Here is a 57671-nt window from a genome sequence, read left to right as displayed (position 1 = left end):
CCGGGCCGACCCTGGCCATGTTGCAGGCCCTGGCGGCCTCGGCCACGGTTGGCCACATGGCGGCGCCACTGGCCGCGGCCTTGGCCGCGTATCCACCCGAACACTGGGCCAATCCACGAGCCGTCAGCAATGCCTGCGACGACGACGTCCAGCTGCTTCCCCAGCCTGGCGCCGTGGCGACCATCATTCTGTTCTCCTCCGTCGCCGGCGGCCTGGGCTACCTGCCCTTCGGACTGGCCGACGGGCTGCTGCGGCAACGCCTGGTCAATGTCATCTATCTGCGCGACCGCAATCATCGCGCGTTCACCAGCGGCGTCCGCGCCCTCGGCGCCGACCACACGGCCATGATCGACGCGCTCCAGACCATGACGCGCCGGCTTGGCGTGCCGGTCGTCACCATGGGTTCCTCCATCGCCGGGGTCGCCGCCATCCGCGCCGCAACCCAGTTGCACGCACGGGCCGCGATCTCCTTCGCCGGGCCGGTCAATCTCGGCGCCGACGCCACGGAGGACGAAGCGCCGCCGGGCGCTGCCCGCGGCACCCGGGATTCGCTATTCGCCAGCTTCACCGCGGCGGATCCCGACATCGTCCGCATGGTCCGCGCGGCCCCGGCCACGCAAGTGCATCAATGCTTCGGCGCCGACTTCGCGCCGGATGTCGCCGTCGCCCGGCTTCTGGAGCCGCTGGCCAATGTCCGGCTGCACCCTGAACCCGGCTGCGCCGATCACTTCGCCATTGAACACGCCATCGCCAGCGGCAGCTTTCTGGCGATCCTCGACGCGGCGCTGCCGGACCAGGTGGCAGCGTGACGCAGGCGCCCGGCACCGTGCTGGTCTCCGGCATGTTCGACATGAATAACTACGGCGACCTGCTGTTTCCGCTGGTCGCCCGCCAACGGCTGGCTGAGGTCGGCTTTGACTTGCTCCCGGTAGCCCCCGCCGGCAGCCGCGCGGCCTTCTCCGATGCCCTGCCAACGGTGGACATCGACACCATGATGGATGCGTCGCGCCAGCCGGCAGCCGGCATCCTGATCGGCGGCGGCTATATCATCCACGCCCATTCACTGGATTTTCTCGACCATTATGCCGGCGCGGGGCTTGGCAACTGGTGCGGCGCGGGGCTGTGGCTCGGCGCCACGCTGGCGGCGGCGATGCGCGACATCCCGCTTGCCTGGAATGCGCCAGGCGTGCCGCACCCCTTCTCGGCCCGGCAGCATCGGCTGCTGGCGCCGGCGCTGCAGGCCGCCTCCTATGTCTCAGTGCGCGACGAGGGCAGTCTGCGCCTGCTCGACCCGCAGGGTGCCGCGGACATTGCCGTGGTGCCGGACCCGATCGCTGATCTGCCGCGGCTGTGGCCCAAGGCGCAGCTGGCCGAGGATTACCGTCGGCTGCTGGCGCGCAAGGGCGTGCCGTCCGAAACCCGCCTGCTCGCCCTGCATCTGCGCAACCGCTCGATCGCCGGCATCGACCAGGCAGCGCTCGGTGCCGCGCTACGCGACTTCGCGACGGGGCAGGGCCTGACACCGATGCTGGTCGCGGTCGGCGAGAGCCATGACGATCCGGCCGTGGCGCGCGAGATGGCGGCGCGGATCGGCGCGCCGCTGCTGATGCTGGACGACCCGCTCAGCCTGCGCGAGATCACCGCGGCGTTGGCTCATAGCGGACTGTATGTCGGCGCCTCGCTGCATGGCTACATCGTCACCGCCGCCTATGGCGTGCCCGGCGTGCTGGTTGCCCGGCCACGCTACAATAAGTTCGCCGGCTTTCTTGCCCAGACCGGGCGGCCGCAGGACCTGGCCACCGACTGGTCCGAGGCGCTACGCGTCGCCGCTCAGCGGCAGCCAGCGACGGGTGAGGCCTTCGTGCCGGCCGCCGCCACCACGGCGCTGGACCGCCACTGGGACCGTATCGTCACGGCCTTCGGCGCCCCTGGCGCCCGTGCAGCGCAACGCCAGGCCTTCGCCATGGCACTGCTGTGCGGCGCCGTCGCCGCCGAGGGCCCTGCCTGGGCCATGGCACCCTTCCTGAACCGCCGGATGCGCGCCGAAGCCCGTGCCGCCGGCGCCACCGCGGCAGCATCACCCACCGCCCAGCCTGAGAGCCCCTGATGGACCGACGCCTGCCTTGCGACCAAGCTACCCTGCGCGACTGGATGGTGGCCTATATAGGCGGGGTGCTTACCCTGCCCGACGGCGTGCCGACCGACAGCACCTTCGACACCTACGGCTTCGACAGCGTCGAGGCGGTGGTGATGGCCGGGGTGATGGAGGAGGAATTCGGCACCCAGGTCGACCCTGTCCAACTGCTGGAGAACCCGAGCATCGACGCATTCTGCGCCGCCTTCGCCAGCGACGGTGGCGATCCGGTACCGCCGGCGGTGTCGGAGGCGTGAGCACGCCGGCGGCATCGATCGTCCTGGTCTCCCACGAGATGGGGCGTGAACTGCCGCGGACGCTGCGCTCGCTCGCAGCGCCTTACCAGACCGGGCTGCCGCGCGATGCGCTGGAGATCATTGTCATCGACAACGGCTCCCGACAGCCGCCGGATGACGGCGCAGCGGCTGGGCTCGATGCCGATATCCGCTTCCTGCGCCAGCCAAGGCCAACATCCTCGCCGGTGGCAGCGATCAATGCAGGGCTGGCCGTCGCACGCGGCGCTTTGGTCGGTGTCTGGATCGATGGCGCCCGACTGGCCTCGCCGGGCCTGGTCGCGGCCTGCCTGGCTGCGGCGCGGCTGCATCCGCGCCCAGTGATCGCGACGCTGAACTACCAGCTCGGCCCCTCGCTGCAATTCGACAGCGCGCGGCACGGCTACGACCAGGCGGCGGAGGACCACCTGCTGGCGAGCATCGATTGGCCCGCCGATGGCTACCGCCTGTTCAATGTCGCCACCTGCGAACTGCGTGCCGGGCCCGCCGGGCCGATGCTGGAGAGCAATGCGCTGTTTCTGCCGCGCGCGCTGTGGGACGAACTCGGTGGCTACGATGCGGCGTTCGTCGAACCGGGTGGTGGCGTGGTGAATCCCGACACCTATCTGCGCGCCTGCGCGCTGCCGGGGGTGCAGCAGATACGCATCCTGGGTGAGGGGACCTTCCACCAGATCCATGGCGGCCTCTCCACCAGCACGCCGGCCTCGGCCATGGCGGTGTTGCAAGCCGGCAGCCGGCTCTATCTGCAGCGGCGCGGCCGGCCGCTGCGCAGCATGCGCGACCCCGGCTGGTTGTTCGATGCCCGCCAGGGCGCCTGCCTCGCCACCACGCCGGGAGCATGACCATGTCCGATCCGAGCAAAGGCCGCAGGCTCGATGCCGCGTCCATCGCCCGCTACCGCCGCGATGGCTACCTTGCGCCGCTGCCGGTGCTGGAGGAGGCAGCGGCAGCGGATCACCTGGCGCAGCTCGATGCCATCGCCGCGCAGCGTGCCGGACGCATGGTGCCGTCGCACAACGTCAAGGCGCATCTGTTGGCGCCCTTTCTGTGGGAGCTGGTGCATCACCCGGCGATCCTGGGGCCGGTAGAGGATCTGCTCGGTCCCGACATCCTGTGCTGGGGCTCCGGCTTCTTCGACAAGCGGCCGGGCACGGCGCAGTACGTGCCGTGGCACCAGGACGCCACCTATTGGGGGCTCTCGGCGCCGGTGGCGATCACGGCCTGGGTCGCCTTCACCCCGTCCCTGGTCGAGAATGGCTGCATGCGGGTCAGCCCAGCCACGCATCACACCGCACTGGCTCATGCCGATACCGGCGACAATACCGCCATGCTGCCGGGCCGCGAGGAAGTCGAGGTCGCGGTCGATGAATCTGATGCCGTCAACATCGTGCTGCGCCCCGGCGAGATGTCGCTGCATGACGTGCTGTTGGTGCACGGGTCGCAGCCGAACGGATCCGGCCTGCGCCGTTGTGGCTTCGCCATTCGCTACATCCCCGGCCACCTGACCACGAGTGGCGGGCTGCGTGGCACCGCCACATTGGTGCGTGGTGAGGACCGCGGCGGCTTCGACCTTGAGCAGCCGCCGGAGGCGCCGTTCCACCCTGCGGCGATGCAGCGCTACCAGCAGGTCATCCGCCAATGGATGCGCATTGTCATGCCAAAGATGGGCGGCGGCGGGCCGCCCAAGGGCGCGGCATGATCGCCACCACCACCCTGCCTACCCTGCTCGAGCAGCATGCCCGAAGCCGCGGCGACCACCCGGCGCTGCGCTTCCTACAGCGCGGCGAAGCAGTGACCGAGGCAGCCAGCTATGCCGAACTCGACGCCGCCGTGGCACCGCTGGCCGGAGGCCTGGTCCAGGCGGGGTTGCGGGGCGTCCCGGTGGTTCTCGCCCTGCCGCCCGGGCTGGGCTTCGTCATCGCGCTGCTCGCCTGTCTGCGCGCCGGTGCCATCGCCGTGCCGGTGCCTTTCCCGCCGACTGGCGAGGCGCGGCTGCGGCAGCAACGGGTGATCGACGATCTCGGCGAAGGCGCCGTGCTGGCCGCGCCGGAGGCGGAGATCGACACTGGCCGTCTGCGCCGCCTGGACCCCGCGACCTTGCGGGCACCGCTCGACACTCCGCCGCCGCCGCCCGAGGCTCCGGCGGTGATCCAATACAGCTCCGGCTCGACCCGAGCGCCGGCTGGCATCGTCATCAGCCACGCCAATCTCATGGCCAACCAGCGCATGATCAGCGAGGCCTTCGGCAGCGGCTCGGACATCGTCGCCGTCAATTGGTTGCCGCCGCACCACGACATGGGCCTGTTCGGCGCCATCCTGCATCCGCTCTTTCTCGGCGGGACAGCGGTGCTGATGCCACCCTTCGCCTTCATCCAGAAGCCGTTGCGCTGGCTCGCCGCCATCGCAGCGCATCGCGGCACCGTCGCGGGGGGACCGAATTTCGGCTACGAGCTTTGCCTGCGCCGTGTCAGCGCGGCGCAGGCGGCCGGGCTCGACCTCACCAGCCTGGGCGTTACCTTCTGCGGTGCCGAGCCGGTGCGCGCCGAGAGCCTGCGCCGCTTCGCCGCGCATCTCGCCCCGGCCGGCTTCGATGCGGCGAGCCTGCTGCCCTGCTACGGCCTGGCCGAGGCGACGCTGCTGGTCACCGGCGTGGTCAAGGGTAGTGGCCTGCGTGAGGTCTCGGCCGGGGCAGCCGGGCGGCGGCAGGTGACCTGCGGCAGCCCGCCCGCTGGCTGCTTCGTCACCATCCGCGACCCGGAGGGCGCGGACCGGATGCCGCAGGGTGCCGCTGGCGAGATCTGCATCGCCGGGCCCCATCTGGCGGCTGGCCTGTGGCAGGGCGACAGCGCCACCATCGCCCCGCTGCCCGGCCTGTTGCAGGCGGAGGGCGAGTGCTGGCTACGCACCGGCGATATCGGGGCCATGACCGGGGACGGTCTGGTCATCCTAGACCGCATCAAGGACACGGTGATCGCGCATGGCCGTAAGATCTACGCCGCCGATGCCGAGGCCGCCGCCTTCGAGGCCGCTGGGCCGCTGCTCTCGGCCGCCGCCGCCATTGGCCTGCCCGGTACGGAGGGCGACCGGCTGGTGCTGCTCTGCGAGGTCTCGGTCGCCGAGCGGCGCAGTCTGGCGCCAGAGCCGCTGCGCCGTCGTATCGCCGAGCAGGTGGGGCAGCGCTGTGGAATGCTGCCGGACGTCGTGCTGCTTGGGTTCGGCACGCTTCCGCGGACGACCAGCGGCAAGATTCGCCATCAAGCTGCGCGTCAGGCCTTTCTTGACGGCCACCTCAAGTTGCTGCCATCGGAAAACCCGGTAGAGGCGGAACCATGGGCAAGCACCTGAGCCAGGAACAGATTGCCACGTTCCGCCGCGACGGCGTGGTGTTCCCGCTGCGCATCTTCACGGCGGCCGAGGCACAGGCGCAGCGCGCGGCGCTGGAAGCGATCGAGGCCAGTCGCGCTGGACGGCTGCCGCCGGCAATGAACGCCAAGCCGCATCTGCTGGTGCCCTGGCTCTGGGAGATCGTGCACCACCCGGCGATCCTCGATGCGGTGGAGGACCTGCTCGGGCCGGACCTGCTCTGCTTCGGCACCAGCTTCATCATCAAGAACGGGTCGAGCGACCGCTATGTGACCTGGCACCAGGACCAGACGCATTGGGGTTTGACCGCGCCCCGCGCGGTGACCGCCTGGCTGGCCCTGACGCCGAGCACGCCGGCGAATGGCGGGATGCGGATGGTGCCAGGCAGCAACCATCGCATCCTGGCCCATCGCGACAGCGGCGACAGCCGCAACATGCTCGGCCGGCGGGAAGAGGTGATCGCTGAGGTCGATGAAGACGAGGCGCTAGACATTGCCCTTGCCCCCGGGGAGATGTCGCTGCACGACCCGCTGATCGTGCATGGCTCGCCGCCCAACCGGGCAGCCGGTCGGCGCATCGGCTTCGCCATCCGCTACATCCCGGCCACGGTCGGCCAGCGCGACGGGATGCGCAATTTCGCGACGCTGGTGCGCGGCCACGACCATGGGACATTCGCGCTCGAGCAGGCGCCGGCCGCCGCCTTCCACCCGGACGCGGTGCGCCACCACGCGCAGTCGATCCGCCACGGCATGGCAGTGATCTTTGGCAAGGCCGGTCCTGGATCGGTCGCCGGAGCGCCCACCCGCGGGACTGAGGCGTGACCCGCGGCATCACCGATCCGGACGCGCCGATCGCCCCGCCGGAACCGCCGCTTCTTTCGGCCAGCCAGGTCGGCGGCCAGCGGGTCTGGACAGTGAGCCGGCATGCCGATGTCCTCGCCGTGCTGCGCTCCCCCAGCTTCCGCTCAGTGTCGGTGGAAGAGCGCATCGAACGCATCGCCGGCCGGGCCGGGCGGGATTACCGCCACCTGCTCGCGCTGCTGCGCGGGACGATGATCTTCCAGCAGGATGAGCGGCACCAGGACAGCCGTCGCCGGGTCCGGGCCCTGATTGATGAGGCCCTGGCCCGCTGGCCCGCTGCCCGGCTACAGGCGGAGGCGCGCCGCATCGTCGCCGCGTTGCCCGCCGAACCGGGTGAGATCGACGTGGTGCCGGCCCTCGCCGAACCGCTGCCCAGCCTGCTGATCGGCGAGGCGCTGGGCCTGCCGCCGGCGCTCTGCCTGGCCCTGCAGAAGCGGGCGCTTGCCGTCACCCAGAGCTGGTTGTCCTCCATGGCTTTGCGCGACCTGGACCGGCTGGAAGCGGAGGCGGCGGAACTCCGTGCCATGATGCGCGCCAATCGCGCGCCGGGCTGGCGCATCGGGCGGCTGGCGGAGGAGGCATCCGACGACGCCATCGACCTCGCCCTCTTCCTGTTGCTGGCCGGCAGTCATAGCGTCGCCGGCACCATCGCCGCGGCACTCGACATCCTGGCGCGGCAGGGCGGGCTGCAGGCGCGGCTGCGGCCGGACCGCGCGCTCGGCGCCGACTTCCTGCGCGAGACGCTGCGCCTGGCCGGTCCGCTCCGGCGGCTGAACCGCCGGGTGGCAGCCGTCGAGGCCGAGATCGGCGGCGCCCGGATCCTGCCCGGCGACCTGATGCTGCTGCCGATCGACCGCGCGCATCGCGACCCGGCCGCCTTTGCGGAGCCCGAGCATGTCGATCTGACGCGGAAGGGCGTCGTGCTGCTTGCGTTCGGTAGCGGCGCGCATGTCTGCCAGGGTCGTGTCCTCGGCGCGCAGGAGGCCGAGGTGATGGTGCAGGCCGTCCTTGAACGCTTCACGCTGCGGCCGGCAACCGACCGCGGCGTGCTGCTGGCGCATGAGGATTGGCGGACCTTCTACCGCCTGCCCTTGCTGCTGCATCGCGTTGACGCCGGAGACGGGGCGTCGCCGTCGGCGGTCGGTGACCTTCCAGGATCTTGTCCGCGCCACGGTCCAGGCATTCTCACCCATGCCAACAGCCAAGAGGAATCCGGCATCGGATGACGCTGATCGTATCCAACTTCGATGAAGAGGCCGCCGCCGAGAGCATCAATCCAGGCGCACCGTTCGCCGGCAATTGGCGAGTCGAGAGCAGGAACGAGGAGGTCGTGCCGAGCGTCGCGCTCTACGCCGAAGGCTTGCGCTTTTCCGCGGCAGCAGAGGCGCGGGATATTCTGCTTTCGGTGCCGATTTCCATTCCCATCGAAGGCGACAGGGCGGGGCTGCAATTCAGCCTCGCCATCGAGTCACCTAACCCGGATGCGCTGAAAGCCGCCCTCCGCTCCGCCGCGCTTCTGCGGGTGACGGGCAAGGGGCGGCAGCCTCCGATCATCAGCCTGGGCGGACAATTGCTGCGCCGTGACGAGCAGGGCGGGCTGCGGCTGGCAGTCACGCTGGCCTGGCCGCTCGGTGACAGCCAGTACACGGTCCAATTGAGCTTCAAGGCCGGAGGGCCGCCGCTGACCATCTCGCGCGTGGTGGTCGATGTCGCACGCCCGGCTGCGCCGCGGTTGCCGCCAGCGCCGCGTCGCCTGACATGGCCGGCGAATGCCGGGCGGGGGAAGCAGCTTCGCGTTGCCGTCGTGACCTGGGAGGTCAACGACAATCCCCTGGGCCGCGCTTATGTGCTGGCTGACATGATCAGCCGCCGCCATGGCGTGGAACTTCTGGGCAGCGCCTTCAGCCGGCCCACGGAAGGCATCTGGGCGCCGCTGCGCGATACCACCCTGCCGATCCGCAGTTTCCCCGGCGGCGAGATGGCGGAGTTCCTGACCGCCGCCGCGGCCTTCGCGCGGACGGTCGATTGCGACATCGTCCATGTCTCCAAGCCGCGCTTCCCGGGGCTGATCCTGGCGCTGTTGCTGGTGCATCGTCTGGGCTGCCCGGTCATCCTGGATATCGACGACCATGAGCTGGGCTTCTTCGGTCCGGAGGCGCGGATGATCAGGCTGGACGAGGTCGAGGCCCACACCGAGATGGAGGCCAGGTTCGATTTCACCAGACCGGAGAAGCGCTTCTGGACCGGCGTCGCCGAAGGCCTGATCGCCAGCTTCGAGAACCACACCGTCGCCAATGCCAGCCTGGCCGATCGCTTCGGCGGGCGGCTGATCCGCCATGCGCGCGACGAGGTCGTCTTCCGCCCCGATCCCGCCGCCCGGGCGGCGATACGCCAGCGACTGGGACTGAGCGAGGCCGACCGGGTCATTCTCTTCGCCGGCACCCCGCGACGGCACAAGGGGCTCGAGCGGCTGATGGCCGCCATGCAGGCGCTGGCCGACCCTCGTTTGCTGCTGGTGGTTATCGGCACCGTATGGGACCGTGGCTTCCTGAAAGAGCTCAGCGCCTACGATCAGGGGCGGATCCGCTTCCTCCCGGACATGCCGTTCTCGGAACTGCCCGAGATGCTGCAGATCGCTGACGGCGTCTGCCTGCTGCAAGACCAAGGCTCGCCGATCACCGTCTTCCAGACGCCTGCCAAACTGTCCGACGCCCTGTCGCTCGGCATCCCGGTGGCCATGACGCCGGTACCGACCGTCACCGAGCTGGCGACCCAGGGGCTGATCACGCTGATCCATGACGAGGCTGGGCTGCAGGCTTGGCTGCACGGCATTGCCGAGAATGAGGAGGCGCCGGCTGCGCACCAGCGCCGGCTCGAATTGTTCGACGCCGAGTTCAGCTATGCGGTGAACGGCGCCCGGGCTGAGCGGGCCCTGGTCCGCGCGCTGGAGGCGCCGGTCACCTGGCATGCGGATTGGACCCGGCTGTTCATCACGCTGAACCGCCACTTCGGCACCGATCTGCCTGAGGCCGCGCCGGCCTGGTCGCAGCGGGGCGCCTTGGCGGCGCCGGTGGTGCGCCGTGTACGGCCGCTCGACCTGGTCTGCTTCTGGAAGCAGAACGACACCGGGATCTATGGCCGGCGACACGACATGCTGCTGAAATACCTGCGCCAGAATGAGCAGGTCGGCACCATCATCCAGTTCGACGCGCCGGTGCGCATCGACCATCTGCGCAAGCACGACCAGGCCGGGGCGAGCTCGCCCTATCACCATGGCAAGCTGATCGCCGATGCCACGGCCCGTCGCTTCCTGGAAATCGACGACGCACCCGGGCTGCTACGTCGGACCTTCGTCTATGGGCGCGAGCGCGGCACCAGCTATCTCGGCCGCAGCCTGCCCGCTCGGGAAGAATACCAAGACTATGTGGCCGAGGTTATCGCACGCCACTGCAGCGGCAACGTGGTCGGCTGGGCCTGGCCGATCGCACCGCTTCATTCGGAGATCGCGGACGGGCTCGGTTTCGACCTGAACGTCGTCGACCTGGTCGATGACCAGCGCACCATGATCGGCAACCCGGAGCGGATGCTGGAGGCCGAGGAAGCCTACAGACGCACTTTGGCAGGGGCTGACCTGGTCTTCGCCAATTGCACCCCAGTGAGCGACGCCTTCGCGGGCTTCAGCCAGAAGCCTATCCACGTCGTTCCGAATGCCTGCGAATTCTACGCGGCCAGTGACGGTCGGCCGCGCGACCTCGAGGATGTAGAGGGGACGGTGATTGGCTATGCCGGCAATCTGCGCTCTCGCATCGACATCGAGCTGATGGAAGAGGTGGTGGCGCGGCGGCCGGGCTGGACCTTTGTCGTCATCGGCTCGGCGCACGACACCACGGATGTCCTGCGGCTGCGTCGGCATCCCAACCTGCGCCTGCTGGGGCCGAAGCCCTACGAGGAGGCGCTGAAATACATGCGCTGCTTCGACGTGGCCATCATGCCGCATCTGCGCAATTCGGTGAGCGACCGCATGAATCCGCTGAAGCTCTACGTCTATGTGGCGCTTGGCATCCCCGTGGTCAGCACCGACGTCTCCAATATCGACGAGTTGCGCGACCGCATCGCCGTGGCGTCGGATGTGGAGGACTTTATTGCCAAGCTGGATTCGGCCGTGACACGCCGCGGTTTCACCGGACCGCACCGTCCACCACCGCCCGAGGAGCTTTGGCCGATCTCCTGGCCGCAGCGTGTGGCCTCGATGGTCGGGCTCTGCCGGAAGGCGATCATGGCGTAGAGCGGCCTGCCTTCGCCACTGCTCACGGGATCCCTCTACGCCATTGTTCTCGCCGGCATCCTCACCCGATCAGGCGACGCAACCTGATCGGGTGCTGGTTTAGGGCGCGTCGGCCCCCGCGCTCCAGAACCCTGTCAGTTCCTGATGCAGTGTCGTGCTCAGTGCGGTATCCCGCAGACGCTGGTCATAGAGGTCGCGGGCGGCGTCGACCTGGCCGCTTCGCGCCAGCAGCCGCACCAGCCGGACCGCAGGCCAGGGATTGTCCGGATGCTGTTCGTGTAAGGCCACAAGCCGCATCCGGGCCGCCTCCGGCTGCCCTGCCCGTTCCAGCCACTCGGTCTCCAGCAGCGCGATGCGGAGGTGGTGCGGCCAACGCGCGCGCGCCTTGGCAACGCGGTCGCGCAGCGCCTCATCCGCCGAGCCGCGCATCGCGATGGCGAGGGCCTCGGCCTGTTTGTCCGGGTCGTCCGGCGCGGAGGCGGCGCCGGCCAGCGCGCAGAACAGCATGCCCCATTCGGCGGGCGCGGTCCGCTCCACCGAGACTGCCTGCAGTAATCGCGCCCGCCCGGCCGCCGCGGTCGTCGATGGCGTTGCCGTGAGCAGGCTGCGCAGCACTGCGGCATGCGCATCGATGCGCGTCTTCGCTGCCTGCAACTGGGCAAGAGTCGCCGAAGGCAGCGGCCGCAGCAGCGTCTCCGTCACGGCTTCCGCATCGGCCCAGCCTTCCTGCAACCGTGCGGCCTCGCCCAGCGGCTCCAGAAAGCCCAGGAACTTGACCATCCGCGTCCGCGCCACCGCAATGCCCGGCCTGCCATAGGACAGCGCGGTGATCAGCCCGTGCAGCGAGGATCCGACATAGGCCTGGGCGTGCGCGATCAGCCCGGCGATCTGCCGCAGGCCCTGAGGCCGATCGACCAGCAGTGCCGGCCCTTCGATGAAGGCCATCGCCGCGCGCGCCAGCTCGTCGTCGCCATGGCAGGGGCCGATGGCCAGCAGCACCGGCACCGCCTGCAGCTTCGCCGCGATGCTATTGATGGCGGTGCAGGCGGCCGCCAGGTCGTCGCCAATGTAGCGGTCGTTCAGATGCACGGCGATCCAGCGCCCCGGCATCGCCATGCCGCGCGCGGCGAAGGCGTCCTGCGCCGCCGCGCGCAATGTTCCGGCCGGCCATACCGCGCTGATCGTCAGCGCCGTGTCGGGCACGATATCGGCGGGCGTGGCGGGCGCGCCGAGGAAAACGCGGCTGGCCTCGTCGCGCAGGGTTACATGATCCGCGCCGGCCAGTGCCAGGTCGCGCAGGCCGCGGGCCCAGGCGCCCTCGACGGGAAAAGGCACGCCGGGCGCGTTCCAGGCCAGCCGGGCGCCGGCCTGCGCCGCCAGGATGGAAGCGCCGAGCCACAGCGAGGCATAGGTGAAGTCGGACCGGGCGAAGGCGCCGACATAGTCGGGCAGCGGCGTCGGGCTGGCATGAATGATGTTGCCGCCGCCGATTAGGCAGAGATCGGGCGCGGGATCCTCATTGAAGGTGGCAACTGGCCGGGCGGGCCAGCAATCCGCCCAGGCCGGCGCGCCACCGCGCGGCGAATAGCAGCGCAACTCCGCCAGGCCGTTACCCAGGATGTGCGCTGCGACATGCGGGAAAAGCAGATCGCCATAATTGGCAACGTCGAAGGTGCCGAACAGCGCCGCGCACCGCGGCGCTGGTTGCCCTGGCATCACGCCGGCCTCGGTTCCTTGGGTCCAAGCTTGCGATATGCCCGGCGATGCTCGTGCGAGCGGTAGCCGATATCGACCTTCTGGTAGTCCGGATCGTGATCCATGAAAAGATCGCAGATCAGCCGGACATGCGGCGTCTTGATCTGCTCGTCGGTGTAGACTTCGAGGATCTGGGGAAAGACAGCGGGATTCATCGTGGGCGAGATCGCGAAGGACCAGTCGTAGTCATCGAACAGGATGACGCCGCCGGGCTTCAGCAGGTCCTTCAGCAGTAGCGCCGCCGGCGCATCATGGTGAAAGGCATGCGCACCGTCGAGGAAGACGAAGTCGAAGACCGGGACAGCACCCCCGGCCGCGCGGCGAGCCAGCAGCATCTGTGCGAGCGCCCAGTTGTAGCTGTCAAGCTTGCGACGTGAATTGCCGTGGTAGACGACATTCGTGAAACCCAAGCCATCGAGGTCGGGCTTCAGATCGTCGAGGCGGCTGGAATAATCGAAAAGATGATAGGTTCCACGATTGGCAAGCAAGCGGCAGATCGCGGCCGTGGTTGCGCCGATCCCAATGCCGACCTCGCAGACCACCGGCTGCTGCTCCCGCTCCAGCAATGCCTCGATCAGCTTCAAGGCGTGTTGGCTGGGCGTCGAGATGTGGACATTCGCCGGATCGGTCAATTTCTCCAACATGCCATCCAGCTCCTTCAGTTTGGTGGTCGAGCATTCCTGCCCATGCGCCATTGTCAACCGGCTTCAGGCTGCGGCGGGCGCTGCCTCGGTGCAAGCGGAGTTCCACCTTCGACGGTTTGGCCCCGCTGATAAAGTTCGTGACGGAAGGTCTTGAGAGTACGTCCCGCGGCAGATCGGCATCCACCCTTCATCTGCCATGTCGCCTGGCCCATGCGAACCGTGACGGGAGCATCGAGACCTGATGTCGCCGCCCGGATCCGACGCCTCACACGAATGACCCTGTACAGCGTCGGTCATGGCCGACCGGATGGAATCCCCACGGCCCTTGGCAGGCGCTCGAAGAAGCAGAGTGAAGGCCGCGTCGCCCTGCCCGGATGGGAGGGCGTTGACGCAAGCTCTCAGGTTTTCTTGATGAGATACAACTCCCAGCCGAAGGCAGAAATGAGGGTCTGGACACGGGTGAAGCCGGCTTCGGTGAACAGCGCCTTGTTTTCGCGGGCGGTCTGCGGTTGTAGGGCCGAACGTACGGCGCGTTCCTTCGCCAGAACCGCGCCGTCGGACAGCCCCATCGCGCGCTTGTAGCTGTTAAGCAGGTAGTGGTTGTCCATTTGCGCTCGCCCGTCCTCGTCGAGGACCTTCTCGGCGACCACCGCGGCACCGCGCCAATCCAACGCCTCATGGATACGCATCAGGGTGCGTAGGCGGTCACCGACCTCCATGAACTGCAACGTGAATAGGCTGGAGATGAAGGCGGCTGACGGAGGCAGGTCGCAATTCAGGATATCAGCGCAGACGAAGCGTGTCAGCGGATGGTCACTCTTCCGACGCGCCTCATCGATCATCTCCGGTGATCGGTCGATGCCAAGGATCTCGACCGGTACCACCTCCCTGAACTGCCGGCGCAGAAGGCGGGCAAACCGGCCCGTCGAACAGCCGAGATCAACGCACATCGTTCCGGGACTGACGACCGAGGCGGCGACCATCGCCGCGGTTCGCTGGAACATGCTGTGGAACGGTACGGACTGGAAGATGTGGGTCTCGAAACTGCCCGCCAATTGGTCGAAGTCGATGACATTGTCGGCGATGCCGGGCCCTGCACTCCCGTCGAGTTCCGTCTCCGCCGCCGCGGGAGCCCGGTTCAAGGTGCGGCGGGCGCGACCGAGCAGGACATACTGGCCGGTCGGGATGACGTCGACATCCTCGATCACGAAGTGGCGCGAGAAGAGCCGCTTGAAATTCGACAGGCTATAGGCGCTCTGATGGCTGCTGGTGATGGTGTGAGGCTTTCCCTGCCAGACCTGTTCATAGATCGTCTGAAGCGGAGAGACAGTAAGGAAGACCCTTTCGTAGTGGTCTGCGATCTCGGCCAGGACGCGCTCAACATCGGTCAGGAATTCAAGGACGCCGACCATGACGACGCATTCCGCATCGCAACGCGGCACCGGCGCGGTATTGAGGTCCACGACGAGGCATTCCGGCGACCGCTGCACCACATCGGCCGGAATATAGGCGATCTGCTTCGGCGCCAGATATTCCTTGAGCTTCATGTTACCGCAGCCGATATCGAGCACGCTTCGGATGCCGAAGCCGATGAGTTTGGCGGCCACCTCCTTTGCGCGTTGTGGATTGGAATGCCCGAAGGTCTTCGAGACATCCGCCCAGCGTTCAGTGACCGGTAGTTGGGCCTGTGCGGCGGGACTCGGCAACTTCATGTGATATCTCCGGTCATGGCCGACCAAGCGTGTGCGACGAAAGTTCGAAGAGGAAGCGCTGGGCGTGGTGACGTCCATCGCCGACGCTGGGATGCGGCCGTATCGAGCCGGCACCGTCCCAGCGAAGCCCGTCTTCACCTGGCAAAAAATCATGCGTGACGAACGGGAAGAGCGGATCACCGGCCTTTGGGATACCGCAGGCGCCATTGACGACGCGGCATGGCTCGCGCTTCTTGGGGCCAGCGGCTGGTTTCCGCGGCGGTTGCTTAACCTGGTCTGTCACCTGAGCCAGCCCCGCTCTCGTGCAGTTGCGGGTTACTACACTCTGGACGCCACGGTAAATGACCCGAGATTGTTGACGCAAATGGGAGCCTATGGACAGCTGACACGGTGATTCAATCTGTGCGTGACCCTTCCTATGACGGCCAGACGGGAGGCGCCGCCGATGCCTCGCTTCGGCGAGGCGTTCCAACGCCGGGCGCGCGGAACCGCACCACTGCTCACGCCGGCGGCATAATGGCCCGAAAGTCTTGAACCACATCATGCTCGACTGGCAGATTGGGGCGCGCTGCCGGCCGATCGCGCTCGAAGAGGGGACTTGCCGGTGATGATGGTATCCTCGGCGGAGGAACTCGCCAACGCGCTTCGCACGGCGCCGGAGGGTGCGCTGATAGGCCTTGATGCGCCACGTTACAGGATCACGGAAAGCCTCGCGCTCACCCGGCCCCTGACGCTCTGCGGTTGCGATCCGCAAATGCCACCGATTCTGATCTTCGCTGATGGCCGCTACGATCTTTCCGTCACCAGCGCGGGCTGCCGGCTCGAGAATATCGCCCTCACGGCCAGTGGTCACAGGGGCAGGGCCTTACTGCGTATTGCCGCGGATGCGTGCCACCTGGTCGGGCTGAAGCTGCTCCGCGCCCAGGGTAGCGGTCTTCGGATCGAACATTGTGACGACACGGACGTGCAGGATCTTGTGGCGCAGGAACTCGGCCAGGAAGCGGTGGTTGCTCTAGGCTGCAGCGGTCTGCGCCTGTCTTTGCGAGGGCTGAACATCGGGCTGCGCCACGCCGCGGCCGCCGTCCGCCTGGTCGATTGTCGGGGTTTTCAGGTCGAGGCGGAGATCGCGGACGTTTCCGGGAGCGCCGTCAGTCTCGAGGAGGTCGACGTCGAGGCCGGGCCGATGTCTGGCGAGGTGAGCCTGCGCGCGCAGCGGATGCAACGTGCCCTGTCGCTGCTTGGCCGCAAGGATGCACCGGCCTCGCGGCTTTCCGCCCGAATCCACGGCCACTACTGGTCGGAGGTGTGCGTGCTTCTGTCGAACGCCGAGAACATCGCCCTGGATCTTGCGATACCGGCGATCGGCGAGAAGCCGGCCCTGAGGATCAACGGCAGCTTCGGCCTGCGCCATTCGACGGTGGAATTGGCCTGCCCCGATGCGGATGGTGGCGCGCCGCCACCGCCCGGCCTTGTCGTGGGCGGTGGCCAGGCGTCGTACGGCAATGCCATCCATATGCGGCGACAGGCCTTCGAGGATGCTGCCGAGCCGGCGTCACTCCTGCCCGAGACGCTGCGCCAGCGACTGCAGCAGGACGCCAGACCGGCTTTCCTCGTCTATGACCAGCCCGGCCGTTGCAGCCTGTGCGGTTGGGAAGGCCGCTTTCGCCGCACGCACATTAGCGAACGCGAGACCCTGGCCTGCGGCGCCTGCCGCGCCACCTTGCGTTACCGTGGGCAGGCTGAAGCGATCTGCGGCCGCCTCAACGCAGGCCGATCCACAACCCTCGCCGACCTCGCGGCGAGCGGCGCCTTGTCCGATCTCGCGATATACGAACCGGGCATCACCGGGCCTTTTCGGCCCTGGCTCCGTCAGGCCGGCCGCTACGCGCAATCTTTCTACGATCCGGATCTGCCGAGCGGCACGCGGCGTGCCGACGGGTTCGTCTGCCAGGATCTCATGGCGACGGCCTTCTCCGATGCGAGCTTCGATCTCGTCGTAACCTCGGATATTTTCGAGCATATCCGGAAGCCGTTCCTGGCCTTCGAGGAGATCCGCCGCATCCTCAAGCCAGGCGGGCTGCATGTCTGGACCGTACCGATCGGCCTGCCGCCGCCGGCGGAAACGCGCGCCCGTGTCGATACCTCGGGGCCGGAGGATCGCATGCTGATGGAGCCAGTCTATCATGGCTCCGGGACCGACGGGCTATCGCTGGTCTATACCGACTTCGGTCGCGACATCGGCCGCCTGTTGGCCGGGCTCGGTCTGCCAACCCATGGCATGCGGCATGTCGCGGGCGAGGACAATCACATCGCCTGCATCACCTTCGTCTCGGTCAGGGACGATGAGGGCGCCTCGGCGGTCCAGCCATGATCTCGCAGCTGCGCGGCGCCGAGGCAAAGGTCCGGCGGCATGCGGGCTTTGTTGTCTCGACTGAACCCGGCCCACCGTCACCGCGCCATGGCCTGCCCGGCGACCTGGTGCATGACGCTGGCGGCGGGCGACGTATCGTGCGGCAGGTCGACGATCGTGGCGATCGGGTCGGCGCCAAGGGGAATGCCGCATCACCTGGACAGGTTCAGGCTGCCCCCAATCAGCCGTCGATGGCCAGGGGGTCTGGGATGAAGCGACCATTCTTGGCGTGGCTGGGGCTTGCCAGCCTCCGTGGTCAGACTTCGGTGGCCTGGCCGGCATCGGCGGCCTCCCGCCTCGCCTGGGGCCCGCTGCTGCAGGCCGCTTCTCCGCACCCATTGCCGCCCATCGTCGAGGAGGCCATCGCGGCAGGAGGCGCGGCGTTGGGGCAGGAGATCCTGCCCGCAAGCCAGTTGCGCCTGGCGGGGACGCTCAACAGCGATCCTGCCCATCGGGCTGCCGGCCGGGTGAAGGCGACTTTCCCGACGCTCCTGAACCTCGCCCTTGCGGCCCGGCTCGGGCCGGACGATGTGCGCGGACCCGCATTTGCGAAGGTTTCGCGCATCCTGCTGGCCTGGTCAGGGGCCTATCGCCCTTCCGGCAATCCGATTGATGAGCGCTTTTTCCTGCTGCTTTTTCTCGCGGCCGACCTCGTCCTGCCAGTGATGCCGGGTACAGCGCGGCTTGTTCTGCGGTCCTGGCTGCGTGACTTCGTCGCCGCCGGGGATCGCTTCTATGCTCGGCGGCCGGCCAATGACCTGGCGCGCCAGAACAACTGGATGGCTGCGCGCCTGCTGGTCCGCGCGCTGGCGGGCACCATCGCGGGTAATGACACCACGCAGATGCAGACACGCCGCCTGCTCTTCACCTTTGGACAGGTCAATTTCGAACGCGACGCTGACGGCCGCCTGGATGGGCGCACCTTCGACTTCCGGCAGCGCGACGCGCTTACCTACCACGTCGTCGATCTCGACTTCCTTCTGAAGATACTGTCCTTCGTGCCAGGTGTCGTGGATGCGGAACTGCGCGCCCACATCCGGCGCGGCCTGCTGTTCTGCAAGCCCTACGTTCTCGGTGAGAAGGAACACATCGAGTTCCTGCGCACGACCGTCTCCTTCGATGTGAAACGACGTGAGCAGGACCCGAGCAATACCGACTTCCAGAACCGGCCCTGGCAGCCCGCCCGGGCATGGCCCCTGTTGCGGCTCGCCGCGCTGTCCTTTCCCGAGATCACGTCATGGACGGGACCCGTTCGCGCCGACGCCGGGACTGAGCTGCTGGTGGCGCTGATCTCGAAGCAGGCCGCTCTGGACCAACGCCGATAGCGGGGTTTCGCCCCGGCGTGCATCGCCGCCAGCCGGGTAACCGCTAAGCACCCACGGCTAGTCGGTGCCGATCCGAGATGGCGGGCAGGCCGGCATGGCAGTTGCTGAACCTGGCCCAGCGACGTGACCCTCGCCGTGCCATTGCGGCGCAGTAGCGCACCGGGCGGCGCCGCATGGATGCTGCGTTCCATCTCCGTGCACAGAAGGCTTGCGGGAATGACCCGCTGGACCGCACCCCAGTGCCGCGCCATAGTCAATACATGCACAAAGCTGGTCTCCCTACTTCGAAGGAAGCTTTGTCGGAGCCTGTGTACGCATCGCCGGAGGGCACCGCGGCAATCTCCGAGCCGCACTCAGTCGAAGCGCGCCTTCGTGCCCGGCCGCAGGATGTTGGCGCCGTCACGCAGCAGGGCTGGAAGCTGTGGGCGAACGGCCAGCAGGCGGCGGCGGTGGCGACCTGGCAGGCCGCCGTCGCTGTCATGCCCCGCGCCCCCGCGCCGCGGATGGCCCTGGCGCGCGCGGCGCGTGCCCATGACGAGCCTGAGCGAGCACGTATCCTGCTCGAATCGATCCTGGCCGACGAGCCCACGCATTTCGGCGCCCAATTCGAAATGATCCGGCTGCTGATGGCGGCCGGCGACCTGGCGGCTGCCCGCGAGCGCCTCGCCCCCCTGCTGGCGGCGCATCCCGGCCACGGTGGCCTGCTCATCGAACATGCCGCGATGCTGCGGCGAAGCGGTGCAATACGCGCGGCCGAGGCTGCGCTGGGTGCCGTGCCGGCCGACGACCCCCAGGCCTTGCAGGCACGGTTGGCTCTTGGCCGGATGCTGCGCGACCGTGGCGCGATTGTTGAAGCCATTGCCGTGTTTCAGGCTGCATCGGTGTCGGCGCCCAATAATTCCACCGCGCTCGCCGAAAGCGCCCGGACGCTGCTCGACGCCGGTAGGACGCCCGACGCGCTTGCCATGATTGCCGGCGCGACCACCGACCGGCCGCCCGAAGCGCGGTTGGTCTTGCTGGAGGCCGAGGCGCTGCGGGTCCTTGGCCGGCGTGTCGAGGCTCTGGGCCGACTTGAAGCGCTGCCTTCCGACCGGCAGGTTGCCGTGCAGCGCCTCATTGACCAAGCCGCGCTGGACCGCCCGGCACGCTTCACCGCCAAGGCGCCGCCCGGCGCGGCGGAATCCGGCGCGGCGCTGGCCGATGCCCTGGCCGATGCGACACCGACGGAGCTGGCGCGGCAACTGGCACGTATTATCCAACAGGCCCATCCTTTCACGGTGCTGGGCACCGCGAATGCGCTGCTGGCGCGACGGACCGATGCAGAATCGAGGCTGGCGGCCGCGCAGGCTGCCGCGAATGCGTACGGCACCATGAACGCATCGCGCAGCGCCTTGATGTGCCTGGAGTACTTCGCCGCGGAATCCGCCACATTGCCTGCCGCGCTCAGCGCACGACTGGCTATCCGGCGCGGCAGCGCACTGCTGGGAGTCGGGGACCGCGCTGCCGCCGCAGCGCAATTCGCCATGGCGAAGGCGCTGTCACCGGGCGACCCGGAAGCCGCGGGGATCCTCGGGGTGCTAGAGGCCGGATCGGAGACGGCATCCGCCGAGGCTTGCCTCGGTCTTCTGGCGCCGGGCGCCGCGCCGCCGCGGCTGCGGGCCTGGCTTATCGACCGTGCCGCCGCATTGCTGGAACCCGACGATCCCCGCATCGCCCTGCACGGCCTGCCATTCGCTGAACGGGCCGCCTCTGAGGCCCTGCTGCGCCACAATCTCGCACTGGCGCGTGGCGATACCCGGACCGCGCGCACGCACCTGGCCGCCATGCTCGCGCTTCAGGGCGTCGCCTGCCCGCAACCGGAAGGAGCCCCGCCGGGCATGGCATGGTTCGCGTGCCCATCCGCCCCGCCGGTCGATGGGCCGTTGGTGAGCATCGTGATCAGCGCCCATGATGCTGCGCAGACCCTGGCGCTCGCGCTGTCCAGTGTGCTCGAGCAGTCCTGGCGCAACCTAGAGGTGCTGGTGGTCGATGACGCCAGCACCGACAACACGGCGGCCATCATCGGCGGCTTCGCCGCGCGGGACCCGCGCGTAAGGCCGCTCGGCACGCGGCACAACGCGGGCACCTATGCCTGCCGCAATATCGCGATCGGTGCAGCGCGCGGCGTGTTTGTCACCTTTCACGACGCCGATGACTGGATGCACCCCAGACGCATCGAAACCGAGATGGCGGCCTTCTCAACGCCATCCGTGCATGCGGTCAATTCGCGCTGGTTCCGTATGGACGCAGCGGGGCGCGTGCGGTTCGTCCCACGTGCCAATCCGATCTACGCCAACCCCTCATTCCTGCTCTTCCGCGCTGACACGCTGCGCAGACTTGGCGCCTATGACGGTGTGCGGGCCAGCGCCGATACCGAAATGCTGTGGCGCGCGCGGCTTGTCCTGGGCCCGGATGCCATCGTCATGCTGCCACATGTGCTCACCGTCGGCGCGACGCGGCCGGATTCACTGACGACGAATTCCGCTACCGGCATGGACATGTTCGGATTCAACGCGCTGCGGGCGGACTACCATGAGGCGTACATCCGCTGGCATCAGATCTGCGAAGCAAGCGGGGTGGTCCCATTCCTCGCGCCGGGCGCGGCGCCCCCTTATGCGGCTCTTCTCCCTGCGGCGCTGAAGGCGGGTGGGGTTCAGGTGCTAAGGTCTACACAGTAGCCTCAGGCACATGAGTCCTGATCAACGGAGGTTGATGTATTAGGGGACAGTACGACGGCGACTTGTCGTCATGTGTGCGCAAATCGACGCCTGGGGCGGATTCGAAGGATCAACGAAGGATGCGGGACAGTCGTAATCCGGATGCTGCCGGCAGCCGCGCAATCAAGGTCGAGCGGCTGACAGTTGCCGTACCGAGCGATGACATAGGCGTTCATCGGATCGCGACCTTCGTGCATATCCTCAAGCATATCATCGCCCCGCAGCAGCGCACGCTGGTCGACCTTGGCGCCGGGCATTGCAAGTTCAGCGTCTGGGCGACGAAGCTCGGATTCGAGGTCACCGCCGTTGACGGTCGGACAGCCCGCCTGCCCGAGGATCTCGGCACCATTCGCTTCGTGGAAGCGGATGTGCGCACCTATGACCCGCGTGGCCATGGCGTCGTGGCGCTCCTCGGCCTGCTGTATCATTTGGAAGTCGCTGACCAGGAAAGCCTGCTTCGGCGATGCTGCTATGGTGCTCCGGTGATCGTCGAAACTCAGGTCCACGTGCCCGAGATGGTGGCAAACGACCCGAAGGACTGGCACAAGCTTGTCGAGCGCGACGGCTATTGCGGCGTGGACTTTCCCGAGGGCAACAATCCCATGGCCTCGATCGGCAACAAGACATCGTTCTGGCATACCGAAGCTTCCATGGAGTTGCTCTTCGAAAGGGCCGGCTACTCCCGGATGGTCGTGATCGATCCAATCTTCGTGTCCGGCTATGGCGCCCGGCGCTTTTATGTCCTGTCGGCCTGACTTAGGTGGGCCCCGTCCGTCGGAGTGTTTGACGGACTGACTAATGCCAAGTCCTCGCGGCCGTGACCCGCGAAGGGTCTTCCCCGAAGCGGAGGGTTTCCCATTCAAGGCGGCGAGCAGCGGAGCTTCGCCATGGGCCAACCACTCCCTTTCGCCCTGACAATGATGCGCCTGCGCTATGGGTGGCGGTGCGCCGGTCCGGGGATGCGGCGTAGGCACGGCGTCTGCTGACTTTGGCGGCGATCTACGACGGCGCGTCGTGCACCGAAGCAGCGCGGATCGGCACGGCGACGCTGCAGATCGTCCGGGACTCGGCGGTGCGGTTCAACGCCGCGGGGCCGGAGGACTTGGTCGACCGCTGGCCGCCGGGCTCGCCGCCGCGGCTGACCGCCGCCCACCGCGCCGCGCTGGCCACGACGATCGAGGCTTGCCCGATCCCGGGTAGCCACGGCGTGGTGCGCTGGTGGTTGATTGATCTCGGTCAGTGGCTGTGGGAGGAGTTCAGCGTCGCGGTGTCGAAGCGGACGCTGAGCAGGGAACTGCGCGCGATGGGCGATCGCAAGCTCTCAGCCTGGCCGCGCCACCATGCGCAGGATGAGGGCGCGATCGACCTTCTTGGAAGACCTTCCCCTCCCGCCTGGAGGAAGTCGCGCGCGAGAAGGGTGTTGCCGTCAGCGCCATGGAGATCTGGTTCGCCGATGAAGCCTGCATCGGCCATAAGGACAGGATCACCCGCCGCTGGGCGCGCCAAGGCACCCGTCTGGCGGCGCCGCAGGACCAGCGCACTGCCTCGAAGTACATCTTCGGCGCGGTCTGTCCTTGGGAGGGCAGGGGTGCGGCGCAGGTTCTGCCCTTCTGCAACTGCGCGGCGATGAACGTGCATCTGGCCGAGATCGCCGCCATGGACGCGCCCGGCAAGCACGCCGTGCTGCTGCTCGATTAGGTCGGGTGGCACCTCTCGCATCAGGTCGCGGTGGCGAACCGCTACACCCGCCAGCGCGATCCGATCCGCGGCGTGCACGTCGTGCGCCCGCACCCCAAGGGCACCATCGTCGAAATCAGCGTCCTGACGCTGCGCGTCATCGACGACGGGCTCTGTGAGCAACCTCACGTACATCTACGCGAAACGCGTGGCGGAGTTGCGGCGGGGCGTTGATGCCGGGGAGGGCCCGGACGTGCTGGAGGCGGGACGGTCCCTGATCGACAAGGTCATCGTAACGCCGAGCGACGACCCGGATGATCCGCCGGGATCGAACTGATCGGGCAACTCATGGCCATGCTCAAGGCCGCCGGCGCCTTCCCTTACGGAGATGATGCGAAATGCCGCGACCTCGTCTCTGGTTTGTCCACCTGCGCGGCAAAAGGAACTATGAGGGGGCAAAGCCCCTCCAATCGCTATCTCGTTCAACCAAGAACCAGCAGCGCCACGCCCGCCGCCGCGATGCCGGCCCCGCCGCTGCGCAACAGCGCCGCGCGCCCGTTCGCGAGCCGCCCCATCGCGAAGCCCGTCGCATGCAGCAGCGCCGAGGCCGCCAGCATCCCCGCCGCCGTCAGCAACACCGACCCGCCGATCTCACCGCCATGCGCCGCGCCATGCAGCAGCCCGAAGCCGGCGGCGAGCGGCAGCGCAACCGCCGCACGCATCGGTACCGCCAACGCCACCACCAGGCCCAGCACCAACACCGTCGCGGCGACCCCCGGTTCGATCCAGGCCGGTAGCGCGCTCACCAGCCCAAGCCCGATGCCGCCCGCCATGCCGCCGAGAAACGCCGCCGGCAGCGCCCAGCCGCGCGCCATGCCCGACTGCGCGGCCCACAACCCGATCGCCAGCATGGCCACCAGATGATCCACCCCGAGCAGCGGATGGGTGAAGCCGGCCGCCAGTCCTTCGGCATGCCCGCCATGGGCGAAAGCCGGGCCGGCAGCGAGCAGGGGGAGGATCAGGGCGCTGGCGCGCAGCAGGCGCTGGGTCATGGAAAGCTCCGTGCAAAGGTGGTTTCGGCGTCGATCCTGGCGGCGTCGCCACGCCCCTGCAAGGCAAGCAAACCGCATGCCGGGCCGCGCCGATCGCGAGCAGGCGCTTGCCCGGCAGCCGCGCGGCGGAGCAATACCTTTCCTTGCCTCCCATCCGGCTCGCCGCCGCGCTACCGTGTCGGATGCTCGCGAGTCCTGCGATGACCGAACCTGCCGCCTTCATCCACCTGCACGTCCATTCCGCCTATTCGCTGAGCGAGGGCGCGATCAAGGCGGACAAGCTGGCGGCCCTCGCGGCCTCCAACGGCATGCCGGCGGTGGCGCTGACCGACAGCGCCAACATGTTCGGCGCGCTGGAATTCGCCGAATACTGCTCGAAGAAGGGCGTGCAGCCGATCATGGGCTGCCAGCTCTTCCTGACGCGCGCCGAGGCCGACCCCGACCGCCCCGATGTCGCGCGGCAGAACCCCGACCCGCTGGTCGCGCTCGCGATGGATGGGGCGGGGCTGGAGAACCTGCAGAAGCTCTCCTCCAACGGCTATCTGCGCGACGACCCCTCCGGCCGGCCGGCGATCACGCTCGACCTGCTGCGCCGACATTCCGAGGGCATCTTCCTGCTGACCGGCGGCACGCTGGGCACGGTGGCGCGGCTGCTCGGCGACGGAAGGCGCGATGCCGCCACGCGCATCCTGCATGAATTGCGCGAGGCCTTCCCCGACCGTCTCGCCGTCGAACTGCACCGCCACGGCCTGCCGCAGGAACGCGCCATCGAGGCCGGGCTCCTGGCGCTGGCGAACGAAGCCCGCCTACCCATCGTCGCCGCCAACGACGTCTATTTCGCAGCCCGCGAGATGCATGAGGCGCATGACGCGCTGCTCTGCATCGCCGAGGGCCGCACCATGGCCGAGCGAGAGCGCCGCCGCGTCACCCCCGAGCACTGGTTCAAGCCGGCGGCGATGATGCGCGAGCTGTTCGCCGACCTTCCCGAGGCCTGCGACAACACCATCGCCATCGCGCGGATGTGCGCCGTGATGGCGGAGAGCAAGAAGCCCGAACTGCCAATCTGCCCCAAGGTGGGCGAGGGCATGACCGAGGCCGAGACCGTCCGCGCCATGGCGAAGGACGGGCTGGAAAAGCGCCTCGATGCCATGCAGCCGCCACCGGACGAGGCGAAGCGGCAGGTCTATCGCGACCGGCTGGACTACGAACTCGGCGTCATCGAGAAGATGGGTTTCCCCGGCTACTTCCTGATCGTCGCCGACTTCATCCAATGGGCCAAGGCGCAGACCCCGCCGATCCCGGTCGGCCCCGGCCGTGGCTCGGGCGCCGGTTCGGTCGCCGCCTGGTCGTTGCTGATCACCGACCTCGACCCGCTGCGCTTCGGCCTGCTCTTCGAACGCTTCCTGAACCCCGAACGCGTCTCGATGCCCGACTTCGACATCGATTTCTGCCAGGACCGACGCGACGAGGTCATCCAATACGTCGTGCGCGAATATGGCGCCGATCGCGTCGCGCAGATCATCACCTTCGGCAAGTTGCAGGCGAAGGCCGCGGTGCGCGACGTCGGCCGCGTGCTCGGCATGCCCTATGGCCAAGTCGACAAGATCGCCTCGCTCATCCCGTTCAATCCGGCGAAGCCGGTGACGCTCGGCCAGGCGATCGAGGGCGAGCCACGGCTGCAGGAAATGCGCGACGGCGACGAACAGGTCGCCCGTCTGCTCGACATCGCGCTGCAGGTGGAGGGTCTGTACCGCAACGCCTCGACCCATGCCGCCGGCGTGGTGATTGGCCGCAAGCCGCTGGTCGAGATCGTGCCGCTGTATCGCGACCCGCGTTCGCCGATGTTGGTGACGCAGTATTCGATGAAATACGCGGAAGCGGCCTCGCTGGTGAAGTTCGACTTCCTCGGCCTCAAGACGCTGACGGTCATCGAACGCGCGCTGGCCATCCTGAAGGGGCAGGGGGTGGAGGTCGACATCGCCGCCATCCCGCTTGACGACACCAAGACCTACGCCATGCTGGCCAAGGGCGACGCGGCCGGCGTGTTCCAGTTCGAAGGGCAGGGGATGCGTGACTGCCTGCGGCAGATGCGCGCCTCCCGCTTCGAGGACCTCGTCGCCGCCGTGGCGCTGTACCGTCCGGGCCCGATGGCGAACATCCCCGCCTATTGCGCGCGCAAGCTCGGCGAGGCGTGGGAGCCGCCGCATCCGGCGATCATGCACATCCTGTCCGAGACCTATGGGATCATGGTCTATCAGGAACAGGTCATGCAGATCGCGCAGGATCTCGCCGGCTACAGCCTGGGCGGCGCCGACCTGCTGCGCCGCGCCATGGGCAAGAAGATCCGCTCGGAGATGGAAGCCCAGCGCAAGATCTTCTGCGAGGGCGCCGAGGGCCGCGGCATCGACGCCGCCAAGGCCGCCGAGATCTTCGACCTGATGGAGCGCTTCGCCGATTACGGCTTCAACAAGTCTCACGCGGCGGCTTACGCGCTGGTGTCGTACCAAACGGCGTGGCTGAAGGCGAACCACACGGTGGCGTTCCTCGCTGCCTCGATGACGCTGGATCTGTCGAACACCGACAAGCTCGCTGGCCACATGCAGGAATGCGCGCGGCTCGGCATTCCCATCCTGCCGCCGGACATCAACCGGTCCGGCGCCGAATTCCGCGTGGAGACGACGCCGGAAGGCAAGGAAGCGATCCGCTTCGCTCTGGCCGCAGTGAAGCGCGTCGGCGAGGCGGCGATGAAGGATCTGGTGAAGGCCCGCGACGCCGACGGCCCCTTCGTCTCGCTGGCCGACCTCGCCGGCCGGGTCGACCCCAAGCTGCTCAACAAGATGCAGATCGAGAACCTAGCCCGCGCCGGCGCCTTCGAATGCCTAGAGAAGAACCGCGCCAAGGTGATGGCCGGTGCCGAAACCATCCTGCGCCGCGCCCAGGCCAGCGCCGAGGAGCGCGGCTCCGGCCAGATCGGTCTGTTCGGGGCGGATTCGCAACGAAATGAACCGCTGCGGCTGCCCGATGTCCCAGACTGGCCTTTGCTGGAACGCCTGTCCCATGAGGCCGAGGCGGTCGGCTTTCACATTTCGGCCCATCCGTTGGACACCTATCGCAAGGCTCTGCAGCGTCTGGGTGTGACCTCCTCGGCGCTGATCGCCGATCGGACGCGATCCGGCTCGGCCCGGCTGAAGCTGGCCGGCACCGTGGTGAACGCCAAGGAACGCACCACCAAGACCGGCAGCCGCATGGCCTGGATCCGGCTGTCCGACGCGCAAGGCTCCTTCGAGGTGACCTGCTTCTCCGAAGTGCTGAACCGCTCCCGCGACCTGCTGGCCGAAGGCAATGCCGTACTGGTCAGCGCCGAGGCCCGGATGGAAGGCGAGGCGCTGCGCCTGACCGCCAGCGACGTCGAGGCGCTGGACAAGGCCGCGAGCGGTGCCGGCGGTGGCGTGCGGCTGTGGCTCGACGATGTCTCCGGCCTCGGCCCGATCCAGGCGCTACTGACGCGCGAGGGTCGCGGCCGTGGGCGCGTGGTGCTGGTGCCGCGCACCGGACCGGGCCAGGAGGTGGAGGTCGCGCTGCCGGGCGGCTTCAACATCGGCCCGCGCATGATGCAGGCCATGAAGGTGATGCCAGGCGTTTCGGCCATGGAGGAGATCTGAGGCCCGCGTCATGGCCTCAATATTTTCCATAATATACCTTATGCGGGAATTGCACGTTCCAGCCCGGCCATCGCGACAGCGCCTTCAGCCCCCCCCGATCCCCCGCACCGCCGCACCAATCGTCTCCACCAACAAGCCCAACTCCGCCTCACTGGCCACCAGCGGCGGGTTGACGCGGATCAGGTTACCCGCTCGCAGCAGCAGGATGCCCGCTGCCAGGCAATGCTCATCTACCGCCTCGGCCGCCTCAGCGCTGTCGAACTCCAGCCCCCACATATGGCCGACCCCACGCACCTCACGCAGTCCGGCCGCGCCCTGCAACGCCCGCAGCCCTGCCAGCACCCCGGCGCCATGCCGCAGCACGCGCTCGACCAGCCCGTCGCGCTCCATGATCTCCAGCACCTTCAGCGCCACATCGCAGCCGACGGGATGCCCCGCCATGGTGATGACCTTCGTCATGGCGTGCCCGGGCGTGAGGAAGGTCGCGAAGATCCGTTCATCGACCGCCGCCGCAGCCAGCGGGAAATAGGCCGAGGTGATCCCCTTCCCCATCGTCACGATATCCGGCCGCACCCCGGCCTCGTGCTGGAAGGCGAACCAGGCCCCGCTGCGCCCGAAACCGTTGATCACCTCATCGACGATCAACAGCATGCCATGCTGCCGGCACAACGCGGCCAGCATCGCAAGGAACCCTGCCGGCGGCACCACGACGCCACCGGCAAAGGCCACCGGCTCCACAATCAGCGCCGCAATCGTTCCGCTGCCGGCGCCAGCGATCGCCGCCTCGACCCCGGCCCGGATCTCCTCCAGCCCCCGCGACCGCCCAGCCATGACGTCCCGCGCCCCGGGCACATGGATGAACTCCTCGCTCCGATCCACCATGGGCGATTGCAGGATCCCCGGCCCGCTGGCGTAGCTCGCCGCCCCGGTCGACCCATGATAGGCGCGGTCAAAGGCGATCACCCGCCGCTTCCCCGCCCGCCCCTGATGCCGCCAGAACCGCCGCGCGATTTCGATGGCGAGTTCATTCGCCCCGCCGCCCGTCGCCGCATACCGCAGCCGATACCCACCGCCGAGCCGCGCGCTCAACGCCTCCGCCAGCGCCATCACCGGCCGGCTGCGATGGTCCGGCGAGCAATAGGCCAGCCGCCGGTAACTCTCCGCCGCCGCCGCGACCAGCTCCTCATGCGCATAGCCGAGATTGACGCAGCTATGCCCCGACCCGGCATCGAACAGCCGCCGCCCGCCCTCATCGGTCAGCCAACACCCCTCGGCCGAGGCGATCGCCGGCATCGCATGCCCCGGCAGATGCCCTTCATCATCCCAGAAGGCCTCGCCCCCGCTCAGCGGGCGAACCCCGGCTGGAATGGCTGCGCCCGCAGGAAGGCATCGGCAATCCGCAACACCTTGGCGTCGTCACACCGCGCCCCGGCGATCTGCAACCCGATCGGCAGCCCCTCCCCGGTCCGCCCGCAGGGCACCGACACCGCCGGCCCATGCGACAGGTCGAAGGGGTAGGAAAACTCCGCCCAGACGAGCCAGTCCCACACATGGTCCGGCCAATGCGCCGGCCGCTGCCGCCCGACCTCAAACGCCGCCACCGAGGCCGCTGGCGTCACCAGCGCATCCCACCCGCCATCGGCGAACCAGCCATTCACCTCCGCCGCATAGGCAATCCGCTTGGCCGAGGTCGCGATCGCCTCCTTCACCGTCAGCCCGACATATTCATCGAGGCAGGCGACCAGCCCCGGATCCATCTCCGCCCGCCGCGCCGGGTCTGTCTCGATGAAGGGATACATCGCCACAGCCCAGACCAGACGCTCCAGCTCCGGCCCCTTCGGCCCCCAGGGCGGCGTCACTTCCTCCACCGTCGCCCCGGCGGCGACCAGCGCGTTGATCGACCCGCGCACGGCCTCGGCGACCTCCGGATCGACCCGCGCATGGCCCAGGTCCGGGCTATAGGCAATCCGCATCCCCTTGAGGTCCGGTCCCCATACTTCGGCTGACCGGAACTTCATCGGCAATGTTGTATGATCAGCGGAATGCAGCCCGGACATGATCTCCAACATCAAGGCCGCATCCCCCACGCTGCGCGCCAGCGGCCCGGCATGGGAGACCGAATTGTTGTTCGGCACCGGCGCATAGGGCACCAGCCCGAAGGTCGGCTTATGTCCCACCACCCCGCAGAAATGCGCCGGAATGCGGATCGACCCTGCCCCATCCGTGCCCAGATGCAGCGCCCCGCAGCCCGCCCCCGCCAGCGCCGCCGCCCCCGATGACGACCCCCCGGCCGTCCGCCCCTGCATCCACGGATTATGCGTATGCCCCATCAGCGGCCCGCTGCTGACGGCGGTCCAGCCATTCTCCGTCGCCGCGGTCTTGCCGAGGATGATCCCCCCCGCATCCCGCAACCGCTTGACCAGCGGCGCATCGGCCACCGCCGGCGCATCGGAGGTCAGCCGCGATCCGCGCCGCGTCGGCAGCCCCTCGACCGCCTGCACGTCCTTGATCGTCACCGGCACGCCATGCAGCGGCCCGATCGGCACGCCGGCCATCACCATCGCCTCGGCCGCCCGCGCCGCGATCATCGCCCGCTCTGCATCCAGCGCCGCGAACGCATTGATGCGCGGCTCCCACTCAGCGATGCGCCCCAGCACCGCCTTGGTCACTTCCACCGGCGAGGCCCGCCGGTCGCGGATCATCTGCGCCTGTTCGACCGCGCTCAGCGTGGCAAGGTCGCTCACGCCGCCTGCTCCCAGGCCGCGACATCCAGGAAGGTCGATTGGTAGCAGGCACCCTCACCCATATCCGTCCGTCTTTCATCACAAAGCATGTTCACCGTGCCCGACACCGCCTCGCCATCCGGGCGCTGGCCCGGCACCAGCACGACGCCCGGCTGCACCTCGTCGCTGATCCGCAGCACCAGCCCCACCTCGCCCCGCCCGTTGAACAGCTTCACCGAAGCGCCGTCCGCCAACCCGCGCTTGGCCGCCTCCTCCGGGTGCAGGATGGCGCAGGGCGCCCCCTCCCGCTTGCGCAGGAAGGGCGAGGCCGCATAGGCCGTATGCGCCTGGAAATACCCCGGCGCGGTCAGCAGCCGCAGCGGCCAGCGCGCTGCATCGGCCGCCTCGACCGGGTCGACCTCCCACACCGGCATCGGCGTCACGCCCTGCCGCGCCAGCGTCTCGGAATAGATCTCGAGCCTGCCCGACGGCGTGCGGAATTCCTGCGCGCTGGGCGGGGCGACCTTCACCGGCCCCTCGAACACCAGCGCCGGGTCCACCGCGGCGATGATGCCGGTCGCCCCCTTGAAGAAATGCGGCACGATGTCCTTCGGCGCCATCGAGAACACCGGGTCGGTCAGCCCCATCCGCTGCCCCAGCGCCTGCGCCAGGTGGAAATTCGACATCGCCTCATGCTGCGGCGCCACCGCCGCCGGCGCGTACTGCATCCGATACGACCCGTAGGACCGGTAGAAATCCTCGGTCTCCAGATAGGTCGTCGCCGGCAGCACGATGTCCGCATAGCGCGCCGTGTCGGTCATGAAGGGGTCGTGGACGACGGTGAACAGCTCCTTGCTCGCCAGCGCGCGGCGCAGCCGGTTCACATCCGGGTTGGTCACTGCCGGGTTGTTGGCGGCGATGAACAGGGCGCGCAACGGCGGGTCGGTCATCTCCTCCAGCGCCTCGCCCAACGCCAGGTGGTTCACCATGCGCGCCGAGGCCGGCCCCGACGGCTTGCCGACCATACCGAACTGGAAATCCATCGACCCGGCGGCGAGCAGCAGCGCCCCGCCCCCTTCCCGCCCATAGGCGCCGGTCAGCGCCGGCAGCGTCGCGACCGCGCGCAGCGCCTGACCGCCCCGGGCGAGCCGCGTCATCCCCTCACCCAACCGGATCAGCGAGGCCTTGGCCGCGCCATACATGGCCGCCAGCCGCTCGACAGCCTCGACCGAAAGCCCGGTGATCTCCGCAACGCGCGCCGGCGGGAACTGCGGCAGCACCTCGGACGACCAGCGCTCGAAGCCGAGCGTATTCGCCGCGACATACTCGCGGTCGAGCAGCCCATCTCGCTCCAGGATATGCGCGATGCCGCAGGCCAGCGCCGCATCCGTGCCGACGCGGATCGGCAGGTGCCAATCGGCCCGCGCGGCGGTCTGGCTGCGCCGCGGGTCGATCACCACGAGCTTCACCCCGGTCTTGCGCACCTTCTCCAGCAGCGCCCAGAAATGGACGTTCACCGCCATCAGGTCGCAGCCCCAGGCGATCACCAAGTCCGAATGTACCACGGCCTCGGGGTCGGTCCCGCCGACCGGCCCGCAGGTCATGTCCCAGGCGGTCTCGCAGCAGGTGTCGCACACCGTCCCCGCCTGCAGCCGCGACGTGCCCAGCGCATGGAACAGCCCGCCCACCAGCCGCCGGTTCATATGCCCCTGATGCGCCGAATAGGCGTAGCCGAGGATCGCCTGCGGCCCGGACTCGGCGATGATCGCCTTCCAGCGGCTGGTGATCTCGTCCAGCGCCGCATCCCAGCTGATCGGAGTGAACTCCCCGCTGCCCTTCGGCCCGACGCGGCGCAGCGGCGTGCGCAGCCGGTCGGGCGAATGCACCGTCTCCATGTCCCGATTGACCTTCGCGCAGGCGAATCCGGCCGTATAGGCCTCGTCCGGGTCGCCCTGCAGCCGCACCAGGCGCCCATCCTCGACCTCCGCGACGAGGGAGCACATGTCGGGGCAGTCATGGGCGCAGACGACGCGGGTCTTGGTCATGGCAGGCTTGTCCTTCGAACAGGAAGGCAGTCTCGGAAAGCTTGGCGCCGGGCGCAACCGGTCGCGGGGGCTTGCCATCGTCGCAGGGTCGCGGGACGACAGTCCAACCCCTGCCCCGGACCCGCCATGACCGACGCCCCCGCCGCCATCGCCCACCTCATCGACGTCATGGCGCGGCTGCGCGACCCCGAAACGGGCTGCCCCTGGGACCAGGTACAGGACTTCGCCACCATCGCCCCCTACACCATCGAGGAAGCCTACGAGGTCGAGGACGCCATCGCCCAGGGCAGCCCGGCGACGCTGCTCGACGAGCTCGGCGACCTGCTGTTCCAGGTAATCTACCACGCCCGCATGGCCGAGGAGCGCGGCTGGTTCGCCTTCGCCGACGTCGCCGGGGCGATCGCCGACAAGATGGTCCGCCGCCACCCGCACGTCTTCGGCGCCGACGAGACCCGCACCGCCGACCAGCAGATCGCCGCCTGGGAGGTCCAGAAGGCCAGCGAGCGCGCCGCCCGCGCCGAGACCGGCACGCTGGCCGGCATCCCGATCGGCCTGCCCGCGCTGACCCGCGCCGCCAAGCTGACGAAGCGCGCCGGGCGGGTCGGCTTCGACTGGCCCGACGCCGCCTCGGTGCTCGACAAGCTGGAGGAGGAGGCTGGCGAGTTGCGCGTGGAGATACAAAAGGCTCCACAAGACCTTGATCCTGCGGCGATACGCGATGAGGTCGGCGACCTGCTCTTCGTTCTGGCGAACCTCGCCCGCAAGTTGGATCTGGAGCCGGAGGATTGCCTGCGCGGGGCCAATCGTAAGTTCGAGCGTCGCTTCGGTTTTATCGAACAAACACTTCAATATGAAGGAAAATTACCGGCCGATTCGACGCTCGACGACATGGAGGCCCTGTGGCTGGAGGCCAAGCGTCGCGAACGTGCGGGAGGCTGATCCACAATACGATCTTTATCATTCATTCTGCTGTTCTTGTGGTTGTTCTCATCGCATGAAGCGCTGGCTCAGCCCCGCCGCACCCTGCTCGATGCCGGCGCCGCCGGGCGGGTTGCCGCCGTCCCGCAAGGCATGGGCGAGGAACTCCGCCTGACCCGCAACGGCCGGACGCTCTGGAAAGCCCGCACCCAACGCTTCACCCCGTTCCGCGACGGGGCGCCCGTCCCGATCGGCGACGACGCCACGGCCATCGGCATCATCGGCTGGACCGGCGGCGCCTATTGCTGCTGGACCCTGCACCTGTTCCGCCAGGGGTCGGCCGGCCTCGCCCACATCGCCTCCCTCCCCCTCGGCAAGCGCGACCCTGACGAGATCCGCCTGGCCCCGCCGGACGGGCCGGCGATCCAGATCGCCGATGCCGGCTTTGATTTCTGGGAGGCGCCGATCAGCCGGGCTGCCGACCTCCACCCAACCATCCCCTTCCGCTGGAGCGGCCGCGCGCTGGAACCCGACATCGCCGCGATGCGCCGGCCCGTGGCGGCCGCCCTCGGCACCGCCTGCATCGAGATGGCCGCGCCCGAGGGCTTCCCGCCGCCCGAGCAGCGCGTCACCACCTATGCCGACCCCGATACCGCGATCGCCGCGCTGCGCGCACAGGACTGGCGCAGCCCCGGCGGGCGGCATCCGGGTGTCGAGGCCGCCCGTCTCGCCACCTGCATGATCTACGCGGGCCATGCCGCCGAGGCGCAACGCCTGCAGCGCGCCGCCTGGCCGGCCGGCGTCCCGGGCCTGGCCGAGACGGAGCGCCAGATCGCCGCGCGGATCGCCTGCAGCCCCTTCGCGGCGGCGGTGCGGGCGGCCAATGCGCCTGGGGCGCCCCTGCTGGGCGGCCGATGCCAACCGCAGGGCCCCGACCAGGTCGCGGTGTTCAGCCTGGGCTGGCGCTGACGGCGGGGCGACGGCTCGCCGTGCTGGATTTTGGCCGATGTTCCTGATATGATTTTCCAATTACGGGACGACTTGCGTCCGCCTGACGCCGAGGCCCGGATGGATAGTCTCGGTCTTAAAGAACGGAGGGGCGCCGCCCCTCCAAACCTCCCCGCCAAAGTGCAGGGCACTTTGGAATGCTGTTTTCGGGTTCGGGCGTGGGAGGCATGCTCCCGCCGGCGCAACGTGCTTCGGGCGCAAGGGCAAGCCTCCGCACCCTTCCTGACAGCGCCGCACGGCGCCAAGTCTAGGTTTCCAAAATCCCTATGGCCGAGAAACTCCCATCGGCGTTGCTCCGCAACGTCCATGGGTCCCGGTCGTGGGGAAGCGCGAGAGGAGCAAAGCCCCTCTCGGACGTACCGGCCCGAGTAAAGGGCCGGTGCTACAAATCACGTCGAAGGCCGATAAAATCCTAAAATCCTAAAATCTTAAAGTGTGGAATATCAGCCTCTTGATCCGCGGAGGCCGTCGATGTGCCCGCCCCGATCACCTTGTCTCACCCCCGCCGCGTCTCCGCCTTCACGCTCACCCGCGTCTCCGGCAACGGGATGAATTCCTTGTCGTCCCCCGGCACGGTCGGGAAGTTGCCGCCCTTCCAATCCGCCTTCGCCTGCTCCAGCCGCTCGCGCGAGGACGCGACGAAGTTCCAGTACAGGTAGCGCGGCCCATCCATCACCGCGCCACCGAGCATCAGCAGCCGCGCGCCGCGTGGCCCGGCGGTCAGCGCCAGAGAATCCCCGGCGCGGAACACCAGCATCCGCCCGGCCTCGAACACCACGTCGGCGACCTCGACCGAGCCTTCCACCACATAGGCGCCGCGTTCCTCATGCTGGTCCGGCAGCGGCAGCCGCGCACCGGGCAGCAGCACCGCATCGGCATAGAACAATGGCGAGGAGACCTCGACGGGCGCCTTCAGCCCCCAGCCTTCCCCGGCGATCAACCGCAGGGTCAGGCCGCCCTCATCGACAATCGGCAGCGCGCCGGCATCGTGATGGGCGAAGGCCGGCGCGGTGTCCTCGGCCGATTTCGGCAGCGCCACCCAGGACTGGATGCCGAACATCCGCTGCAGCCGGTCGCGCTGCGCCGGGTCGGTGCGCTCCGAATGCACGATGCCGCGCCCGGCCGTCATCCAGTTCAAGGCGCCGGGCTTGATCGCCTGCGCGCTGCCCAGGCTGTCGCGATGCAGGATCTCGCCCTCGAACAGATAGGTCACGGTCGAAAGCCCGATATGCGGATGCGGCCGCACATCGAGCCCCTTGCCGGTGAGGAACTCGCCCGGCCCCATCTGGTCGAAGAAGATGAAGGGCCCGACCATCTGGCGCTCGCGTGCCGGCAGCGCCCGGCGCACCTCGAAGCCGCCGATATCGTGGGCGCGCGGGACGATGACGCTCTCTAGGCCTGGTGGCGGCGGCGGGCAGATCGGGTCGGCTTCGTCGAGGGTGCTCATCTCGGATCTCCTGTTGCCGGCAGTATCGCCATCCTGCCCGCGCACGGCCATGCCCGGCCGATGATGTACGCCATCACGAAGCAGGATCGCAGCTGGGCCGACCCGACGGCTCGGCAACACCTCGAGGAACGCCGGCAGAGCCTCCCGCAACAATCGGGGAAGCGACGATATGTCCAGTAGCCGGCCGGTATTGGGGCAAGGCCGGGCGGTGCTGAGGGTCGGTCCGGAGAGGCGCAATCCGGCGCGTTTACAAGTCGGGCGCCGGGCCGCACCTCTGCCGGCCAACCAACCATCGCAGATACTGACCCGGCCTGGCACGCGGGCCGGTGCCGGGCTTTCCCGACGGGTTCTGAAGGCGCCCAGCGTGCTATTGTGCGGCGTGCGGCGCTGCGAACGGATCCGCCAGCCCTAGCCAGCCAGCCGGCCCGCCCTGCATCTCGGCATCGGTCAGCAGGCAACGGTCGAGCGCGGCGATGATCGACCCTTGTGGCATGGCCTGGCCGATGAAAGCGATCTCCTGGCGGCGGTCGCCCCATGGTTCCTGCCATTGTGCCCGCGCCCAGTCGCGCCAGGCATCGTCGCGCGGCCAATGCTCGCGTGGCCGCGCCGCCCACCAGGGGCCCGCGGGGGTCAGCCGTCGCTGGCCGCCGGCCAGATGCCATTGCGACGCCCAATCATGCTGGCTCGCCAGCCACACCACGCCCTTGGCCCGGATAACGCCGGGCAGCGGGGCGCGCAGGAAGGCGGCGGCACGACCCGGATGCAGCGGCCGGCGCGCCCGCCAGACAAAGGAGGCGATGCCGAATTCCTCGCTCTCGGGCACATGCTCCCCGCTCAGGGCGCGCCGCCAGCCCGCCGCCATCCGGGCGCGGACCGGATCGAAGCGGCCGGTACCGATCACCGCCTCGGGGGCGACCTGGCCGTTGATGCAGGGGTGGATGGCCGCCAGCGGGTTTAAGGCACGGAGCAATTCCGTGAGCCGCCGCAGCGCCTCGGCCGGGAGAAGGTCCGTCTTGTTCAACAGGATCACGTCGGCGAATTCGACCTGGTCGGCCAGGAGATCGACGATGTGGCGCGCATCCTCCGTCCCCGAGGCGAGGCCGCGATCGGCCAGGCTGTCCCTGCTGCAATAGTCATGCAGGAACGCGAAGGCATCGACCACGGTCACCATCGTGTCGAGGCGTGCGACATCGGCCAGGGCGCCACCGGAGGCCAAGGGCAGGTCGAAACCTGCGGCCACCGGCATCGGCTCGCTGATGCCGGTGCTCTCGATCAGCAGGGCATCGAACGCGCCGCGCCGGGCCAGCGCCGCGATCTCGACGACCAGTTCCTCGCGCAGCGTGCAGCAGATGCAGCCATTGGACAGTTCGACCACGCCGTCGCGCCCGCGCCCGATCGATCCGTCGGCATCGAGCAGGGCCGCGTCGATATTGGCCTCCGCCATGTCGTTGACCAACACGGCCAGCCGGCGCCCGCCCGCATGCTCCAGAAGGTGGCGCAGGACCGTCGTCTTGCCGGCCCCGAGGAAGCCCGACAGCACGGTCACCGGCAGCCGGCCCCGCGGATCGTCGTTACTCGGCATGTGACGGGACTGCCCTGGACAGCGCGTGCATCAAAAAAGCCCCTTTGCTGAAAACAGATTAAACTATTGCGAATACGCACGGAGGATAGCAACATACGATCCGCAACGTCTCGAAATTAGAGTCACTGGAAATAACACGGAACTCATATGCCAAAGTCTCCCCGAGAAACATGCCTACTTTCTCTTTCTGACGTTGCACGTTATCACGGTTTGCAATTTTCGGTTGAGCGGTTGGATCGTGAATACACGCAAGATGAAGGCGAAGAACCTGCCAAATTTCTAATTCGTATAGGTAACGAGATCGGTCTTCGCCTGGAACGTGCATCTCTCACCTGGGATGAGTTGTGCACCCTGCCGCCAACCCATCCGGTGCTGGCCCGCCTCGACAACGACAATTGGGTGGTCGTCCTCGGCGTCGCCGCGGTCGCCGGCGAGGAAACCGAGCCTCCAGCCCTGGTGCTCGATCCCCTGGCGGTGGGGGAAGACGTCCTGCGGGTTCCTGGGTCCCGATTCTGCGAACGGTGGAAGGGCGAGGCGCTGCTCGTCACGCGCGCCGCCGAGGCCCCAGTGCAGCCTGGCTTTGGCTTTACCTGGTTCCTGCCCGAGCTGTTTCGCCAGCGCCGGCTGTTCGGCGAGGTCGCGCTCGCCGCCCTATTCCTCTGCCTGCTCGGCCTCGCCGTGCCAATCTTCTTCCAGATCGTCATTGACAAGGTGCTGGTCCACCAGAGCTACGCGACGCTGCAGGTGCTGCTGGTCGGCGTCATGCTGGCATTGATGTTCGACGCGCTGTTCGGGTTCCTGCGACGCTACCTGCTGATCTACGCGACGAACCGCATCGATATCCGCATCGCCACGCGCACCTTCGCCCATCTACTGCGCCTGCCGATCGACTTCTTCGAGCGCATGCCCGCCGGCGTGGTGGTGCGCCACCTGCAACAGGCCTCACGCGTGCGGGAATTCCTGACCGGCCGGATGTTCCTCACGCTGCTCGACAGCATGACGCTGATCGTCTTCCTTCCCATCCTGTTTCTCTACAGCGCCCGACTGGCCTGCGTCGTACTTGGCTTCGCGGTCATCGCAGCGCTGGTGATCGCGGCGCTGTCGGGTCCGTTCCGCCGCCGGCTGGCCGCCCTGCATCGGGCGGAGGGCGAACGCCAGGCGCTGCTCGTCGAGAGCGTGCACGGCATGCGCACGCTGAAATCCCTGGCCATGGAACCGCGCCAGTTGCACGCCTGGAACACGCGTTCGGCCGGCGCGGTGCAGATGCGCCACGAGGTGGAGAAGGTCTCGGCCTTCGCGCAATCGGCGACCGGCCTGCTCGAGAAGGCGATGATGGTGGCGATCGTCGGCTTCGGCGCGCTGCTCGTCTTCGACGGCAAGATGAGCATCGGCGCGCTGGTCGCCTTCAACATGCTGGCCGGCCGCGTCTCGGGCCCACTGCTTCAACTGGTCGCGATGGTCCATGAATACCAGGACGTCGCCATGTCGGTGCGCATGCTCGGCGAGGTGATGGGTGCCGAGACTGAGCGTGCCGGTCGCGGCCAGGGCATCACGCCGCCGATCGAGGGCGCGGTGGAATTCGAGGGTGTCACCTTCCGCTATCCGACCAGCGCGGCGCCGGCGCTCGACAATGTTTCCTTCAAGGTGCCGGTCGGCGGGGTGCTTGGCATCGTTGGCCGCAGCGGTTCGGGCAAGTCGACGCTGACGCGATTGCTCCAGGGCCTGCACAGCGCCCAGGAGGGGGTGTTGCGCATCGACGGGCACGATGTCCGCGAGTTCGACCTGACGCATCTGCGACAATCAACCGGCATCGTGTTGCAGGAGAACTTCCTGTTTCGTGGCACGGTGCGCCAGAACATCGCGGCACCGCGCCCCGATGCGCGCCCCGAGGAGATCGCCGAGGCCGCCCGGATGGCGGGGGCGGATGAATTCATCGAACGCCTGCCGCGCGGCTTCGACACGGACATCGAGGAAGGCGGGCAGAATCTCTCCGGCGGCCAGCGCCAGCGCCTGGCGATCGCGCGCGCGCTCATCACGCGCCCGCGCATCCTGATCCTGGATGAAGCGACGAGCGCGCTCGACCCTGAGAGTGAGGCGATCATCCGGCGCAATCTGCGTCGCATCGCCGAGGGGCGCACGGTGATCATCGTCTCCCATCGCCTTGCGACGCTGGTCGATTCCCAGGCAATCCTGGTGCTGGAGCGTGGCCGGGTGGTTGATATCGGGCGGCATGGAGACTTGCTGCAGCGTTGCGACAATTACCGCACGCTGTGGAACCAGCAGATGAGGCTCGTGGCATGACCCCGCCCGACCTGCGCAGCGTGGAAGGTGGCAAGGCCACGCCCCGCCCCTCCCCTGCCCCACGCCTCACGCCGGCACAGCGTGCAGCGTTCCAGCCTGAGGCGATCGCGCTCGAACAGAAGCCGCCGCGCTTCATCTCGCGCATGGTGCTCTATGCGGCGGCGGCGTTCATCGTCTCGGCCGTGGCCTGGGCCGCGCTCTCGCATGTCGATCGGGTGGTGGTGGCGACGGGGCGGCTGATCAGCACGACGCCGAACCTCGTGGTGCAGCCGCTGGAGACCTCGGTCATCCGGGAGCTCAACGTCGCGCCGGGTGACGTGGTGCGGGCCGGCGCGACGCTGGCGACGCTAGATCCGACCTTTGCCGCGGCCGATCTTGCGCAGTTGCGCGTGCGCCTCGCGGCCCGAAGCGCCCAGGTCGCGCGGCTCGAAGCGGAGCTCGAGGGGCATGACTACGCACCCGGAGCGGATGCCGATGCCGAGCAGCGCCTTCAGCAGGCGACCTTTGCGCAGCGCAGCGCCTTCCGCCGCGCGCGGCTCGCGGAATTCGATGCGCGCATCGCCTCCACCCAGGCATCCATCGTCACCAGTCGCCGCGACCAGGAGGTGCTGTCGACCCGCCTCGATGTGCTTCGGGAATTGGAGGCGATGCGTGCCCAGTTGTTGGCGACGCAGATCGGCTCACGGGTGCTGCTGCTGGAGACACGCAACAACCGCCTCGAACTCGAGGGGCGGATCGAGCATCTGCGCGCCAATCTCGATGAGCTGTCGCACGACGTGCTGCGCATCCAGGCAGAGCGGCGTGGCTTCACCGAGGACCAGCGCCAGCAGATGTTCGAGGAGCTGGTACGTGTCCGCTCCGAACGTGATGCCGCGCGCGAGGAGCTGACGAAGGCCGAGTTGCGCCGCAGCATGGTGGTGCTGACCGCGCCGACCGACGCGGTGGTGCTGGAAGTGGCCGCACGCTCCGTCGGCTCGGTGGTGCGCGAGGCGGAGGCGTTGTTCACCCTCGTGCCGCTCGATGCGGTGCTGGAGGCGGAGCTGACGATAGCCCCGGCCGATGTCGGCCGGCTCGATGTCGGGCAGAGCGTACGCGTGAAATTCGATGCCTTCCCCTATCAGGAGCACGGCACCGCCGAGGGCCATCTGCGAACCATCAGCGAGGGTGCATTCCCGCGCGAGCGCGAGAACAACGGCGAGACCGCCTATCGTGGCCGGGTTACGCTCGAGGGCGTCAACCTGCGTGGCGTGCCCTCGCCTGTCCGGCTGCTGCCGGGCATGACGCTGGTCGGCGAAGCGCAGATCGGCAGTCGCAACCTGCTTGCCTATTTTGCTTACCCACTTCTGCGCGGGCTCGACGAGAGCCTACGCGAACCCTGAAACCAGTCGCCGGAGATCGACCATGTCCAGCACGACGACAACGACCGGGACGTCCCTGTTCCCGCAGATTGGCGACCCGTTCGCCATCGGGATCTACGAGGCCGTGTCGGTGTCGGAGGTGCTCGTCAGGGACGTTGTCATCACCGCGCCGGCGGATGGCGGCACGACGACCAGCAGCGTGGAAGGCGGCACGACGACCAGCGTCGTGGATGGCGGTACGACGACCAGCGTCGTGGATGGCGGTACGACGACCAGCGGCACTGCCGTCACGCCAACGCTATCGTTCACGACGACGAGCACTGACGTCCAGACCTACGTCATCGACAGTACGGCGGCCACCTCATCCTTTTCGACGACGAACGTCGTCACGCCGAATGCCATCGTACTCGAGAACATGAAGCAGGGCACGCCGCAGAGCGTGTGGGACCTGCTGTCCGGGCCGTCCTCGGACATCGAGGGATTCACGACGGATATCAGCTACGATCTCGGGCAGACGGTCAGCTTCAAGATCAATACGGATTCCAGCAACTATCGCGTGGAAATCTACCGCCTTGGCTATTATGGCGGCGACGGTGCCCGGCTGGTGGACACGATCAACCACGAGGCGGCCAGCGCCACCTTGCAGCCCACACCGCTGCGCGATCTGGACACAGGCCTGGTCGATGCGGGCAACTGGTCCGTCACCGATACATGGTCCATGACGAGCGACGCCGTCTCGGGCATCTACATCGCCAAGCTGGTACGCGAGGACGGCACCTTCGGGGAGAACCACATCCCCTTCATTGTCCGCGACAGCACCTCGACGTCCGACATCGTTTTCCAGACATCCGACAGCACTTGGCAGGCCTATAATGGTTGGGGCGGCGCCAATCTGTATGGCGGCAACGGTCCGGGTGGCGACAGCGCGCCGGGGCGCGCCTATGCGGTTAGCTACAATCGGCCGATCACCACGCGCGAAGGCGGCGGATACGCTGCCGGGGCGCAGGACTTCATCTTCGGCGCCGAGTATTCCGCGGTGCGCTGGCTGGAGGCGAATGGCTATGACGTCTCCTACATCTCGAGCGTCGATACCGCGCGCTACGGCGAGAACCTGCTGAACCACCAGGTGTTCCTCGACGTCGGTCATGACGAGTACTGGTCGGGCGAGCAGCGCGCCAATGTCGAGGCCGCGCGCGACGCCGGGGTGAACCTCGCCTTCCTCAGCGGCAACGCGATGTATTGGAAGACGCGTTGGGAAGCCTCGATCGATGGCAGCGAGACCGACTATCGGACCATGGTCTCCTACAAGGAGACGCGGGCGGGGACTAAGATCGACCCGAGCGCCGAATGGACCGGCACTTGGCGCGACCTCAGCTACGACCCCGCGGCAGGCGGACAGACGCCGGAGAACGCGCTGCAGGGCACGCAGTTCCAGGTCGACAGCTACAGGCTCGACACCATCGAGATCCCGTACGACATGACTCAGCTCCGCTTCTGGCGGAACACGGCGGTGGCGGAAACGGCCGCCGGCGAGACCGCCCAGCTCGTGCAGAATCTTCTCGGCTACGAATGGGACATCGCGCCGGATAATTCCTTCACGCCGGACGGCCTGATTAGGCTGTCGAGTTCCACACTGGCGGTGAACACGCTGCTCTACGACTACGGCACGTCCGTCGGCCCCGGCATCGCGACGCACAACCTGACCCTCTACAGGGCGGAGAGCGGTGCGCTCGTATTCGGCGCAGGCACGGTCTATTGGTCGTGGGGGCTGGATGCCAACCACGACCTAGAGTCGACGCCGACGGATGCCAGTGTCCAGCAGGCGATGGTCAACCTGTTCGCCGATATGGGTGTGCAGGCGCAGACGCTGCAGGCCGACCTGCTGCCGGCGACGGCCTCGATCGACTTCACGGCGCCGACATCGACCATCAACGCCGTCACCGGCACTGTGGCCGAAGGGCAGCGCGTCACGCTCAGTGGCAACATGGTCGACATTGGCGGTCGTGTCGCGGGGGTCGAAGTCTCGACCGATGGCGGTACGTCCTGGTGGGCGGCCGCGTTCGATACCGCAGCCGGAACCTGGTCGTATACCTGGACCGCGCCAGCGGCGGGCAGCTACGAGCTTGCCGCCCGCGCGGTCGATGACAGCCTCAACATGGGCTATGCCAGCGCACCGCTGACGGTGACGGTAGCCGAGGCGAGCCATGTCAGCCTGTTCAGCCTGACCGACACGCCGCCACCGCTGCCGGAGAACTGGGACCCGTCGCAGGCTGCAGTCTGCTGCAATATATGTGTCGTGCACGTCTTCGGCCCAGCCGAAGTCGGCGTGAAGTTCAGTTCCGAACGCAGCGGAACCGTCTCCTCCGTCCGCTTCTATAAGGATGATCGCAACACCGGCACGCATGTCGGCAAGCTGTGGTCGGCGGACGGCACGCTGCTCGCCACCGCGACCTTCATCAACGAGACGGGATCCGGCTGGCAGCAGGTCAACTTCGCTCAACCCATCACGATCGCGGCGGGGACGGTCTACATCGCCTCCTACAGCACGACGGCGGGCATCTACCTCGCCTCCCACGGTACCTATTTCGCTGAATCCCACACCAGCGGCCCACTGACCGCGTTGGCGAGCGACTGGAATACCGGCCCGAACGGCGTCATCGGTGAGGCCGGTTCATTCCCGATCGGCCAGGTACAGTCGTCGATGAACTACTGGGTTGACGTGGTGTTCGATCCCGCGACGGTCGTCGGCAACACAGGACCCACCGCCGCGGCGGATGGCGGGCTGACGACGGACCGGGACAGCACTCTCGTCATCTCGGCGACGGCGCTGCTCGCCAATGATACCGATCCGAACGGGGATCCGCTGTCGATCGTCGGCGTCTCCGGGGCGACCAACGGCACGGTCGCGTGGGATTACTATCGGCAGATCATCACCTTCACGCCTGGCGCAGGCTTCGTCGGGACGGCGAACTTCACCTACACCGTGACTGACGGTCGCGGCGCGACCTCGCAGGCGGTCGCCAGCATCGATGTCGAGGAACCGCCACTACGCTTCAGCCTGTTTGCCGCCACCGCGACACCGGAGTTCAAGTCCGTCGCCGATGCATCGCCCGTTGAACTGGGCGTTCGCTTCGTGTCCTCGACCAACGGAAGCATCAGCGGCATCCGCTTCTACAAGGGTTCGTTGAACACGGGCGTGCATACGGCAAACCTATGGAGCGCCGAGGGCGCGTTGCTGGCGACGGCGACATTCAGCGCCGAAACAGCAAGCGGCTGGCAGCAGGTGAGCTTCTCGAACGCTGTCAATATTACTGCCGGCCAAACCTATGTGGCGAGCTACCACACCACCTCCGGCATGTACTCCGCGACCCCGGGATTCTTCAACGAAAGCTACAGCGCGGGCGTGCTGTCGGTAGCAGGCGGCGGCAGCGGCCTCTATGCTTACGGTGTCGCCGGCAGTTTCCCGACCCAGACTTACAGCGGGACCAACTACTGGGTGGATGTGACCTTCGAACCCGCGATCAGCGTGAATGTTGATCCGGTTGCGGTGGCGGATACCGGCCTCGTCGTGGCGCGGAACGTGCCGCTGGGAATCGCTGCCGTCACCCTACTGGGCAACGACACTGACGCAAATGCAGATGTGCTGACCATTACAGGTGTCTCGGGCGCGACCAATGGAACGGTCGCCTACGATCCGCAAACGGGCATCATCACTTTCACACCGGACAGCGGCTATACGGGACCCGCCGGCTTCGCCTACGCTATCTCGGATGGGCGGGGCGGCACGGCCGAAACCACTGTCTCGATGCAGGTGGTGGACCTCGGCGAGATCAGCACGCTGTTCCAGCCAGGAGCGGTCCCGGCCGTCGCGTCAGCCGCCGATCCCAATCCGATCGAATTGGGTATGCGGTTCAGCGTGACCCAGAACGGAAGCATCGCAGGCATCCGCTTCTATAAGGGGGTGCAGAATACTGGCACGCATGTCGGCAACCTCTGGTCCGCGGAAGGCACGCTTCTAGCCACGGCCACATTTGCGCAAGAAAGCGCGAGCGGATGGCAGCAGGTACTATTTGCGCAACCCGTCAACTTGGTGACCGGCCAGACCTACATCGCATCCTATCACACTGATTCCGGATACTATTCTGTCACTCCGGGCTTCTTCAACGCGAGCTACAGCCAAGGCGTCATCACCGCCACGGGTGGATCGAATGGCGTCTATGCCTACGGCAGTGGCGGCTTCCCCACGCAGACCTACAACGCATCGAACTACTGGGTGGACGTGGTCTTCTCGAGCGGCAATGCCAGCCCGACCGCCGTGGGAGAAAGCGGCCTGATCGTCCAGGGTAACACCCCACTCGTGATCTCCCTCGCCTCACTGCTGGCCAATGACAGTGATCCCAATGGCGATGCGCTGGCGATCACCGGCATTTCAGGCGTGGCCGGCGGCACCGCGGTGTTCGATGCGCTGGGTGGGACCATCACCTTCACGGCCGATGCCGGCTATATCGGCGCGGCGTCCTTCACCTACACCGTTGGCGACAGCACTGGCGCAACCTCGCAGGCGGTTGCCAGCATGGATGTTGTCGAGACCGGCAGCAATCAGCGCCTTTTCAGTGCCTTCGAAGCGCCCGCCACGACGGCGACGGCGGATCCAAGTGCTGTCGAGCTTGGCGTTCAATTCACTGCGGATGTTGGCGGCCTCATCACCGGGATCCGCTTCTACAAAGGCGCGCAGAACACCGGCACGCATGTGGGAAGCCTGTGGACGGGAAGCGGTACGTTGCTCGCGACCGCGACCTTCACCAATGAGACGGCAAGCGGCTGGCAGCAGGTGGACTTTGCCGAACCGGTCAATATCGCGGCAGGGCAAACCTATGTCGCGTCCTACCACACGACGACCGGCAATTATGCGGCAACCTCGGCCTACTTCACGGGTGGCCATGACAACGGCGTGCTGTCCGCCTCGAATGGCCTCTATACCTACGGTGCCGGCGGCGTCATGCCCAACCAGAGTTGGAACGCGACCAACTATTGGGTGGATGTCGTCATGGACGCCCGCAACCGTAACCCGACGGCCACCGCCGACGGTGGCTTCACGCTTGCCCAGGGCGCTTCACTGGTCATCCCGGTCGCGACGTTGCTTGCCAACGACCAGGATGCGGATGGAGACGCATTCACGCTGACCGGCGTATCCGCGGCGAGTGGTGGCACGGTTGCCTACGACGCCCAGGCTCAGACCGTCACCTTCACGGCCGATGCGGGCCATTCCGGCCCGGCCGGCTTCACCTACGGGATCACCGATGCCCGCGGCGGGACGGCGGAGGCCGCCGTGGCGCTGAATGTGCAGGCTCCTGCGACGACAGACAGTCTGTTCGCCAGTGGCCAACTGCCCGCCGTGCTCGCGGTCAACGATCCGAGCTCAATCGAACTCGGCGTCCGCTTCAGCGCGGACCAGGCCGGCAGCATCACGGGCATCCGCTACTACAAGAGCGAACAGAATACCGGCACGCACACCGGCAGCCTGTGGACCGCGACCGGCACGCTGCTCGCCACCGCGACCTTCACCAATGAGACGGCGAGCGGCTGGCAGCAGGTGGACTTCGCTGCGCCCGTGTCGATTGCGGCGAATACGGACTATGTCGCGTCCTACCATACGGATACGGGCTTCTATGCCGCCTCCGGGGCATTCTTCACCCAACCCTACGAAAGCGGGCCGTTGAATGCGCCGGCCGGCAACAATGGGCTCTATGCCTATGGGGCCAGCCAATTCCCGACCGGGTCGTGGAACTCCACCAATTACTGGGTGGATGTGGCCTATCAGGGCCAGCTCGCGGCGTGAGGCAGCGAGTGGAGCCCGGGCTGATCCCAGCGGGTCGGCCCGGGAGCTGGTCAGCTTGCATAATACTTGCCGCAAATGCTCGCCAGGCGCGATGATGAGACCTGTCTCACCGCGCCATCCCGAGGCAGGACCCATGTTCCGTGCACGTGACCATCAAGGACCAGATGATGCATCCTGAAATCTTCTCCGACGGCATTGGCGAGATCACCGTCAGCGGCTCCATCGTTCGCGTCGACTTCACCAGCCTGTCGCCCACGGAACGGAACCCCGACAATACGCCGCGCGCCGTCCTGCGTCAGCGGGTGGTCATGTCGGTCGAGGGCTTCGCGAATTCGGTGGAAGTCATGCAGAAGGCCCTGCACGGCCTGATCGACGCGGGGGTCGTCCGTCGGTCAGAAGCGGCACCGGCGACGAATGCCGAGCGTCGCAGCCCGACCTCACCCAATTTCCGTTAGGGCGTCATTCGCTCCGCGAGGGCGGATCGATGCCCCCGTGGCCCTTCGTGCCCGCGGCACGCGGTGAGTGAGAATGACAGGCTCAGCGAAGATGCGCGCCGTATAGGTGTTTGAGCGGTTCCACGATCGACGGAACCGCTCCAGTGGCGCGAGCGGCCGCCGGCGCCAGCAACGTGCCGGGGCAGACTCCTATTCGCGACGCCTTACAGGTCGAAGCGTCGGGCTGGGTTGCCGACCATGACCGCTCCGGCCGGCACGTCCCGGAGCACCACCGCGCCCATGCCGATCAGGGCACCCTCACCGACCACGATGCCCGGCCGCAGCACTGCCCCCGAGCCGACATACGTGAGCGCGCCGAGCCGCACGCCTCCGGCCAGCGTCACCCTGGGGGCGAGCGTGGCACCGACACCGATGACCGCGTCATGGCCGATCGTGACTTGCGCGCCAAGCCAGACATGTTCGGCGATCGAGACCCGCCCGGAGACGGTGCTGCCCGGCCCAATGCACACGCCGCAGCCTAGCGTCGCTCGCTGGGATACGGCCGTCAGCGGATGCACTAGGGTTGCGAAGCGCGCAGCATCGATCTTGAGGGTCGCCAGGATATCTGACTTCCGGCGATGAGACCGCTCGCTCGCGATCGCATTCACGAAGTACCCGCCATCCAACAGGCCACCCGGCGCGGCCATGGCCGCGGCCTCCGACAGCCGCCCGAGTATTGGTAGTCCCGCGAAATCCGACCCGGTAGCGCTTGCATCGTCGAAAACGCCAACGATTTCCCACCCGGCGTCAAGCGCATCGACAATGTCGAGGATATCGAGCGCATTGCCCGACGCCCCAAGCACGGCGATGCGCCTGCGATTAATGCTCAATGTCGTATGACCTCGCCAAGCGCGGAGACCACCTGGTCCTGTTCCGCGTCGGTCATCTGCGGAAAGAGCGGCAACAATATCGTGCGGTCCTGTGCCGCCTCGGAGACCGGGAGCGGGAATCGTGCCTTGCCGGCATAGGGCGTCTCGCGGTGGATGCACATGATGCCTCGCCGCGTCGAGACGCCGCGATCGAGCATGCCTTGCATCACGCCGCGCTGATCGGCGAATTCCGGCAGCCGTATCGCGAAGGACTGCCAGTTGGACCGCGCGCGATTGGGCTCGGAGGGCGAGGCGACTTCAGGCACCGAAGCGGCGAGACGTTCACGGTAGCGTTCGGCCAATGCCCGCCTGCGTGAGATGATTTCCGGCAGGCGCTTGAGCTGCTCGATCCCGACGGCGGCCTGGATATCGGTCAGCCGGTAGTTGAACGCTTCCGATTCGTAGCTCTCGAAGATCACCTGTGGGCTGCCGTGGCGCACGGTATCGGGCACCGACATGCCGTGCTGACGGAGCAGCCGGAAGCGGGCGTCGAGTGACGGATCCCGGGTGGTGAGCACGCCGCCATCGCCGACCGTGACGACCTTGCGCGGATGGAGGGAGAAGCAAGCGACGTCGCCGGCGGGGTCGCCAACCTTGCGCCAGGCGCTCTCGAACAGCATCTCGGAGCCAAGCGCGCAGGCGGCATCCTCGACCACCGGAAGCTGATGCGCGCGCGCGACCGCCATGATCGCGTCCATGTCGCAGGGCATGCCGATCTGATGGACGCACAGGATCGCACTGGTCTTCGGCGTGATCGCAGCCTCGATCAGGGACGCGTCCATGTCGAACCCGACTGGTTCGATATCGATGAAGACCGGTTGGGCGTTGCATTGCCGGATCGCATTCGCGCAGGCGATGAAGGTGTGGCTGACGGTGATGACCTCGTCGCCCGCCTTCACGCCAACGGCCAGCAGGGCCAGATGCAGGGCCGTGGTGCAGTTCGACACGGCGCAGGCATGGGACGCACCGGTGACCGCGGCGAACGCCGCCTCGAATTCGGTAACGCGGGGGCCCTGGGTGAGCCAGCCGGAGCGGATCACATCCGCCGCCGCCTTGGCTTCCTCCTCACCTATCAGCGGTTTGGTGATGGGGATCATGCGGCTGCTCCTGCCGGCACGGTCTGGTCGCGCCACCAGTCGATCAGTTCGGCGATACCCTCCCTCAACGGATGACGCGCGGTGAACCCGATCAACTCCTGCGCCTTGGATACGCCGGCGAGACGCCGCGGCACCGGGTTTACCGAGCGTGCCTCCTGGTGCACGGGCACGAGTTCCGGCCGGCCCATGATGGAAGCGAGCATATGGGCGAGATCGAGCAGGGACGTTTCCGTCCCGCTACCGACATTGAGCGCGACGTCGCTGACCGGCGCCACAGCCGAAAGGATATTCGCGCGGGCCACGTCGCGCACATGGATCATGTCCATGGTCTGCAGGCCGTCGCCAAATACGATCGGCGCTTCCCCGCGAGACAGTCGCTCCATCCAGCGCACCAGCACTTCCGTGTAGCGGCCGTGGATATCCATGCGCGGGCCATAGACGTTGAAGTACCGCAACGCGACGTAGTTGAAGCCATACATGTCGTTGAACGAGCGCAACACGCCCTCGTTGAAGGCCTTGGCGGCGCCGTACAGGGTCCGGTTGTTGTACGGATGCTGTTCCTCGGTGGTCGGGAACTGATCCGCCATGCCGTACACCGACGCCGTGGACGCGGCGACCATCTTGCGGATCCCGGCGGCATGGCAAAGCTCGATCAAGTCATAGGTCGCGTTGACCATCACCTCCAGAGCCGTACGCGGTTCCTGCGCGCATTGCGTGATCCGCAGCGCCGCCTGGTGAAACACCGTGTCGCAGCCGTCGACCAGACCCTTCATCAGCCCATGGTCGCGGATATCGCCTTCGATCAGCCGGACGCGGTTGCTGCGCAGTGCCAGGGCAAGATTGTCGCGCCGGCCGCGCACCATGTTGTCGACGACGCGCACTTCCGCCGCACCCGCGGCAAGAAGCAGCTCGACAATGTGCGAACCCACGAAACCGGCCCCACCGGTAACGAGGCAGGTCGTGCCGGCGAGCACGCCGGCCGGATCAAGATCGTCCATTTGCTCACGCGGCATGGCTATTGACCGATGAATGTTCGAGGAGTTGCCCGATCGTGGCGCAGATGTGCTTCTGCTGCTCCGGGGTCAACTCGGGGAAAATGGGGAGCGACAGACAGTCCAGCGCCAATGCCTCGGCGACGGGGAAGCTGCCGGGGCCGTTGCCAAGCGCGGCATAGGCCGGCTGCAGATGGACCGGCCGCGGATAGTGCAGACCCGTCGCGACACCCGCATCCAGCAGCCCCTTGGCCAGACGGTCGCGCTCGGGATGCCTGATGGCATAGACATGCCACACATGCTCCTGCGCCACGGCCTTTGCCGGGCGCGTCAGTGGCAGTCCGGCGAGCAAGTCATCATACAGCGCCGCCACCTGGCGCCGCCGCTCGGTCCAGCGCGACAGATGACCGAGCTTCACGGACAGGATTGCGCCTTGAATGCCATCCATCCGGTAGTTGAAGGCGTGCTCGACATGGTTGTAGCGACCCTCCTGCCCCCAGTCGCGCAGCTTGTGCATGCGTGCGGCGAGGTCCGGCTGGTCGGTCACGGCGCCTCCGCCTTCACCGCAGGCGCCGAGATTCTTGCCGGGGTAGAAGCTGAAGCAACCGATGTCGCCGATCGTACCGGCACCCCTGCCCCGCCAGGTTGCGCCATGGGCCTGCGCTGCATCCTCGATGACGCGCAGGCCATGCTTTTCGGCAATAGCCATGATCGCGTCCATGTCCGCCATGCGGCCATGGAGATGCACGGGGATGATGGCCCGGGTGCGCGCGGTCACGGCGCGTTCCACCGCCGCCGGATCGATGTTCCAGGTGACGGGGTCCACGTCGGCGAGCACCGGTGTCGCGCCCGCGTAGCGGATAGCCGCGACGGTCGCGACGAAGGTCATGGCGGGGGCGATCACCTCGTCGCCGGGCCCGATTCCCAGAGCCAGCAGCGCAAGGTGCAGGGCCGAGGTGCCGGAGTTCATGGCAATCGCCTCGCGTGCCCCGCAGTACTCCGCGAACTTCTTCTCGAACGCGTCGACCTGCGGGCCGGAGACATAGGCGCCGCTTGCCAGCGTGCTCAGAACGGCAGCGTCAAGCTCCGTCTTGATGCCAGCATATTGCGCGCGGAGGTCGAGCAGCGGGATCATGAGGCCATCCTTACAGGGCAGATGTCGATGGGTTGGCCGCGCTGACGCAGCGAGAGCATTGCGGCCTCAAGTGTCTCGACGACGCTCAGTCCGCTCTGGCCGGAGGTGATCGGCTCGCGGCCATGCGTGACGCAGTCGACGAAGTGCTCCATTTCGGTGAGGAGCGCTTCCTTCACCGAGAGCTGGGGTGCCCACATATCGCCACTGCGATAGGATATGCGCGCGGCGACGGCTTCCGGCGCGTCGCCGAGGGTGACGCCGCGGTCATAGACCTTGACCTTCTCGCTGGGCTCGAGATCGTTCCAGACGATCATTTTCTTGCTGCCGCCGATCAGCGTCTGGCGCACCTTGACCGGTGCCAACCAGTTGACGTTCAGATAGGCGACGGTGCCGGAGGGATAGAACAGGCTGAGATGGGCCATGTTCTCTTGCCGGCCGCGGATATGACCGGCGCCACTGGCGGAAACCGCAATAGGCTTTTCCTGCAGCAGATAATCGAGAATCGAGAGATCGTGCACGGCGAGATCCCAAATCACGTTCACATCGTGCTGGAACAAGCCGAGATTCACGCGTGTGCTGTCATAATAATAGACATCACCAAGATCGCCCGCGCGAATGATCTCGCCGATCTTCTGCACCGCGCTGGTGTAGACGAAGGTGTGGTCCACCATGAGGGTCAGGTTGCGGCGCGCGGCATCTTCGATGAGGCGCCGCGCATCATCGGAGGAAGCGGCGATGGGCTTCTCGACGATGACGTGCTTGCCTGCCCGCAGGGCTGCGGCCGCGATCTCGTAATGCGTCGCGACAGGGGTTGCGATCAACACGGCATCAACCGACGTATCGTCAATCAGGCTGCGCACGTCCTGATGCAGTGTGGCGCCAGGGTAGCGTTTGCCAGCACGGGCCAGCGCGGCGGCGGAGAAGTCGGCGATACCGGCCAGCCGGCAGCCATCCGTCTCCGCGACGCTGCGCGCCAGATTTGGCCCCCAATAGCCATAGCCGATGACACCGATATTGATCATGGCGTCGTCATTCCTGTTGCTGGAGTGGATAGAGGCTCTCACGCTCACGAACATCGCTGACGACCTTTGCCGGGACCCCGGCGACGATCGCGTAGTCAGGCACGTCGCGTGTCACCACCGCGCCCGCACCAACGAGGGCGAAGCGTCCGACGGTGACACCGCAGATGATGGTTGCGTTGGAGCCGATGGAGGCGCCGTGGCAGATGCGCGTCGGCACCACCCTCCAATCGGCTTCTGTCTTCAACGCGCCTTCGGGCGTGGTGGAGCGCGGGAACAGCTCGTTCGTGAACATCACTCCGTGGCCGATGAAGACCTCGTCCTCGATCGTTACCCCCTCGCAGAGGAAGGAATGGGAGGAGATCTTGCAGCGGGCGCCGACAGCGCTGTTCTTCTGGATCTCGACGAAGGGCCCAACCTTCGTTCCCGAACCGATCGAGCAACCGTAAAGATTCACCAGATCGGGGTGAGTGATGACGGTGTCGTCGCCGAGCTGGACGTTGTTGAGTGGCATGCCACGAAGCATGTACGTTTGGATCGCTCAGAGCAACAGTAAACATGCGACATTGATACAATTTTCAGCTTTATTGCGACTTAAGGGACAAAGTTCATTACGGATTGCAAGCTTTGTATGCGGCACAATTACTTCTTTCGATAAGACCTAGTCCAGCAACCATTTCGGGTGGATCGAGCGCCCATCGCTACCGTTGCGTGCTGCACCCGCAATCCGACCTACCATTGCCCTGCGGCTTGGCGCCGGACTTCTCGCATCACGAACACCACGACGCACGGATCGTGCAGGCTCGACCCACGCGATCTCGCGTTCACGGCGTTTGCCTCCAACAGTCGAACCACATCGGCGCGGGATGATGAGCCAAAGAGCAGAGATTGCCGCTGCGCTATCACGGCGTTGCCGATATCGTTGTAATGGCAGGCGCGAAGAACGAGCGGGCATCACTGTCGCCGCCGAGACTGCATCGCCTCCGCCGCAGAGACCTAGAGCCCATCCGGAAAGAGGTTGAGTCGATTGAATCGGCTCTGATTCGCTGTGCCGGTGGACGATTCGCGGGGGCAGGCGGATGGCGTGGACATCGGAACATCGACGTGCGGCGGACCGGCGTGGACTGCGCTATTCGTCGGACCTGACGGATGGCGAATGGGCGCTGGTGGTGCCGCTGATGCGCCCGGCCAAGCGCGGCGGCAGACGGCGCACAGTGGATGTGCGCGAAGTGAGCTGGTCCCCGAGATTCGGACAGGTAGTTAAGCTCGGTTCGCCCACGAGAAGGACGGATCCGGATGACGGGCAAGCGAACGCGGTATTCGGCGGAATTCAAGGCGAAAGTGGCGCTGGAGGCGCTGCGTGATGAGCTGACGGCGGCGCAGCTGTCAGCGAAGCACGGCATCCACCAGACGATGGTCGGCGAATGGAAGCGCCAGGCCACGGAAGGGCTGGCTGCGGTGTTTTCGGCGAAATCCGCGGCGACGGAGACGGCAAAGGCGGTCGAGGCGGACGTCGAGAAGCTGCACGCGAAGATCGGGAAGTTGCTGGTGGAACAGGATTTTTTGGCCAAGGCGTCCGGTCGATGAGCATCGAACGGAGGCGTCAGATGGTCGAGCCTGAGCATCCGCGGCTGTCGATCGTGCGGCAGTGCGAGCTGGTGTCAATCAGCCGCTCGGGGTTCTATCACCTCTCCTCGGGGGAGACGGCGCTGAACCTGGCGCTGATGCGGTTGGTGGATGCGCAGTTCCTGGAGACGCCGTGGTATGGCTCGCGGCAGATGGTGCGTCATCTGCGCCGTGAAGGGTACAGTGTCGGGCGCAAGCGGGTTCGGCGGCTGATGGCCAGGATGGGGCTGGCACCGATCTAACAGCGGCCGCGCACGACGGTGCCGCATCCCCAGCATCGGGTGTGGCCCTACCTGTTGCTGGACCTTTTAGTGGACCGACCGAACCAAGTCTGGTGTGCCGACATCACGTACATCCCGATGCGACGCGGCTTTCTGTACCTGGTGGCGGTGATGGACTGGGCGACGCGCAAGGTGCTGGCGTGGCAAGTGTCGAACACCATGGATGTGGAGTTCTGCCTCGAGGTGCTGGAGGAGGCATTGGCGCGGTTCGCTCGGCCGGAGATCTTCAATACGGATCAGGGCAGCCAGTTCACCTCTCCGCGGTTCACCGGCGTGCTGCAGGCGGCTGGCGTGCGCATCTCGATGGATGGCCGCGGGCGGTGGATGGACAATGTGTTCATCGAGCGGCTGTGGCGCAGCCCGAAGCACGAATGCGTCTACCTGCACGCCTTCGAGAGCGGCTCGGAACAGTGGGCCGGGCTGGTAACGTGGATCGGCTACTACAATACAGGGCGACCCCATAGCGGGATCTGCAGGCGAACCCCCGACGAGGCGTATGGGGTGGACGACGTGATGCAATTGGCGGCCTGACAACAACCAGGAGCGAGCTTAGCCAGGCCGGAAAACTGTCCAACGGTTGGGGGCCAGCTCAGGTGGCGACCAGGCAGTCGCTACCACGGTGGATCCAACGTGATTGTGTCCTCGCGTCTCGCCTTGCAGCGCCATGGGAGATGGCCCGGGAGCTCGTCATATCTGTGGCATCGCGGCTGCTTGCCCCCCGAGTGTCGCGCCACGATTGACCTGCGATCAGGAAATGCGTGTCGAAGGGGCCCGGGGATTCAGCGACCAGTTGCACCAGCGGAAATGACGCGTCCATCGCCGCGCAGTACTGTCACCGCGTCCGGGATAGTATTTCCTCTGAGAATTGCCGGCGTTGCCGTGTGGTTGGTAACGAAAACGGTGCGGTAGCGACCTTCGAGGATGAGGACGTTCCCCTCGATGCGTATCTCCGGCGTAGGCCGATCCACCCCTTCGGCGCCGATGCTGATGGCCGTGCTGCGGTTACCCGAGCGCGGTCCTTTCACTAAGCGGTTTCCGCGCAGCAAGACAGCACCACCGTTGGGCACATCGATCAGATAACTGGCCGTGCCATCGGGCCCATCCTCGATGTCGCATTCAAGGACCTCCGTACGATATGCCCGCGATTTCACGTGATGACCCTCACGCGTCGCGAGGAAGCGGGAGCGTTCGACACGGAGCAGCTCGAGCGGGCCGGCGTAGATGCCGTGTGCGCAAGCCCTCTCACAACTTCCATTGCCGATGAAAAGGCTGTCACGAACGATCAATGCACCACGTCCGATGCCAGCGTGCAGGATGCCATTCTCATTGCGAAGGAAGCGCACGCGCTCGACAGTGAGATTGACGCCCTCGGCGCGAATGCCTGCGCCATTGGCGTCGGCCGAGCGCGCGCCCGTCAAGGTCACGCCCCGCAAGACAACGTTGTTGCCCACAATGACGAACACGCCCTTACCGAGGCAGGTTCGGTTACCGATGATGACACGCTCAGGGTCATCGCCCTCAATCACGAGCCCATCGGCGCGCCAGACCGCGCAATCTTCGTAGTTTCCAGGAGCAATTCTGATGACATCTCCTGATTGGGCCACTGCGGCGGCGGCGGACGGCAGGCTCAAGGATCGGCCTGGCCCAACCTCGAGCACGCGGCTTTCTGCTCGCAGCGCGATCGGCAGCATGATGAGAAGGAAGGCGAAACTCGCAACGCGCATGGACCAACTTCCTTCGGCCGAAACACCGCTACAATACGTCGAATATTTTCGATGTCGCAATAAATCAGCGGTTTGGACGGGCGCAATTTGCTGCATGCTGCAGGCGATTTCCATGCCGGCCTTCACTGCCGAATTGAACATCGGTGCCGGATTGTGATTCCAGCAACCGAGCGAGGCAGCATCCGTCGCTCGATCCGGCGATACCGTACGGATTCTGCCGGGCGCATGCTACGATTGCGCGGTCTGGCAGGCCGACGATCTCACAATTGAGGGCAGCGGAGAAGCCACGCGCATTACGGACCGGGTTTGCGACGGCAAGGCTATCTTCGTCATCATGGGCAGCAATGTCCGCGTCCACAATCTCGCCCTCGCGCGTGCACAGCATCTCGAAGGGTATGGTGCCGCGATCCGAGCCGAAGGCAGGGACCTGTCGCTCTATCGTCTGCTCATAGAGAACAACCAGGACGGCATCTTCGCGCCAAGCGCCATGGGTGGCGTGCTGCGCATCGAGCGAAGCGTCATTCGCAACAATGGCGCGATACCGGGAAGCACACCGAGTGCCGCTGTGCGCGCACTTGGCCTGCCCGCTGAGAAGTGGCCCATCGGGAGGGCAACTTTTTCGGGCACTCTGACCGAGGAGGAAGAGTGCCATGAAGAGGAAGCGGTATTCGGAGGAGCAGATCGCCTATGTGCTGCGGCAGGCGGAGAGTGGGACGGCGGTGGAAGATATCTGCCGCAAGCTCGGGGTGTCGGAGCCGACGTTCTACCGGTGGAAGAAGCAGTTCGCCGGGATGGGCGTGGTGGAGACCCGACGGCTGAAGCGGCTGGTAGCGGACCTCACGCTCGACAAGAGCATGTTGCAGGACGTGCTTCGGCGAAAGTGGTGAGGCCCGCCGTGCGCCGCGACGTGGTGCGCCACCTGCGGGGCGCCTACGCGATCGGCGAGCGGCGGGCCTGCCATGCCACGGGGTTCCATCGGTCGTCGCAGCGCTGCTGCTCGCGGCAGGATCCGCAGACAGAGTTGCGCGTCCGGCTGCGGGACCTGGCGGCGAGCCGGGTGCGCTACGGCTACCGACGACTGCATGTGCTGCTGCGACGGGAGGGCTGGCCGGTGAACGCGAAGCGCGTGTATCGCCTGTACAGCGAGGAAGGCCTGACGATCCGGGCCAAGGTGCCGCGGCGCAAGCGGGCGTCGCGGTATTGGGTGGGGCGGCCGGGCGCGACGGCGTCAAACGAGATCTGGTCGATGGACTTCGTCGCCGACCAGTTGTTCGACGGCCGGCCG

The 57671-nt window shown here is 67.1% G+C and carries 40 protein-coding genes and 4 pseudogenes (1 of these 44 running past the window's edge); 27 read left to right on the top strand and 17 right to left on the bottom strand.

Features of this window, described 5'->3' with window-relative positions:
* The 9 genes in view from IEY36_RS14580 to IEY36_RS14540 are tightly spaced (at most 2 nt apart) and all read left to right on the top strand, a layout consistent with a single transcriptional unit that may run on beyond the window.
* Positions 1-809, top strand: partial view of a tetratricopeptide repeat protein gene (locus tag IEY36_RS14580; protein WP_188967864.1) — the final stretch only. Its footprint begins 874 nt before the window's first position; only the last 809 of its 1683 coding nucleotides appear in the window; its start codon lies off the left edge, out of view; it ends in the stop codon at positions 807-809.
* Positions 806-2107 (top strand): polysaccharide pyruvyl transferase family protein, encoded by a 1302-nt coding sequence (locus IEY36_RS14575; RefSeq protein WP_188967862.1) that lies wholly within the window; start codon positions 806-808, stop codon positions 2105-2107. The genes IEY36_RS14580 and IEY36_RS14575 overlap by 4 nt, the downstream gene beginning before the upstream one ends.
* Entirely contained in the window at positions 2107-2391 is a 285-nt protein-coding gene (locus IEY36_RS14570; protein ID WP_188967860.1) for an acyl carrier protein, read from the top strand. The genes IEY36_RS14575 and IEY36_RS14570 overlap by 1 nt, the downstream gene beginning before the upstream one ends.
* On the top strand, positions 2388-3269 hold the full coding sequence (locus IEY36_RS14565; RefSeq protein WP_188967858.1) for a glycosyltransferase family 2 protein: 882 nt from the start codon (positions 2388-2390) through the stop codon (positions 3267-3269). The genes IEY36_RS14570 and IEY36_RS14565 overlap by 4 nt, the downstream gene beginning before the upstream one ends.
* A gap of 2 nt (positions 3270-3271) precedes the next feature.
* Positions 3272-4126: a phytanoyl-CoA dioxygenase family protein gene (locus tag IEY36_RS14560; RefSeq protein ID WP_188967856.1), complete on the top strand. Its 855-nt coding sequence runs from the start codon at positions 3272-3274 to the stop codon at positions 4124-4126.
* On the top strand, positions 4123-5772 hold the full coding sequence (locus tag IEY36_RS14555) for a fatty acyl-AMP ligase (protein ID WP_188967854.1): 1650 nt from the start codon (positions 4123-4125) through the stop codon (positions 5770-5772). The genes IEY36_RS14560 and IEY36_RS14555 overlap by 4 nt, the downstream gene beginning before the upstream one ends.
* Positions 5757-6611, top strand: coding sequence for a phytanoyl-CoA dioxygenase family protein (locus IEY36_RS14550; RefSeq protein ID WP_188967852.1), 855 nt, complete (start codon positions 5757-5759; stop codon positions 6609-6611). The genes IEY36_RS14555 and IEY36_RS14550 overlap by 16 nt, the downstream gene beginning before the upstream one ends.
* On the top strand, positions 6608-7876 hold the full coding sequence (locus tag IEY36_RS14545) for a cytochrome P450 (protein WP_188967850.1): 1269 nt from the start codon (positions 6608-6610) through the stop codon (positions 7874-7876). Before IEY36_RS14550 ends, IEY36_RS14545 begins: the two co-directional genes overlap by 4 nt.
* The gene (locus tag IEY36_RS14540) at positions 7873-10935 is read left to right on the top strand and encodes a glycosyltransferase family 4 protein (RefSeq protein ID WP_188967848.1); all 3063 of its coding nucleotides are present in this window, start codon (positions 7873-7875) and stop codon (positions 10933-10935) included. Before IEY36_RS14545 ends, IEY36_RS14540 begins: the two co-directional genes overlap by 4 nt.
* A 99-nt stretch (positions 10936-11034) precedes the next feature.
* On the opposite strand, the gene IEY36_RS14535 is transcribed toward IEY36_RS14540, so the two are convergent.
* The 3 genes from IEY36_RS14535 to IEY36_RS14525 all read right to left on the bottom strand — a co-directional run bounded on the left by IEY36_RS14535 (position 11035) and on the right by IEY36_RS14525 (position 15046).
* A complete protein-coding gene (locus IEY36_RS14535; RefSeq protein ID WP_188967846.1) occupies positions 11035-12651 on the bottom strand; it encodes a polysaccharide pyruvyl transferase family protein in 1617 nt (538 codons plus the stop codon).
* Positions 12651-13385 carry a class I SAM-dependent methyltransferase gene (locus IEY36_RS14530; RefSeq protein WP_188967844.1) on the bottom strand — a complete coding sequence of 245 codons (735 nt, stop codon included), beginning with the start codon at positions 13383-13385 and terminating at the stop codon, positions 12651-12653. Before IEY36_RS14530 ends, IEY36_RS14535 begins: the two co-directional genes overlap by 1 nt.
* Before the next feature lie 347 nt (positions 13386-13732).
* A complete protein-coding gene (locus tag IEY36_RS14525) occupies positions 13733-15046 on the bottom strand; it encodes a methyltransferase domain-containing protein (RefSeq protein ID WP_188967842.1) in 1314 nt (437 codons plus the stop codon).
* Between the two features lie 64 nt (positions 15047-15110).
* On the opposite strand from IEY36_RS14525, the gene IEY36_RS14520 reads away from it, so the two are divergent.
* The 8 genes and pseudogenes from IEY36_RS14520 (at position 15111) to IEY36_RS14490 (ending at position 23551) form a co-directional block, all read left to right on the top strand.
* Entirely contained in the window at positions 15111-15440 is a 330-nt protein-coding gene (locus tag IEY36_RS14520; RefSeq protein WP_188967840.1) for a hypothetical protein, read from the top strand.
* 360 nt (positions 15441-15800) lie between these two features.
* Positions 15801-17417, top strand: a complete 1617-nt coding sequence (locus IEY36_RS14515) for a class I SAM-dependent methyltransferase (RefSeq protein WP_188967838.1) — start codon at positions 15801-15803, stop codon at positions 17415-17417.
* A gap of 137 nt (positions 17418-17554) precedes the next feature.
* A complete protein-coding gene (locus IEY36_RS14510) occupies positions 17555-18781 on the top strand; it encodes a hypothetical protein (RefSeq protein WP_188967836.1) in 1227 nt (408 codons plus the stop codon).
* Positions 18782-18954: 173 nt separating this feature from the next.
* The gene (locus tag IEY36_RS14505) at positions 18955-21498 is read left to right on the top strand and encodes a glycosyltransferase (RefSeq protein ID WP_188967834.1); all 2544 of its coding nucleotides are present in this window, start codon (positions 18955-18957) and stop codon (positions 21496-21498) included.
* Between the two features lie 119 nt (positions 21499-21617).
* On the top strand, positions 21618-22292 hold the full coding sequence (locus IEY36_RS14500; RefSeq protein WP_188967832.1) for a class I SAM-dependent methyltransferase: 675 nt from the start codon (positions 21618-21620) through the stop codon (positions 22290-22292).
* Between the two features lie 317 nt (positions 22293-22609).
* Positions 22610-22891, top strand: a pseudogene (locus tag IEY36_RS31340) (helix-turn-helix domain-containing protein); the annotation flags it as partial.
* Positions 22892-22971: 80 nt separating this feature from the next.
* Positions 22972-23235, top strand: a complete 264-nt coding sequence (locus IEY36_RS30635; RefSeq protein WP_229681326.1) for a hypothetical protein — start codon at positions 22972-22974, stop codon at positions 23233-23235.
* A gap of 154 nt (positions 23236-23389) precedes the next feature.
* Positions 23390-23551, top strand: coding sequence for a hypothetical protein (locus tag IEY36_RS14490; protein ID WP_188967828.1), 162 nt, complete (start codon positions 23390-23392; stop codon positions 23549-23551).
* Between the two features lie 145 nt (positions 23552-23696).
* On the opposite strand, the gene IEY36_RS14485 is transcribed toward IEY36_RS14490, so the two are convergent.
* Entirely contained in the window at positions 23697-24266 is a 570-nt protein-coding gene (locus IEY36_RS14485) for a HupE/UreJ family protein (protein WP_188967826.1), read from the bottom strand.
* A gap of 200 nt (positions 24267-24466) precedes the next feature.
* On the opposite strand from IEY36_RS14485, the gene dnaE reads away from it, so the two are divergent.
* Positions 24467-27928 (top strand): DNA polymerase III subunit alpha, encoded by a 3462-nt coding sequence (gene dnaE, locus IEY36_RS14480; RefSeq protein ID WP_188967825.1) that lies wholly within the window; start codon positions 24467-24469, stop codon positions 27926-27928.
* Between the two features lie 84 nt (positions 27929-28012).
* On the opposite strand, the gene IEY36_RS14475 is transcribed toward dnaE, so the two are convergent.
* The 3 genes from IEY36_RS14475 to IEY36_RS14465 are packed head-to-tail and all read right to left on the bottom strand — an operon-like array spanning position 28013 to position 32696.
* Positions 28013-29221: an aminotransferase family protein gene (locus tag IEY36_RS14475; protein ID WP_188967823.1), complete on the bottom strand. Its 1209-nt coding sequence runs from the start codon at positions 29219-29221 to the stop codon at positions 28013-28015.
* A 50-nt stretch (positions 29222-29271) separates the two neighbouring features.
* Positions 29272-30672: an amidase family protein gene (locus IEY36_RS14470; RefSeq protein ID WP_229681325.1), complete on the bottom strand. Its 1401-nt coding sequence runs from the start codon at positions 30670-30672 to the stop codon at positions 29272-29274.
* Positions 30669-32696 carry a molybdopterin-containing oxidoreductase family protein gene (locus IEY36_RS14465; protein WP_188967821.1) on the bottom strand — a complete coding sequence of 676 codons (2028 nt, stop codon included), beginning with the start codon at positions 32694-32696 and terminating at the stop codon, positions 30669-30671. Before IEY36_RS14465 ends, IEY36_RS14470 begins: the two co-directional genes overlap by 4 nt.
* Positions 32697-32822: 126 nt before the next feature.
* Between IEY36_RS14465 and mazG the strand changes: the two genes are divergently transcribed.
* Both mazG and IEY36_RS14455 read left to right on the top strand, forming a co-directional pair.
* Positions 32823-33635, top strand: coding sequence for a nucleoside triphosphate pyrophosphohydrolase (mazG, locus tag IEY36_RS14460; RefSeq protein WP_188967819.1), 813 nt, complete (start codon positions 32823-32825; stop codon positions 33633-33635).
* 42 nt (positions 33636-33677) lie between these two features.
* Positions 33678-34583: a hypothetical protein gene (locus tag IEY36_RS14455; RefSeq protein ID WP_188967817.1), complete on the top strand. Its 906-nt coding sequence runs from the start codon at positions 33678-33680 to the stop codon at positions 34581-34583.
* A gap of 535 nt (positions 34584-35118) precedes the next feature.
* Here IEY36_RS14455 and IEY36_RS14450 read toward each other — a convergent pair.
* Positions 35119-36069: a pirin family protein gene (locus tag IEY36_RS14450; protein ID WP_188967815.1), complete on the bottom strand. Its 951-nt coding sequence runs from the start codon at positions 36067-36069 to the stop codon at positions 35119-35121.
* Between the two features lie 367 nt (positions 36070-36436).
* Positions 36437-37651, bottom strand: coding sequence for a GTP-binding protein (locus IEY36_RS14445; RefSeq protein WP_188967813.1), 1215 nt, complete (start codon positions 37649-37651; stop codon positions 36437-36439).
* A gap of 147 nt (positions 37652-37798) precedes the next feature.
* Between IEY36_RS14445 and IEY36_RS14440 the strand changes: the two genes are divergently transcribed.
* The 4 genes from IEY36_RS14440 (at position 37799) to IEY36_RS14425 (ending at position 47604) form a co-directional block, all read left to right on the top strand.
* A complete protein-coding gene (locus IEY36_RS14440) occupies positions 37799-39952 on the top strand; it encodes a peptidase domain-containing ABC transporter (protein WP_188967811.1) in 2154 nt (717 codons plus the stop codon).
* Positions 39949-41331, top strand: coding sequence for an HlyD family type I secretion periplasmic adaptor subunit (locus tag IEY36_RS14435; protein ID WP_188967810.1), 1383 nt, complete (start codon positions 39949-39951; stop codon positions 41329-41331). The genes IEY36_RS14440 and IEY36_RS14435 overlap by 4 nt, the downstream gene beginning before the upstream one ends.
* Before the next feature lie 22 nt (positions 41332-41353).
* Positions 41354-47149 (top strand): DUF4082 domain-containing protein, encoded by a 5796-nt coding sequence (locus tag IEY36_RS14430; protein WP_188967809.1) that lies wholly within the window; start codon positions 41354-41356, stop codon positions 47147-47149.
* Between the two features lie 146 nt (positions 47150-47295).
* On the top strand, positions 47296-47604 hold the full coding sequence (locus tag IEY36_RS14425; protein WP_229681324.1) for a hypothetical protein: 309 nt from the start codon (positions 47296-47298) through the stop codon (positions 47602-47604).
* A 203-nt stretch (positions 47605-47807) separates the two neighbouring features.
* On the opposite strand, the gene IEY36_RS14420 is transcribed toward IEY36_RS14425, so the two are convergent.
* From IEY36_RS14420 to IEY36_RS31105, 6 genes are read right to left on the bottom strand one after another with little or no spacing between them, the layout of a single operon-like run.
* Entirely contained in the window at positions 47808-48473 is a 666-nt protein-coding gene (locus tag IEY36_RS14420) for a NeuD/PglB/VioB family sugar acetyltransferase (protein WP_188967808.1), read from the bottom strand.
* Positions 48470-49609 carry a DegT/DnrJ/EryC1/StrS family aminotransferase gene (locus tag IEY36_RS14415; RefSeq protein WP_188967807.1) on the bottom strand — a complete coding sequence of 380 codons (1140 nt, stop codon included), beginning with the start codon at positions 49607-49609 and terminating at the stop codon, positions 48470-48472. Before IEY36_RS14415 ends, IEY36_RS14420 begins: the two co-directional genes overlap by 4 nt.
* Positions 49606-50583, bottom strand: a complete 978-nt coding sequence (locus tag IEY36_RS14410; RefSeq protein WP_229681323.1) for an NAD-dependent epimerase/dehydratase family protein — start codon at positions 50581-50583, stop codon at positions 49606-49608. Before IEY36_RS14410 ends, IEY36_RS14415 begins: the two co-directional genes overlap by 4 nt.
* Before the next feature lie 28 nt (positions 50584-50611).
* Entirely contained in the window at positions 50612-51736 is a 1125-nt protein-coding gene (locus IEY36_RS14405) for a DegT/DnrJ/EryC1/StrS family aminotransferase (protein WP_188967804.1), read from the bottom strand.
* Complete coding sequence (locus IEY36_RS14400; protein WP_188967802.1) at positions 51733-52758, bottom strand: Gfo/Idh/MocA family protein; 1026 nt, start codon at positions 52756-52758, stop codon at positions 51733-51735. The genes IEY36_RS14405 and IEY36_RS14400 overlap by 4 nt, the downstream gene beginning before the upstream one ends.
* A 7-nt stretch (positions 52759-52765) precedes the next feature.
* On the bottom strand, positions 52766-53269 hold the full coding sequence (locus IEY36_RS31105) for an acyltransferase (RefSeq protein WP_188967800.1): 504 nt from the start codon (positions 53267-53269) through the stop codon (positions 52766-52768).
* A gap of 565 nt (positions 53270-53834) precedes the next feature.
* Between IEY36_RS31105 and IEY36_RS14390 the strand changes: the two are divergent.
* A pseudogene (locus IEY36_RS14390) lies at positions 53835-53987 on the top strand (IS5/IS1182 family transposase); the annotation flags it as partial.
* Positions 53988-54051: 64 nt separating this feature from the next.
* A pseudogene (locus IEY36_RS14385) lies at positions 54052-55193 on the top strand (IS3 family transposase).
* Positions 55194-55441: 248 nt separating this feature from the next.
* Here IEY36_RS14385 and IEY36_RS14380 read toward each other — a convergent pair.
* Together IEY36_RS14380 and IEY36_RS14375 are read right to left on the bottom strand one after the other, a co-directional pair.
* Complete coding sequence (locus IEY36_RS14380; RefSeq protein ID WP_188967798.1) at positions 55442-56500, bottom strand: right-handed parallel beta-helix repeat-containing protein; 1059 nt, start codon at positions 56498-56500, stop codon at positions 55442-55444.
* Positions 56451-57038, bottom strand: coding sequence for a hypothetical protein (locus IEY36_RS14375; RefSeq protein WP_188967796.1), 588 nt, complete (start codon positions 57036-57038; stop codon positions 56451-56453). Before IEY36_RS14375 ends, IEY36_RS14380 begins: the two co-directional genes overlap by 50 nt.
* Between IEY36_RS14375 and IEY36_RS14370 the strand changes: the two are divergent.
* Positions 57037-57671 (top strand): annotated as a pseudogene (locus tag IEY36_RS14370) (transposase); the annotation flags it as partial. The gene IEY36_RS14375 and the pseudogene IEY36_RS14370 sit on opposite strands and share 2 nt — an antisense overlap.

The sequence above is a fragment of the Neoroseomonas lacus genome, from assembly GCF_014644535.1.
In the GTDB taxonomy this organism is placed as follows: domain Bacteria; phylum Pseudomonadota; class Alphaproteobacteria; order Acetobacterales; family Acetobacteraceae; genus Neoroseomonas; species Neoroseomonas lacus.
The sequence above is the reverse complement of the archived record's forward strand: the minus strand, read 5'-3'. Positions and strand labels throughout refer to the sequence as shown.

What these genes read in the sequence shown, in the direction of transcription:
- IEY36_RS14430 (WP_188967809.1), top strand. Translation starts at nt 41,354, where the DNA reads ATGTCCAGCACGACGACAACGACCGGGACGTCCCTGTTCCCGCAGATT.
- IEY36_RS14465 (WP_188967821.1), bottom strand. Translation starts at nt 32,696, where the DNA reads ATGACCAAGACCCGCGTCGTCTGCGCCCATGACTGCCCCGACATGTGC.
- IEY36_RS14525 (WP_188967842.1), bottom strand. Translation starts at nt 15,046, where the DNA reads ATGAAGTTGCCGAGTCCCGCCGCACAGGCCCAACTACCGGTCACTGAA.
- IEY36_RS14450 (WP_188967815.1), bottom strand. Translation starts at nt 36,069, where the DNA reads ATGAGCACCCTCGACGAAGCCGACCCGATCTGCCCGCCGCCGCCACCA.
- IEY36_RS14570 (WP_188967860.1), top strand. Translation starts at nt 2,107, where the DNA reads ATGGACCGACGCCTGCCTTGCGACCAAGCTACCCTGCGCGACTGGATG.
- IEY36_RS14445 (WP_188967813.1), bottom strand. Translation starts at nt 37,651, where the DNA reads ATGCCGAGTAACGACGATCCGCGGGGCCGGCTGCCGGTGACCGTGCTG.
- IEY36_RS14440 (WP_188967811.1), top strand. Translation starts at nt 37,799, where the DNA reads ATGCCAAAGTCTCCCCGAGAAACATGCCTACTTTCTCTTTCTGACGTT.
- IEY36_RS14400 (WP_188967802.1), bottom strand. Translation starts at nt 52,758, where the DNA reads ATGATCAATATCGGTGTCATCGGCTATGGCTATTGGGGGCCAAATCTG.
- IEY36_RS14535 (WP_188967846.1), bottom strand. Translation starts at nt 12,651, where the DNA reads ATGCCAGGGCAACCAGCGCCGCGGTGCGCGGCGCTGTTCGGCACCTTC.
- mazG (WP_188967819.1), top strand. Translation starts at nt 32,823, where the DNA reads ATGACCGACGCCCCCGCCGCCATCGCCCACCTCATCGACGTCATGGCG.
- IEY36_RS14375 (WP_188967796.1), bottom strand. Translation starts at nt 57,038, where the DNA reads ATGGCACTCTTCCTCCTCGGTCAGAGTGCCCGAAAAAGTTGCCCTCCC.
- IEY36_RS14515 (WP_188967838.1), top strand. Translation starts at nt 15,801, where the DNA reads ATGCCACCGATTCTGATCTTCGCTGATGGCCGCTACGATCTTTCCGTC.
- IEY36_RS14530 (WP_188967844.1), bottom strand. Translation starts at nt 13,385, where the DNA reads ATGGCGCATGGGCAGGAATGCTCGACCACCAAACTGAAGGAGCTGGAT.
- IEY36_RS14415 (WP_188967807.1), bottom strand. Translation starts at nt 49,609, where the DNA reads ATGATCCCCATCACCAAACCGCTGATAGGTGAGGAGGAAGCCAAGGCG.
- IEY36_RS14380 (WP_188967798.1), bottom strand. Translation starts at nt 56,500, where the DNA reads ATGGAAATCGCCTGCAGCATGCAGCAAATTGCGCCCGTCCAAACCGCT.
- IEY36_RS14540 (WP_188967848.1), top strand. Translation starts at nt 7,873, where the DNA reads ATGACGCTGATCGTATCCAACTTCGATGAAGAGGCCGCCGCCGAGAGC.
- IEY36_RS14560 (WP_188967856.1), top strand. Translation starts at nt 3,272, where the DNA reads ATGTCCGATCCGAGCAAAGGCCGCAGGCTCGATGCCGCGTCCATCGCC.
- IEY36_RS14485 (WP_188967826.1), bottom strand. Translation starts at nt 24,266, where the DNA reads ATGACCCAGCGCCTGCTGCGCGCCAGCGCCCTGATCCTCCCCCTGCTC.
- IEY36_RS14475 (WP_188967823.1), bottom strand. Translation starts at nt 29,221, where the DNA reads ATGCCGGCGATCGCCTCGGCCGAGGGGTGTTGGCTGACCGATGAGGGC.
- IEY36_RS14550 (WP_188967852.1), top strand. Translation starts at nt 5,757, where the DNA reads ATGGGCAAGCACCTGAGCCAGGAACAGATTGCCACGTTCCGCCGCGAC.
- IEY36_RS14505 (WP_188967834.1), top strand. Translation starts at nt 18,955, where the DNA reads ATGGATGCTGCGTTCCATCTCCGTGCACAGAAGGCTTGCGGGAATGAC.
- dnaE (WP_188967825.1), top strand. Translation starts at nt 24,467, where the DNA reads ATGACCGAACCTGCCGCCTTCATCCACCTGCACGTCCATTCCGCCTAT.
- IEY36_RS14435 (WP_188967810.1), top strand. Translation starts at nt 39,949, where the DNA reads ATGACCCCGCCCGACCTGCGCAGCGTGGAAGGTGGCAAGGCCACGCCC.
- IEY36_RS14405 (WP_188967804.1), bottom strand. Translation starts at nt 51,736, where the DNA reads ATGATCCCGCTGCTCGACCTCCGCGCGCAATATGCTGGCATCAAGACG.
- IEY36_RS31105 (WP_188967800.1), bottom strand. Translation starts at nt 53,269, where the DNA reads ATGCCACTCAACAACGTCCAGCTCGGCGACGACACCGTCATCACTCAC.
- IEY36_RS14555 (WP_188967854.1), top strand. Translation starts at nt 4,123, where the DNA reads ATGATCGCCACCACCACCCTGCCTACCCTGCTCGAGCAGCATGCCCGA.
- IEY36_RS14500 (WP_188967832.1), top strand. Translation starts at nt 21,618, where the DNA reads ATGCGGGACAGTCGTAATCCGGATGCTGCCGGCAGCCGCGCAATCAAG.
- IEY36_RS30635 (WP_229681326.1), top strand. Translation starts at nt 22,972, where the DNA reads ATGGAGATCTGGTTCGCCGATGAAGCCTGCATCGGCCATAAGGACAGG.